At 41.4% G+C, this 57,671-nt stretch carries 47 protein-coding genes (2 of these 47 cut by a window edge); 23 read left to right on the top strand and 24 right to left on the bottom strand.

Annotated elements, in window-relative coordinates:
- From tuf to AACU33_RS23345, 3 genes are all read left to right on the top strand, one after another.
- Nucleotides 1-687, top strand: partial view of an elongation factor Tu gene (tuf, locus tag AACU33_RS23355; RefSeq protein ID WP_096591008.1) — the 3' portion only. Its footprint begins 543 nt before the window's first position; only the last 687 of its 1,230 coding nucleotides appear in the window; the start codon falls outside the window, past its left edge; the stop codon is at nucleotides 685-687.
- Between the two features lie 167 nt (nucleotides 688-854).
- Nucleotides 855-1,172 carry a 30S ribosomal protein S10 gene (gene rpsJ / locus AACU33_RS23350; protein WP_010998474.1) on the top strand — a complete coding sequence of 106 codons (318 nt, stop codon included), beginning with the start codon at nucleotides 855-857 and terminating at the stop codon, nucleotides 1,170-1,172.
- Nucleotides 1,173-1,380: 208 nt separating this feature from the next.
- A complete protein-coding gene (locus AACU33_RS23345; protein ID WP_096591006.1) occupies nucleotides 1,381-2,031 on the top strand; it encodes an LON peptidase substrate-binding domain-containing protein in 651 nt (216 codons plus the stop codon).
- A 19-nt stretch (nucleotides 2,032-2,050) separates the two neighbouring features.
- On the opposite strand, the gene pheA is transcribed toward AACU33_RS23345, so the two are convergent.
- The gene (gene pheA / locus AACU33_RS23340; RefSeq protein WP_096591004.1) at nucleotides 2,051-2,920 is read right to left on the bottom strand and encodes a prephenate dehydratase; all 870 of its coding nucleotides are present in this window, start codon (nucleotides 2,918-2,920) and stop codon (nucleotides 2,051-2,053) included.
- Between the two features lie 435 nt (nucleotides 2,921-3,355).
- Here pheA and AACU33_RS23335 point away from each other — a divergent pair, with 435 nt between their 5' ends.
- Nucleotides 3,356-3,943 carry a DUF1997 domain-containing protein gene (locus AACU33_RS23335; RefSeq protein ID WP_096591002.1) on the top strand — a complete coding sequence of 196 codons (588 nt, stop codon included), beginning with the start codon at nucleotides 3,356-3,358 and terminating at the stop codon, nucleotides 3,941-3,943.
- A gap of 96 nt (nucleotides 3,944-4,039) precedes the next feature.
- Here AACU33_RS23335 and AACU33_RS23330 read toward each other — a convergent pair whose 3' ends face one another.
- From AACU33_RS23330 to AACU33_RS23315, 4 genes are all read right to left on the bottom strand, one after another.
- Nucleotides 4,040-4,699, bottom strand: coding sequence for a ribonuclease HII (locus AACU33_RS23330; RefSeq protein WP_096595359.1), 660 nt, complete (start codon nucleotides 4,697-4,699; stop codon nucleotides 4,040-4,042).
- Nucleotides 4,700-4,707: 8 nt separating this feature from the next.
- Nucleotides 4,708-6,786, bottom strand: coding sequence for an Rne/Rng family ribonuclease (locus tag AACU33_RS23325; protein ID WP_096591000.1), 2,079 nt, complete (start codon nucleotides 6,784-6,786; stop codon nucleotides 4,708-4,710).
- Nucleotides 6,787-7,337: 551 nt separating this feature from the next.
- Entirely contained in the window at nucleotides 7,338-9,992 is a 2,655-nt protein-coding gene (locus AACU33_RS23320) for a TIGR03960 family B12-binding radical SAM protein (RefSeq protein ID WP_096590996.1), read from the bottom strand.
- Between the two features lie 172 nt (nucleotides 9,993-10,164).
- The gene (locus tag AACU33_RS23315) at nucleotides 10,165-10,467 is read right to left on the bottom strand and encodes an STAS domain-containing protein (RefSeq protein WP_096590994.1); all 303 of its coding nucleotides are present in this window, start codon (nucleotides 10,465-10,467) and stop codon (nucleotides 10,165-10,167) included.
- A 470-nt stretch (nucleotides 10,468-10,937) separates the two neighbouring features.
- Between AACU33_RS23315 and AACU33_RS23310 the strand changes: the two genes are divergently transcribed.
- Together AACU33_RS23310 and AACU33_RS23305 are read left to right on the top strand one after the other, a co-directional pair.
- The gene (locus AACU33_RS23310) at nucleotides 10,938-11,135 is read left to right on the top strand and encodes a hypothetical protein (protein WP_096590992.1); all 198 of its coding nucleotides are present in this window, start codon (nucleotides 10,938-10,940) and stop codon (nucleotides 11,133-11,135) included.
- Nucleotides 11,136-11,343: 208 nt separating this feature from the next.
- On the top strand, nucleotides 11,344-12,516 hold the full coding sequence (locus tag AACU33_RS23305; RefSeq protein ID WP_096590990.1) for a pyridoxal phosphate-dependent aminotransferase: 1,173 nt from the start codon (nucleotides 11,344-11,346) through the stop codon (nucleotides 12,514-12,516).
- A 60-nt stretch (nucleotides 12,517-12,576) separates the two neighbouring features.
- Here AACU33_RS23305 and AACU33_RS23300 read toward each other — a convergent pair whose 3' ends face one another.
- Nucleotides 12,577-12,939, bottom strand: a complete 363-nt coding sequence (locus AACU33_RS23300) for a hypothetical protein (protein ID WP_339376236.1) — start codon at nucleotides 12,937-12,939, stop codon at nucleotides 12,577-12,579.
- Nucleotides 12,940-13,220: 281 nt separating this feature from the next.
- Here AACU33_RS23300 and clpS point away from each other — a divergent pair, with 281 nt between their 5' ends.
- Together clpS and AACU33_RS23290 are read left to right on the top strand one after the other, a co-directional pair.
- Nucleotides 13,221-13,502 carry an ATP-dependent Clp protease adapter ClpS gene (gene clpS / locus AACU33_RS23295; RefSeq protein WP_096590988.1) on the top strand — a complete coding sequence of 94 codons (282 nt, stop codon included), beginning with the start codon at nucleotides 13,221-13,223 and terminating at the stop codon, nucleotides 13,500-13,502.
- 64 nt (nucleotides 13,503-13,566) lie between these two features.
- Nucleotides 13,567-14,397, top strand: a complete 831-nt coding sequence (locus AACU33_RS23290) for a CPBP family intramembrane glutamic endopeptidase (protein WP_096590986.1) — start codon at nucleotides 13,567-13,569, stop codon at nucleotides 14,395-14,397.
- Here the strand turns inward: AACU33_RS23290 and AACU33_RS23285 are convergent.
- From AACU33_RS23285 to AACU33_RS23275, 3 genes are all read right to left on the bottom strand, one after another.
- Nucleotides 14,394-15,029 (bottom strand): pentapeptide repeat-containing protein, encoded by a 636-nt coding sequence (locus AACU33_RS23285; RefSeq protein ID WP_096590984.1) that lies wholly within the window; start codon nucleotides 15,027-15,029, stop codon nucleotides 14,394-14,396. The two genes, AACU33_RS23290 and AACU33_RS23285, sit on opposite strands and share 4 nt — an antisense overlap.
- Nucleotides 15,026-16,417, bottom strand: a complete 1,392-nt coding sequence (locus tag AACU33_RS23280; RefSeq protein WP_096590982.1) for a DICT sensory domain-containing protein — start codon at nucleotides 16,415-16,417, stop codon at nucleotides 15,026-15,028. The genes AACU33_RS23285 and AACU33_RS23280 overlap by 4 nt, the downstream gene beginning before the upstream one ends.
- 398 nt (nucleotides 16,418-16,815) lie before the next feature.
- The gene (locus AACU33_RS23275) at nucleotides 16,816-18,405 is read right to left on the bottom strand and encodes a photosystem II high light acclimation radical SAM protein (RefSeq protein ID WP_096590980.1); all 1,590 of its coding nucleotides are present in this window, start codon (nucleotides 18,403-18,405) and stop codon (nucleotides 16,816-16,818) included.
- A 576-nt stretch (nucleotides 18,406-18,981) separates the two neighbouring features.
- Here AACU33_RS23275 and AACU33_RS23270 point away from each other — a divergent pair.
- From AACU33_RS23270 to AACU33_RS23255, 4 genes are all read left to right on the top strand, one after another.
- Nucleotides 18,982-19,377, top strand: coding sequence for a DUF1830 domain-containing protein (locus tag AACU33_RS23270; RefSeq protein ID WP_096590978.1), 396 nt, complete (start codon nucleotides 18,982-18,984; stop codon nucleotides 19,375-19,377).
- Nucleotides 19,378-19,519: 142 nt separating this feature from the next.
- Entirely contained in the window at nucleotides 19,520-19,981 is a 462-nt protein-coding gene (locus tag AACU33_RS23265) for a DUF4079 family protein (RefSeq protein ID WP_096590976.1), read from the top strand.
- A gap of 145 nt (nucleotides 19,982-20,126) precedes the next feature.
- Complete coding sequence (locus tag AACU33_RS23260; protein WP_096590974.1) at nucleotides 20,127-20,660, top strand: hypothetical protein; 534 nt, start codon at nucleotides 20,127-20,129, stop codon at nucleotides 20,658-20,660.
- A 55-nt stretch (nucleotides 20,661-20,715) separates the two neighbouring features.
- A complete protein-coding gene (locus tag AACU33_RS23255) occupies nucleotides 20,716-21,498 on the top strand; it encodes an ABC transporter ATP-binding protein (protein WP_096590972.1) in 783 nt (260 codons plus the stop codon).
- A 73-nt stretch (nucleotides 21,499-21,571) separates the two neighbouring features.
- On the opposite strand, the gene AACU33_RS23250 is transcribed toward AACU33_RS23255, so the two are convergent.
- Nucleotides 21,572-22,342: a response regulator transcription factor gene (locus AACU33_RS23250; protein WP_096590970.1), complete on the bottom strand. Its 771-nt coding sequence runs from the start codon at nucleotides 22,340-22,342 to the stop codon at nucleotides 21,572-21,574.
- Between the two features lie 553 nt (nucleotides 22,343-22,895).
- Here AACU33_RS23250 and AACU33_RS23245 point away from each other — a divergent pair.
- The 3 genes from AACU33_RS23245 (at nucleotide 22,896) to AACU33_RS23235 (ending at nucleotide 25,151) form a co-directional block, all read left to right on the top strand.
- The gene (locus tag AACU33_RS23245; RefSeq protein ID WP_096590968.1) at nucleotides 22,896-23,150 is read left to right on the top strand and encodes a DUF6761 family protein; all 255 of its coding nucleotides are present in this window, start codon (nucleotides 22,896-22,898) and stop codon (nucleotides 23,148-23,150) included.
- Between the two features lie 257 nt (nucleotides 23,151-23,407).
- The gene (locus tag AACU33_RS23240; RefSeq protein ID WP_339376235.1) at nucleotides 23,408-23,737 is read left to right on the top strand and encodes a hypothetical protein; all 330 of its coding nucleotides are present in this window, start codon (nucleotides 23,408-23,410) and stop codon (nucleotides 23,735-23,737) included.
- A 79-nt stretch (nucleotides 23,738-23,816) separates the two neighbouring features.
- A complete protein-coding gene (locus AACU33_RS23235; protein ID WP_096590966.1) occupies nucleotides 23,817-25,151 on the top strand; it encodes an NB-ARC domain-containing protein in 1,335 nt (444 codons plus the stop codon).
- Nucleotides 25,152-25,291: 140 nt separating this feature from the next.
- Here the strand turns inward: AACU33_RS23235 and bchB are convergent, their stop codons facing one another.
- From bchB to AACU33_RS23220, 3 genes are all read right to left on the bottom strand, one after another.
- Complete coding sequence (gene bchB, locus AACU33_RS23230) at nucleotides 25,292-26,818, bottom strand: ferredoxin:protochlorophyllide reductase (ATP-dependent) subunit B (protein WP_096590964.1); 1,527 nt, start codon at nucleotides 26,816-26,818, stop codon at nucleotides 25,292-25,294.
- A 544-nt stretch (nucleotides 26,819-27,362) separates the two neighbouring features.
- Nucleotides 27,363-29,033, bottom strand: coding sequence for a hypothetical protein (locus AACU33_RS23225; protein ID WP_339376234.1), 1,671 nt, complete (start codon nucleotides 29,031-29,033; stop codon nucleotides 27,363-27,365).
- 463 nt (nucleotides 29,034-29,496) lie between these two features.
- Nucleotides 29,497-30,120, bottom strand: coding sequence for a class I SAM-dependent methyltransferase (locus tag AACU33_RS23220; RefSeq protein WP_096590960.1), 624 nt, complete (start codon nucleotides 30,118-30,120; stop codon nucleotides 29,497-29,499).
- A gap of 93 nt (nucleotides 30,121-30,213) precedes the next feature.
- Here AACU33_RS23220 and hemH point away from each other — a divergent pair, with 93 nt between their 5' ends.
- Both hemH and AACU33_RS23210 read left to right on the top strand, forming a co-directional pair.
- On the top strand, nucleotides 30,214-31,377 hold the full coding sequence (gene hemH, locus AACU33_RS23215; RefSeq protein ID WP_096590958.1) for a ferrochelatase: 1,164 nt from the start codon (nucleotides 30,214-30,216) through the stop codon (nucleotides 31,375-31,377).
- Between the two features lie 86 nt (nucleotides 31,378-31,463).
- Nucleotides 31,464-32,513 (top strand): WD40 repeat domain-containing protein, encoded by a 1,050-nt coding sequence (locus tag AACU33_RS23210; protein WP_096590956.1) that lies wholly within the window; start codon nucleotides 31,464-31,466, stop codon nucleotides 32,511-32,513.
- Nucleotides 32,514-32,581: 68 nt separating this feature from the next.
- Here the strand turns inward: AACU33_RS23210 and AACU33_RS23205 are convergent, their stop codons facing one another.
- The 3 genes from AACU33_RS23205 to AACU33_RS23195 form a co-directional block, all read right to left on the bottom strand.
- On the bottom strand, nucleotides 32,582-33,145 hold the full coding sequence (locus AACU33_RS23205) for a DUF4126 domain-containing protein (RefSeq protein WP_096590954.1): 564 nt from the start codon (nucleotides 33,143-33,145) through the stop codon (nucleotides 32,582-32,584).
- A gap of 233 nt (nucleotides 33,146-33,378) precedes the next feature.
- Nucleotides 33,379-34,674, bottom strand: coding sequence for an adenylosuccinate lyase (gene purB / locus AACU33_RS23200; protein WP_096590952.1), 1,296 nt, complete (start codon nucleotides 34,672-34,674; stop codon nucleotides 33,379-33,381).
- A 40-nt stretch (nucleotides 34,675-34,714) separates the two neighbouring features.
- Nucleotides 34,715-35,266: a YetF domain-containing protein gene (locus tag AACU33_RS23195; RefSeq protein ID WP_096590950.1), complete on the bottom strand. Its 552-nt coding sequence runs from the start codon at nucleotides 35,264-35,266 to the stop codon at nucleotides 34,715-34,717.
- A gap of 549 nt (nucleotides 35,267-35,815) precedes the next feature.
- Here AACU33_RS23195 and AACU33_RS23190 point away from each other — a divergent pair.
- Nucleotides 35,816-36,859, top strand: coding sequence for a serine/threonine-protein kinase (locus AACU33_RS23190; protein WP_096590948.1), 1,044 nt, complete (start codon nucleotides 35,816-35,818; stop codon nucleotides 36,857-36,859).
- Nucleotides 36,860-37,140: 281 nt separating this feature from the next.
- Entirely contained in the window at nucleotides 37,141-39,312 is a 2,172-nt protein-coding gene (ppk1, locus tag AACU33_RS23185; protein ID WP_096590946.1) for a polyphosphate kinase 1, read from the top strand.
- Nucleotides 39,313-39,315: 3 nt separating this feature from the next.
- Here the strand turns inward: ppk1 and AACU33_RS23180 are convergent, their stop codons facing one another.
- From AACU33_RS23180 to AACU33_RS23145, 8 genes are all read right to left on the bottom strand, one after another.
- Complete coding sequence (locus AACU33_RS23180) at nucleotides 39,316-40,296, bottom strand: magnesium transporter CorA family protein (protein WP_096590944.1); 981 nt, start codon at nucleotides 40,294-40,296, stop codon at nucleotides 39,316-39,318.
- A gap of 124 nt (nucleotides 40,297-40,420) precedes the next feature.
- The gene (locus AACU33_RS23175) at nucleotides 40,421-41,299 is read right to left on the bottom strand and encodes an SMP-30/gluconolactonase/LRE family protein (RefSeq protein WP_096590942.1); all 879 of its coding nucleotides are present in this window, start codon (nucleotides 41,297-41,299) and stop codon (nucleotides 40,421-40,423) included.
- A 162-nt stretch (nucleotides 41,300-41,461) separates the two neighbouring features.
- Nucleotides 41,462-42,271, bottom strand: coding sequence for an SDR family oxidoreductase (locus AACU33_RS23170; RefSeq protein WP_096590940.1), 810 nt, complete (start codon nucleotides 42,269-42,271; stop codon nucleotides 41,462-41,464).
- Nucleotides 42,272-42,726: 455 nt separating this feature from the next.
- The gene (locus AACU33_RS23165; RefSeq protein ID WP_339376233.1) at nucleotides 42,727-42,945 is read right to left on the bottom strand and encodes a hypothetical protein; all 219 of its coding nucleotides are present in this window, start codon (nucleotides 42,943-42,945) and stop codon (nucleotides 42,727-42,729) included.
- A 276-nt stretch (nucleotides 42,946-43,221) separates the two neighbouring features.
- Complete coding sequence (locus tag AACU33_RS23160; RefSeq protein WP_096590936.1) at nucleotides 43,222-45,510, bottom strand: COG1470 family protein; 2,289 nt, start codon at nucleotides 45,508-45,510, stop codon at nucleotides 43,222-43,224.
- 13 nt (nucleotides 45,511-45,523) lie between these two features.
- Nucleotides 45,524-47,758 (bottom strand): hypothetical protein, encoded by a 2,235-nt coding sequence (locus AACU33_RS23155; RefSeq protein WP_096590934.1) that lies wholly within the window; start codon nucleotides 47,756-47,758, stop codon nucleotides 45,524-45,526.
- Between the two features lie 242 nt (nucleotides 47,759-48,000).
- The gene (locus AACU33_RS23150) at nucleotides 48,001-49,557 is read right to left on the bottom strand and encodes a GMC family oxidoreductase (protein WP_096590932.1); all 1,557 of its coding nucleotides are present in this window, start codon (nucleotides 49,555-49,557) and stop codon (nucleotides 48,001-48,003) included.
- 367 nt (nucleotides 49,558-49,924) lie between these two features.
- Entirely contained in the window at nucleotides 49,925-51,487 is a 1,563-nt protein-coding gene (locus AACU33_RS23145; protein ID WP_096590930.1) for a cytochrome P450, read from the bottom strand.
- 296 nt (nucleotides 51,488-51,783) lie between these two features.
- Here AACU33_RS23145 and AACU33_RS23140 point away from each other — a divergent pair, with 296 nt between their 5' ends.
- From AACU33_RS23140 to AACU33_RS23125, 4 genes are all read left to right on the top strand, one after another.
- Nucleotides 51,784-53,781: a protein-arginine deiminase family protein gene (locus AACU33_RS23140; protein WP_096590928.1), complete on the top strand. Its 1,998-nt coding sequence runs from the start codon at nucleotides 51,784-51,786 to the stop codon at nucleotides 53,779-53,781.
- Nucleotides 53,782-53,934, top strand: a complete 153-nt coding sequence (locus AACU33_RS23135; protein ID WP_339376232.1) for a hypothetical protein — start codon at nucleotides 53,782-53,784, stop codon at nucleotides 53,932-53,934.
- Between the two features lie 454 nt (nucleotides 53,935-54,388).
- Entirely contained in the window at nucleotides 54,389-55,414 is a 1,026-nt protein-coding gene (locus AACU33_RS23130) for a response regulator (protein WP_339376231.1), read from the top strand.
- Nucleotides 55,415-55,550: 136 nt separating this feature from the next.
- Nucleotides 55,551-57,671, top strand: partial view of an ATP-binding protein gene (locus AACU33_RS23125; protein ID WP_096590926.1) — the 5' portion only. 870 nt of this gene lie beyond the right edge of the window; 2,121 of the gene's 2,991 nt are visible here — the first part of the coding sequence; the start codon lies at nucleotides 55,551-55,553; the stop codon falls past the right edge of the window.

The raw sequence follows: 57,671 nt of genomic DNA, 5'->3' as shown, positions 1-57,671 counted from the left end.
ATGACCAAGAATCCTAAGACCCAGCGTGGCGAGAATGAGTGGGTAGATAAAATCTACGAATTGATGGATGCTGTAGACTCCTACATCCCCACCCCAGAACGGGCTGTCGATCAACCCTTCCTGATGGCGGTAGAAGACGTATTCTCCATCACAGGTCGTGGTACTGTTGCTACAGGCCGGATTGAACGCGGTAAAGTTAAGGTCGGTGATGTGGTTGAGTTGGTGGGTATTAGAGACACCCGTAACACCACCGTCACTGGTATCGAGATGTTTAAGAAGAGTCTCGATGAAGGTATGGCAGGGGATAACGCAGGTGTACTACTGCGCGGTATCCAAAAGACCGATATTGAACGGGGTATGGTGTTAGCTAAACCCGGTTCGATTACACCTCATACTCAATTTGAAGGTGAAGTCTACGTTCTGACGGAAAAAGAAGGTGGTCGGAAAACACCATTTTTCTCTGGCTACCGTCCCCAGTTCTATGTACGCACAACAGATGTAACTGGCACAATCCAAGCCTTCACCTCTGATGATGGCAGTACGGCAGAAATGGTAATGCCAGGCGATCGCATCAAAATGACTGTAGAATTGATCAACCCAATTGCGATTGAGCAAGGGATGCGCTTTGCGATTCGTGAAGGTGGTCGTACCATCGGTGCTGGTGTGGTTTCTAAGATCATCAAATAGCACTTTTTGATCCTCATCAAAAGGAGCAGAGATAGGACAATAAGTCTCTGCTCCTTTCTCTTCCCTTTAGAGAAGAAGTATAGGGTAAAATTATTATCCTGGCTCTTATCAATTCTTTATTCTTCAGTATCCATTCCTCTAATTAATCAGAACCTAGAAAACTAAAGATGGCAACTCTACAGCAGCAGAAAATTAGAATCCGCTTACAAGCTTTCGATCGTCGCTTATTGGATACATCTTGCGAGAAGATTGTAGACACCGCTAACCGCACTAACGCCACAGCTATCGGGCCAATTCCTTTACCAACAAAACGTAAGATCTATTGTGTGCTGCGATCGCCTCACGTAGATAAAGATTCCCGCGAACATTTTGAAACTCGCACCCATCGCCGAATCATTGATATCTATCAGCCTTCTTCCAAAACTATTGATGCGTTGATGAAGCTGGATCTCCCATCCGGGGTAGACATTGAAGTAAAACTTTAAAGTCAACAGTCAAAAGTCCATAGTCCAGAGTAATTAACTTTCACCTTGACCATTGACTCTTGACTCTAGTAGTAAGATTTACATTGCCCTGAAGTAATCCATCTCAGGGCTTTTTATTTAGCTAGAAAACAAATGATAGAATGTAAACAAATTACGGGAGAAGCAGAGCATTTTAAATCTTAAAGATTATCTTTATACCTAAGTAACTATGGCATCCTCTTCTAGAATTGCAGTTCGCGAACTACCTCTGTTCCCGTTACCTGATGTAGTTCTTTTTCCTAGCAGACCCTTACCCCTGCATATATTTGAATTTCGCTACAGAATCATGATGAACACGATTCTAGAAAGCGATCGCAGGTTTGGCGTTTTGATGGTCGATCCAGTCAAAGGCACGATTGCAAACGTTGGTTGTTGTGCAGAGATTATTCATTACCAGCGATTGCCAGACGATCGGATGAAGATGTTAACTTTAGGGCAGCAAAGATTCCGGGTTCTAGAATATATCAGAGAAAAACCTTACCGAGTGGGTTTAGTCGAGTGGATTGAAGACCAGCCACCAACCAAGGATTTGCGACCTTTAGCTTCGGAAGTAGAGCAGCTGCTACGAGATGTTGTGCGTCTTTCAGCTAAGTTAACCGAACAAAACATTGAGCTACCAGAAGATGTCCCCGATCTACCCACAGAATTATCTTATTGGGTAGCAAGTAACCTTTATGGTGTTGCCGCAGAGCAGCAGTCATTATTGGAAATGCGCGATACGGCGGCTCGTTTAGAAAGGGAATCAGAAATTCTAACTTCTACACGCAATCACTTGGCAGCCCGTACTGTTCTCAAAGACACATTTAACCAGAAGCTGTGAGTTAATAGTCAACTGGCTGTTATGTTGCGATCGGGAGAATATTGTAGCTACCAAAAATTTTTAAGATTTCAGTGTAGCTGCTTAATTCTGCCAAAGCGGATTGCATTTTTAGTGTATTTGCATCTGCTTCTAAATCGATAAAAAATAAATATTCTCCGAGAGAACGCTTTGTTGGACGAGATTCAATCCGACTAAGGTTAATCCCTAGTTGTGCAAATATCTGCAAGGGTTTAACAAGTGCCCCAGGTAGATTCGCAGGTAAACTAAAAGCCAGCGATGTATGAGTAGTATTTGTCGAAGATGTGTGGTGTGAATTTTCTGTTTGAGCTTGACTAACTACCCAAAAGCGGGTGCAGTTTTCTGGGTGGTCATTTATAGCAGTAGCAAGTATAGGTAGATTATAGAGTTCAGCTGCTCTCATAGATGCGATCGCCGCAGATGTGATGTCTGGTTTAAGAAGCTGCAATGCTTCGGTTGTAGAATTGCTGGGAATCAGCTGCACAGTGGGGAGAAAGCGCCCTAACCATCCTTGACATTGAGCCAAAGCTTGGGGATGTGAATAAACAGTTTTAATACTCTCTAAACTTGTCGCGCAAGAAATTAAGGTATGGGTAATGGGCAAGACTAAAGCCAACTGAATTCGTAAACTATCCAACAACCATAGTGTATCCATTGTCATGGTCACACTGCCCTCAATAGAATTTTCCACTGGCACAACAGCTAACTTGGTCTGTCCTTCAGCAATGGCTTGGAGTGATTGGGCAATGCTCGGATAAGGACATAAAGTAGCTTCAACTCCTGTGGTTTGCTTCAGCCAGTTAGCATAAAAAACGGCTGCTTGCTCTGCGTAAGTGCCAGGAGGTCCTAAATGTGCGATCGATAATGTCATGCTTTAGCCTTGAGGTACAATTTTGATTAAAAATACAGGTACAGAGTTCGGTTTTTACTTTTGAGAAATTTGATTAAAAATACAGGTACAGAGTTCGGTTTTTACTTTTGAGAAATTACACTCTAACAACTAGATTTCCTGAAATACATTGCGTTTCACTTTTCTCAAATCTTTCACAAGATTGATGAATAATTGTAATATTTAATATTTTCCTTCTCTTACATATTATTTCTATTTTGTCAATAATTAATTTCGATGATTGCTTGAGATATTTTTCTAACTCAAGATACTCATGAGATTATCAAGTTCTACCCATAAACGATAGTTTATGAGCAACAATAATTTTTATAATCAAAAAAGAGTTTAAACTTTTTTGCAACTAAATTTAGTTTTTTAAAAAATATTAAAATTAAACAACATACATATTTATCACTCATGACTACCCGGTTTACAGCTTCTCAATCTGTTGAAATAGCAGTTCCCAAGCAGCCTATTCCCATTCAGCACTACTTACGTCAACCCCAACGTCTAGTTCATGCTTTAGTCGATCCGAATCGCATTCAGCAGCTTTCTGAGGAAGTATTTCGATTAAAAATGCGTCCTCTAAGTTTTTTGTCACTGAGTATTCAACCAACTGTAGACATGAGAGTATGGGCAGAATCTCATGGCACTATTTATTTGCGCTCTGTCGGTTGTGAAATTTTAGGTATTGAGTATATTAATCAACGTTTTGCTCTCAATTTAAAAGGCTATCTATCACCATCTCAAATTAGCACGGGGACTCGTCTACAAGGCAAAGCCGATTTAGAAGTAGAGGTGGAACTACCACCCCCATTTTCCTTTACTCCTAAACCGATTTTAGAAGCTACTGGTAATGGTTTACTCAAGAGTGTACTGTTGACAGTAAAGCAACGACTGCTACATCAACTGTTAGCAGATTACCGCCGTTGGGCGATTATTCAAACAAAAGAACAAGGGCTTAATGATGACAGTAAAGAGTTACCAATTTTGAATATAGAGTAATAGTTCAATGGTTTAGTATCAAGCAAAATAGTTAATACCCTACCTTTGAACATTCTCTAATTCAAGACAGCCGAAGAATGCAGGGCTTTTTCAGTATTAAAATTGGCAAGGACGAAAAGACTTGCGGTGCAATGGTGATAGGCCGTATTGTTGCAGTGCTAGTAAATGCTTTTGGCTACCATAACCTTTGTTACGTATAAGATCGTACATTGGGTACTTTGATGCTAGACGCAGCACCAGTTCGTCCCGCCAAACCTTAGCCACTATACTAGCTGAGGCAATATTGAGCGATCGCTCATCTCCCTTAACTATTGTTTGTTGCGGTAATAGCAAGTCTTTTACCAACTGATTACCATCAATTAAGCAGAGTGCAGGCTGTACTTTCAGTTTTAGCACAGCCCGCTTCATCGCCAACAGTGTTGCCTGCAAAATATTGAGGCGATCGATTTCAGCAGTAGAAGCGAAGCCAATCCTCCAATCTATTGCTGATGCACAAATTTGTTGTGCTAGTTGCTTTCTGCGAGAACTAGACAGCTTTTTACTATCTTTAATTTTAGCTGCTAGCAGTTCTGGCAAAGCACAATCGGGTAGTATGACTGCTGCCGCAACCACAGGGCCAAATAAAGCACCTCGTCCTACTTCATCCACACCTGCTATGCCGGAAGTACCTGATAAGGCAGACAATTCCAGCCAATTCAATTCGCTTTGGGGTGGAAGCAACCAACTATCTGCGGCAGTTTGCTCTGTCTCCATCATCATTTAGCTTAACTATCTTCTGTTCCATCTACCGCAGAAGAGCGACGACGACGGCGACGGCTGGCGGAAGAAGCGCTACTGGCTTCGCTTTCATCTGCAAGCGCAGTGAATCCTGATGGTTCAATTACTGGTTGGGGTGAAGATTTCGGTTCTAGATCGAGTTGTGGTGTAGGCACTTTGACTACAATGACTTCACTGCTGGTTCTGTCGGGGCTAGCAGCATCTAACGCTGGTTCTGGAGGCTGAGTTGGAAGTTGCCCTGGTTGAACAATATTAATAATTACAGACTTGGGATTTTTCACTTCCCTATCTAACTTCACCAAGGGAGAAACTCCCATTAAAGCAAAAACATCCTGCTCTTCTAGGGTCATTTCTACAGTTCTAATCTCCGGTGGTTCTACCACTGGTTTGACTGGCTCTGCTTTAGTAATTTTAGTCCGTTCTGCTCTGTCAGTCCAAGGTTGTTTGTTCAGATTTGGTGCAGGAATTTCTGGTGTTGTAGCTAGTTCGCTATCTGCATCAATATCCAGATCTGACTCAGTACCAAAAGCTAGAGGATTGCTAACCACCCGACCTTCATCTTTGCCATTCGCGCCACCAATGCCAATCCGACTGCGACGAGTACGGGTACGGCGCTTATCACGATCGCTCAGTTCTTGATAGCTGGGATGATTCATCAAATGCAAAGCACCCAAATCAGCTTCGCTATCGAATGATTCCCCAAATCCATCGTAGCTTTCCCGTGGTTCGGGCGTGCGCGCAACTGGCAGACGCGGTTCTCGTGGTTCTCGATGCGGCAGAGATACGAAACGCTCAGGAATTTCTGTTGGTGTGGGCAATCTGCTTTCAGTTTCTCCAGGCAGACGCACTGTATGTCCTAAACCACCGCACGTTGGACAAGTGTCCCCAAATAATTCGTAAATATTTTGACCTTGGCGCTTGCGGGTAAGTTCTACTAAACCCAGTTCGGTGAGTTGGGCAATTTGCGGACGAGCTTTGTCTGCTTTCAGAGCTTTGTTAAAGTGTTCCAGAACTTGCAGTTGATCGCGTCGCGATTCCATATCAATGAAATCTACAACGATAACTCCAGCAATATTCCGCAGACGCATCTGACGGGCAATTTCTGTGGCGGCTTCGCAGTTAGTCCACAGTACTGTTTCTCTGGCTGTTGCCGATCGCGTAAATGAGCCGGAGTTAACATCTATGACTGTTAATGCTTCTGTAGGCTCAATGATAATGTAGCCTCCAGAAGGTAAGTCTACCCTAGGTTTGAGGGCTTCGCGAATCGCGGCATTAATGCGGAAGTATTCTAATATTGGCGAGCGATCGCGATGATGGTCAATTAACAATCCCTGCGGTGTTTGTCCACCACTCCAGTTTTGCAAATACTGTTTTACTCGTTTCAAACCAGTACTGGAATCGACCACAATGCGATTCACATCTGCGCCGTACATATCTCGCAATACGCGCTGAATAAAATCATCGTCTCGATTCAGCAATGCTGGCGCGCGGGTAGAATGAGCTTCTTGTTGAATAGCTTCCCATTGCCTTTGCAATAGTTCTAAATCTTCAATAATTGCTTCTTCTGGCTTACCCTCCGCTTCTGTACGCACCAGTAAACCCATGCCGGCGGGTTTGATTAAAATTGCCAGTGCCCGTAGTCGGTTACGTTCGCTTTCACTCTTAATCCGCCGGGACAAATTCACACCCCTACCATAGGGCATGAGGACTACATAACGTCCGGGCATGGTGATATTACCTGTAAGCCTTGGGCCTTTTGTCCCCGTTGGCTCTTTCATCACTTGCACCAACACTTTTTGCTGTGGTGCTAATAATTCTGTAATAGCTGCTGCTGTACGTTTGAGCTTTAACGGCCCCAAGTCAGTTACATGAATAAAACCGTTACGCTCTGGGTCGCCAATATTCACAAAAGCTGCATCGATACCTGGTAATACATTTTCTACTACACCTAGGTATATGTCACCGATTTGGTGATGACCTGTGGCTACAACAAGTTCTTGTATTTGATCTTCTGAAAAGACAGCAGCAATTTGATGCTGTTCCGCGATAATAATTTGCTTTGGCATTCAATTTCCTCAAAAATTGGCAGCACTAACTGGTAAAGGAGGTTTGTGATGCCTCTCGCCCCTGTAATCCTTAAAAGGTGGTGCTGGTAATAAAAATTGTGAATCTAAGCTCAGAGTTAGAGAGCTATTGATGTTGTGATTGCGTTTACACGCGCGATTATTCCAAAAAGGCTGCATATGTTTAAGCAATTGCATCAACCATCTGTGGTTGATTTTTGATGCTATACCTTCACCCTTAAGGTATTAGGTATCGAGCAGTTGTTTTAAAAGCATAGAGGAAGAGTTGCCGACGAGCTTGTTATTAATTACTAAGTTCACTAAATAGCTAAAGAGAGAGTGTGTTCTTTAACCTGCCTCAGTTTTTCTGGGATAAAATCCTAGAAGTTGCACTCTAATATCTTTGCTTTTGACCCCTAACAGGGTAGTGAACCAGCTGATTCAATGCAGCGCCAGAAAATTTCTCTTCATCTCATTCTAACGCAACCTTGCCAAAAATCAATTCCCACGATGTACCACATTAGGGCAACTACTAGCAAGCTACCCTTGACGGATTATATACCCAAAACTAGCCGTTCGCGCTGGATATGCAACAAAATAAATTCTGTGCCAGCCACTATTTCTAGCATAAACAGAATTTGCTCGGGACGCAACGACACACCATCTGGACGACAGCTACCCACATAACGCAGTCTGGCTGTAGACTCAGTTTGAGTATTATTAGTTGCTACTAATTCCAGTTCAAACAAGCGATCGCGCAGATTTACTACCTGATGCTTACCTGACTTGGTAATTTGTTCCCAGGCAATTTCTTCTTTGGCTTGAATTTGCTCAATCCAGTTTTGCCATTGTGCAGGTGTTGCAGTTTCATTAGCTGAGACGGTAATTAAATACTCTGCTGCGACAATTGCCTGGCTAGCTGCGGGAGCTTTTAAATCTAAATGCACGACATCATATATAGGTATGTCTGTGGGCAACTCCCGAGCAAGATTTTCTCGAAAAGTATCCACGTCCATTACCTGAGTTAACTCAAAATCAACAATTTCACCCTTGCTAGTCGCACCCAAAGCTAAGGCATTAGCTACAGAAATCCGCGGAGTTGGATGAAAACCACCAGTAAAAGCCACTGGTAAGCCTGCTCGTCGGACTACGCGGTCAAATAAGCGCAGCAAATCTAAGTGGCTGACTAAAGCCATATCTCCCTGTTTCCCAAACCAAACACGCAAGCGTTGTATTTTGGTGGTATTGGGCACAAACTCACCCGCGAATTCGGGTATAGGCGGTGGCTCAATGACGATGTTGTGACCAAAATCAGTACCACAGACACCGCAATGAGAACAACCTTCAAAGGAACAGTCTGGTACTATTGCGGCTTCTAGGGCACGTTGTAAATCTTCTTTCAGCCACTGTTTGTCAATGCCCGTATCAATGTGATCCCAAGGTAAGGGAATATCGAGGGAGTAGGGTAAGCCAGATGAGGAGGATAATACTTCTCCATCTGTCTCATCTTCCTCTGTTTCACTGCCTTGCTGCTTAACAGTATGAAATAAATTCCATTCACCTTTTTCTATTTGACGGTATTTCCAGTCCAAATCTGCTTCCGCGATCGCTTTCCCCCAAGCTGCAAAAGCTTTATCTACACTGTCATACCAAGAATCCATCCCTGCACCCAATTCCCAAGCCCGCCGGACTACTTTTCCTAAAGAGCGATCGCCTCTGCCAATAAAGTCTTCCATTGCCGAAATCCGGATATCAGTAAAATTTAGTTTTACTCCCCTGATTCGGCGGAATTCTTGCCGTAGAAGCTTTTGCTTGCGCTCAAATTCAGCAGTAGAAACTGAGTGCCATTGAAAGGGTGTATGGGGCTTAGGAGTAAAGTTAGAAATTGTCAAGTTAAAGTTTAGCGGTCTTCTGCCTTTTCCCCTACACTCCCGCTGTAACCAACTTACCGTTTCTGCAATGCCGATAACATCAGCATCAGTTTCACCAGGTAAGCCAATCATAAAATACAACTTGATTTTATCCCAACCTTGCTCCCAGGCTGTTTTTACACCCCTAAGCAATTCTTCATTGGTCAGTCCTTTATTGACAATATCCCGCATTCGCTGGGTTCCAGCTTCAGGGGCAAAAGTCAGTCCTCCTTGCCTTGTACCACCAAGGATGTTAGCAATATTTTCATCAAATCTGTCTACCCGTTGGCTAGGAAGCGACAGGGTTATATTTTCATTTTTTAAACGATTTTTAATTTCCATCCCGACTGCGGGGAGGGATAAATAATCAGAGCAACTCAGGGATAGCAAGGAAAACTCATTGTAACCTGTCTCCCGCATTCCAGTTTCAATGGCTTCCACTACCTTCTCTGGTGCGACATCCCTTGCTGGTCGAGTGAGCATTCCGGGTTGGCAAAAGCGACAACCACGGGTGCAACCACGGCGAATTTCAATTGTCAAGCGATCGTGTACTGTCTGGACATAGGGAACTAGCCCTATAGAATAAGCTGGTATAGGTGTAGCAACTCGCCGCAGAATTCTTTTTGGCACATCTGGAACTAAGGGATGAACTGAACCATCCTCTGCCATCCCATAAAACTGGGGAACATATACCCCTGGTATATGTGCCAAGTCCAGCAGCAATTGCTTACGGTTCAATCCTGCTTGTTTTCCTTGTTCCAAAACCATACCAATCTCTGGTAATAGTTCTTCACCATCTCCCAAGGCGATAAAGTCGAAGAAGTCAGCGTAAGGTTCAGGATTGGATGTTGCTGTCTGTCCTCCAGCAAAAATTAAGGGGTAATTACCCTCTGTCCGTTCTTGCCATGTTAAAGGTATGCCCGCCAAATCCAACATTTCTAGGATATTGGTCGCTCCCAGTTCATAACTGAGACTAAAACCTAAAATGTCGAATTCTGTTAGCCAGCGCTTAGACTCGACAGCAAACAACGGTGTATTTGTTTGTCGTAGTTTCGCTGACAAATCTTGACCTGGTAGGTAAGCGCGATCGCATAACTGCCGCGGCTGGGCGTTTAAGATGTTATAGAGAATGATATGTCCTAGGTTGGACGATCCAACTTCATATACTTCTGGATAGGTTAATACCCAGCGTATTGTTGCTGTTTCCCAAGGTTTGTGTACTGCTAAACGCTCATTACCTAGGTAACGCGCTGGCTTTAAAATATCTGGTGTGATTAATTTTTCAACTGCAACAGCCACTGTGCTATCTTCTAGCTCACTTAATTACAGCTACTCACCTCCAACGATAGCATTGATTAGGTCTCTATACAGAATTGTTTACGGCAACTTACAATTCTGTTACATAATTTTTCCTCTACTTGATAGCAGTATTGTTTGCCTGCATCAGTTTATACTGCTATTACTGAGGATATCAAACAATCTCAAATACCCGATCGAGTTGTGTTAACTCAAAAATAATTCTAATAGAGCCAGAAACAGAGCACAGCTGTAAAGTTCGTCCTAAACTTCCAGCTAACTTGAGTGCAGATACTAATGCCATCAAACCTGCACTGTCTAGGGATTCCACTGCTGCCAAATCCACTAACAAGATAGAGGTATCATCTTGCGTTAACGCTGTAGTCAGATCCCGTTCAAGTTCTAAAGCGTTGGTGGCATTTAAGCAACCTTGGGGACGAATAACTGTAATTTTTGGACATTTAAGTACCGCTTGCATAAAGAAATCCTAATTAAAGTTATTGAACCATAAAGCTTAGATTTATTTGAACATAAACTTTTTTTCAGAACATCGGCCATTTGTCTTAGGTTTCTTTGCTGAATCTTTATTGCTTTACCACCTCTGTTTAAAGATTGTCATAAATACTAGAGAAATTGTATGTAAATATACTTTTTTTTCTGGGCAGTTAAAAAACAATCAACATAGCAAGCCAAAGAACAAAATCAACATCCGTAGGTATGCGGAGTGAGCTATTTTTATTGAAAGTGCAGTCTGATTTAAACTAAGGTTAGCTATTAGGTAAAATTCCTTGTACCCTGTGCTTAACAGCGGCAAATGTTGAGCTTGATGGGAAAAATATATGGAGATACATTGTGATCCAGATCACAGTTGTATAGGTATTTAGATCACTTTTTATACCAGACTATATCTTGGATAATTAATAGCAAATAGAAATTGGCCGATCTTTTATGAGAACTACGCACGTAATTCGTCAATTGGTAGAAAAGGCGCTTGATATTAAAAAATTAACCCCTGAAATTGAAAATGAAATCAATTTAGAATTGACACAAAGGGGTTACATATCTGATGTTGATTATGAAGCTCTAGAATTATTAATGGCAGAGATGGATGCTGGGCGAATTAAGTTAGTTCCGAGTTTAGGATAGTAATAAACTATCGCTCAACAGAGCAACTTTTATCTCCATCTAGAGTTATATAACTTAAGGATTATTAACATAATCTTGGTAAGATCAAAGCACTGATAACTAGGTTGATACCATCGCGGGTATTTTTTTGCAAGTTGAATATTTATTTCCCTCCTCTGGCGTAAACTGTGCTAATGAGCATCAACATTTGCATTAGTAACAAGTCGCCATGCAGTTCGCTAAACGCCTAGAAAAAATTCCTCCCTATCTGTTCGCTGAGATTAACCGCAAAGGAAATGAACTTGTAGCCAAGGGAGTTGATATTATCAATTTGGCGGTGGGCGATCCAGATAAACCGACTCCAAATCATATACTCCAGGTAATGCATGAGGCGATAGATGACGCCTCCACTCACAACTATCCACCTTATCAAGGTACTCAAGAATTCCGGGAAGCAGCCGCTAAGTGGATGGAACGACGGTTTGGAGTAGCCGATTTGAATCCGAATACAGAGGTTGTTTCTTCTATTGGTTCCAAGGAAGCGATTCACAATACTTTTTTAGCCTTTGTGGAGGCGGGAGATTACACTCTAATACCAGATCCGGGTTATCCTGTTTACCGGACTTCGACGATATTTGCTGGTGGTGAGTCTTTTACAATGCCGCTGAAGGCAGAAAACCAATTTTTACCCGATCTAAATGCGATTCCTGAAGAAGTTGCTCGCAAAGCCAAACTGTTGTGGGTAAACTATCCTAATAATCCTACAGGGGCATTGGCAACACTAGAATTTTTTGAGGAATTGGTAGCTTTCTGCAAGCAGTACGATATTTTGCTGTGTCACGATAATGCTTACTCAGAAATGGCGTACGACGGCTATAAACCGCCCAGTGTGCTACAGGTTCCAGGCGCAAAGGATGTAGCGATCGAGTTTCACAGTCTGTCAAAATCTTACAATATGACTGGTTGGCGGATTGGTTTTGTAGTCGGAAATGCCCTCGGTATTCAAGGCTTGACACAGGTCAAAAGTAACGTTGATTCTGGAGTGTTTAAGGCAATACAAGCCTGTGCGATCGCGGCTTATTCTACCAATGATGAAGAACTCCAATCTGTAATTTCTGTGTACCAAAATCGCCGAGACATCATCGTTAAAGGACTGCAATCTCTAGGTTGGCCTATTCAGCCGCCACAAGCAACTCTTTACGTTTGGGTACCTGTTCCCTCAGGATATACTTCCGCTGAATTTGTCAACTTACTACTTGACAAATGTGGTATTCTTGTGCCTCCGGGTAACGGTTATGGAGCAGCTGGAGAAGGCTTTTTTCGGATTGCTCTAACTGTAGCTGATGAACGAATGCATGAAGCAATTCAACGCCTTAAGAACGCCAATATTCGCTACGCTTAATCAAGGTATGGGGCTTAGGGCATGGGTATTACTTAATTTCCCCCTTGTCTTCCTTCTCTGCTAGCTCTTACTCCCTAATTCCTCTTGATATCCCTGCCAGACCAAGTTTATAAACTGATGGAGTTGCTGCTTAATAGCTGAGTCTGGTTCATTTTTGGGTTCTTTGACCAAAACCTGACTCAATATCGTTATGACTTCGGTATCTAGGGCTGGGTGAAATAAATTTACAGGCCATAATAAGTCAGACGCATCGCGTAAGTCAGTTATCTGGGGTGGTTCCAGAGTAAAATTGACTAGCACTAAAGGACGTACCCAGCATAATTGGCGGGAGATGACGACTTGGATAACTTCTGCATAAAGATTCATGTCGCCATGCTTTAAAGACACAATTTGTCCTGGTTGAAAGTCTAGGCTCATGTCCATAATCACGCAGCTTGAGGCAGCAAGAATAATATTGTAGTTACTTGAATGTTAAAACTGAGAGTGGGCTATTCTGAGGAGAAACAGCAGTAACATTAGGTTAGCACTTTTGCACCTACTATTTTTTGATTGTACATTTCCCAAGCAATCAAACGCAGTCAGCAAAAATTTTTCCTGCCACGGCATCTGTATGTAAATGCTATAGAATAGGTAAATAACTGTTAAGCGATCGCACTTACAGGGACTTTGTTGTAGTAAATCAACGGAAAAAAGAGCAAAGAGCAGTGTCAGTCGAAACCATTGAGAAGCGTTCCACATCCCGCAAGCTCGCGCCTCGGTATCGCGTTTTGCTCCATAATGACGACTACAACTCTATGGAGTACGTGGTACAGGTACTAATGACCACAGTGTCGAGCCTCACCCAGCCCCAGGCTGTTAGCATTATGATGGAAGCCCATACTAACGGGCTAGCTTTAGTGATTACTTGTGCTCAGGAACACGCGGAATTCTACTGTGAAACTTTGAAAAGTCATGGTTTGAGTAGCACGATTGAACCTGATGAATAAGTATGCGTCATAAGTTATGAGTCTACATCTAGAATGTTGAGTTATAACTGCTGACTTATATAGCATGAAAATTAACCTTGTCCATCTAGCTCAACACCCTGCCCCTCTTAGGCTGGGTTGTTTTATTTTGGCTTTACTATTGCTATGGTTGCCGTTCGCTACACCAATTTACTTACTAGTGCATGATTCTAACTTAGTAAGTATCGTGACAATGTTATTGCTATATGTAGAGTTTATTTTTCTATTAAAGTTATGGGGTAAGTATGTTTACCAAGAGCCTCATATACTACAGAGTTATGGCTTAGAAATTTCTAGACACAACGGCGTAGATTTACTGCGTGGTTTGGCTATTGGACTAATTAGTGTATTAACGTTATTTGGCTTGCAAGGTTCTTTAGGTTGGTTGGTGTGGCAACAACCTCATAGTTTTTTACTAAAAGTAGTTTTAGAAGGTTTAATTGTGGGTTCAGGGGTAGGATTTGCTGAAGAGTTGTTATTCCGCGGTTGGTTGTTGAATGAATTGCAACGGAATTACAGCCCACGTGTTTCTTTATGGACAGATGCAATTTTATTTGCTGCGTTGCACTTTATTAAACCACTAGAGGCAATTATTCACACATTGCCACAATTTCCAGCTTTAGTACTTTTGGGGTTAACGCAGGTATGGGGAAAGCGTTGGCGTAGAGGACGCCTTGGCTTACCCATTGGTTTACATGGTGGTTTAGTTTGGGGCTATTACATTATTAATGTTGGTGGATTAATTAAATATTCTGGTCAAGTTCCTGATTGGGTTACTGGAGTAAATAATAATCCTTTGCAAGGTCTAATGGGGGTTTTATTTATGAGTATATTGGCTTTGTGGATGCGACAGAGAACAGTTAAGAATTTTCATTAAACTATGTCAACAACTGTTCCCACTACACAAGCTTTATCCAAATTTACACCATTCAAATTCGCACCTTCCAATTCCGCACACAATAAATTTGCACCACTAAAATTCGCTCCTGCTAAGTTTGCTCCGCGTAAGTCGGTTTCTTCAAGATTTGCTTGACTCAATAATGCCCCTTGCAAATCGGCGCGTGTCAAGTCTGCACCTTTTAGATTTGCTCCTGTCAGATTAGCACCGCGCAAGTCAGCGCTTCGCAAATCGACGCCTTGCAAATTCACATTCATTAAATTGGCACCACTTAAGAAAGCACCAGCTAAACACACATCGCTGAGTGTCGCACCCATGAAGTTAGCACCACGTAAATTGCTACCGCGCAAGTCAGCACCTGTCAAATCGGCTTGCATGAGGTTTGCTCCCATGAGGTTTGCCCGTAAGTCAGTAGCTTGGAGATTTGCTCCCATTAAATTCGCACCTTCTAGATGCCCACCTTCGAGTTTGGAACCACGGAAATTGGTGCCAACAAGGGTAGCGCCTGCAAGATTGATGCGGCTCAAATCCAGCTGACAGAGTTCCTCGTCTTCTAAATCTGCTCCTGGCAGTTGTTTAATATTTCCTGATTTAATGGCTTCGATATTCATTGTGGGTAAGTACCAATCTCCTCACTAGTCTTACTTTGACTATCCCATCGGGAATCAATTAGCCACATTCCAGCAGTGACTTTAGTTTCTATTAAAGGTAAGTCGAGTCCCTGTTGCAAACCCATGACTAACAAAGATAGGGTATCTAAAAGTTTAGGGTCAAAGCGAGTTGATTGTTGTTTGCACTCATCTAAAGCTTGAGTAAAAATTTCCTCTCGGCTGATTTGGGAAGATTTTTTCTGGTTGACTCGCCATTGAAAGTCTGCGACTAAGGCTAAAATTCTTGACTCTAGGGGAATTTCGTCTCCAGCTAAACCGGCTGGTTCTCCTGTACCATCCCACCACTCTGTTTGATGAGTAATAATTTGAGCAACTGCTCGTAACCTGGGCATGGTTCGCAATACTTGTGCGCCTGGTACTAAGGGACAGCTTAAAGGAATACTGGGTGTTTCTTCGTGATAACGTGTAGAACTAGGTACAAGAACGCTTTCTGCTTTCTGTAACGGATCTATGCGGTGTAATAAAGCAGCAAGACGTAATCTTTTAATCTGCCATGCCGGGAGATTTAACAGCTGACCAATTGTTTCTGAGAGGGCTACAACTTCCGCCGCTGCCATTGGGTTGTTGATATCAGCCAGATCCATCAATTGCGCCATCCGCAAGAATGCCTGGATTTCATTAGAAACCAAGTTGCGATCTAGCACTTGTTGACGCGGCGCTGTGGGAAGAGATAAATTTTCTTGCCCTGTTTGCAGGTAATCTACAACGCGGGAGACTACTGCACTCAAGTCTTCTGGAGTCACAAGACTTGGCTGAATCGAATCTTTGTGAGCCGTCAGCTTGTCCGCTAATTGTGGATTGTATGGTCTAATATGAGCGATCGCTAATTCTGCTGTTTCTCTAACTAACTCTGGCTCGAATGTCCATAAGCCATAGAATTTACGCTCTACATCGGATGCAGGTAGCCCAGCACTACCATAATCAGCTTCTGATAATTCTTGACAAATTACCATTGCTGTGTATTTAGGCGAGAGAATAATTAAATGCCATTCCTGGGCTACCGGATCGGCTGGATCTAAAGCTACCAAGTCTACATTAGATAGTAAGCTGGTGGGATGTTCGGCAAAGCCTGCATCGGGGGCTGCCATAATTACAATCTCATCGCTGTATTTGGCGATGTCTGCATATCTTTCTGCTTCCTGAAGATACCATTTACCTTGTTGGAAGGCAGTAATTACTAAGGGTTTGCCATCGTCTTGGAGGATGTGGTCTTCTAAGGCATGACACAGGGCAACTAGGGTATTTTTGTAGTACACCCCGAATCTAATTGGTCTACTACTACGGCGATGAATACTTTCTAATTGTTGGAGTATAGAGCCTTCTAACATGGGGTTTAATTAAATGCACCGCGGAAGCGGAGAAGATAAACAATCTTAAATGTGTGACTATAACTCTTTTAAGTTTACTTTTTGAGGTACGAATTACGCTACAGACCAGAAGTATTGTTGTTTATGAATTACGTTTAATGTGAATTAAGTCTTGAAAGCCTTGTAATTTCGTAGGTAGTCCCACAACAATGATTTTGGGCAAATATATCAATCCTTGGGAGATAAGAGGCGTTTTTAGTTCACTGCTGATGTAAATTAGTTTTTAAAGCAAGTTTACAAGCAAGATTTGGTTTAAGCGATCGCGTGGAAAGTGGCGATGAAGTCGTAGTCAGGAATGCTTTTACCAAAAAATCTCCCGAATCAAATTCGGGAGATCGTCAATCTAGCATCAAAGGGAATTAAACACCTACCAACTGCTTCTCGTTTTTTTCCATTGGTGCAGACAGTGCTGACTCTAAATCAGCACACCCCAATCTCTCTTCTAAGATTTTCATGACTTCACGCCCAAAGTCATTGGGGTTTTGTTGCCAAGCTTGCAAGCAGACTTCACCAAAGAAGGAACCAAGGGGTTCAGGATTCCACAGGAGTTTTTTGGCTGTCCACGGCATCAAGCTCATAGGATTGTACCCTGGTTTGAGGATACCTTGTTTGAAGGCATATTCTTCTAAGTGGGTATGAGGTTGTAACCCAATAAAGAAAATGGCAGGTTCGACTTTATCTGCACCAAAAATCCGTTCGAGTTCGCGGTGGTAAGCGATGGTTTGGCGTATGGTTTCGGGACGTTCGTCAATCACGTTAAACGAGTAGTTGACGGAAACTAAATCGTTGAAACCAGCGGCTTTTAAATCGCGACAGTTTTGCAGCACGTTTCGCAGGTTGTATCCCATGCGCATTTTCCGCACGAGTTCCTGAGAACCACTGGTAATCCCGATTTCAAAGTAGTTCATCCCGGTTTTCGCCATCAAGTCGCACAACTGGGGTGTCAAGTTGTCGGCTCTGATGTATGCTGCCCAGTGAATATCTGTCATTCCAGAATCGACGATTTTTTGTAAAAGTTCTACTGCATCATCAATAAATTTCCTGGCGGGGATGAATTGGGCATCAGTAAACCAGAAATTGCGAATGCCGCGATCGTACAATTGACGCATCTCAGCTACAACTTCATCTGCTGGGTTAATGCGTACCTGTTTGCCTTCAACCACAGTGTAAACACAATAACAGCAGTTATGAGGACATCCACGTTTGGTTTGGACGCCAATATAGAAGTCTTGTCCTTGCAGGTAGTAGTTAAATTCCGGCCAGATGCTCTCAATGTAGTCGTAGTTGCAAGCCGTTTTTTCTAGGGGAGTGGGTTGTTCGTGAATTAACCGTTGTCGTGGTTGAGTTTCTCCGACTACATAGCAGCGTTCATCGCGAAACTCTTTACCACTTAAAAATTTTCCTAACAGGGTTTCTCCTTCACCTACAGAGATAATTGTCCCTTGAGGTAAGCTTTTACCCAATTGTTCGTAAAATACGCTAACTGCACCACCACCCACAATGGCACGGGCTGCTTTTTTATACTTCTGGGCGCGTTTTAACCCACGTTTAATTAAGCCCAGATTGCGCCATAACTCTACGTAATAAGCGATGAAAATTCTCAGTCCACCCAAGGCTCCACGTAATTTTACTAAGGGATTTTTCGCATAGTAAAATTCAAAGGCGTTTTGTAAAGGGTTTCCGCCACGACCACCAACTGGCGCGTATATTTGAATATCCCGCCAAGAGAATACCAGCAGTGTGGGTTGAAATTCATCGATACAACGCTCTAAAGCTGGAACATAATCTAAAGGTGGTACGCAGCCCAAATCAAAAATGCGTTGTTCGATATTCGGAAACTGTTTGTGTACGTGATCGCTTAGGTAGACAACCCCAATAGGAAAGATGGGGTTACAGGGAAGGCGAACGTAAAGAATTCGATTTTCCATTGTGCTTGCTTTAACTGCCATCTTGCCGTTTTTCTGGGGAAAGAAAGTGAAATAAACATCCAGTTTTTAACTGTATGTATTGATTTTGGTTGCTCTGTGCGATCGCGCTTGACATATAAGCTAAGTCTTAAGTGGATTTATCTTCTCTTGAGAACCGCGGACATAGCTAAAATTGCTTTGCCTACCATGAAGCATGGCATCCATCAGAGCAGTTTTATGAAGATATTTTTCATATAGCTTTACCATAACATTGAGCGATGATTCTCATCTGTGGCTCTTGCGAATAGTTATCACCAGAACCTCGCTTTTTCTTTGAGAAATAGCTCCGGGGATCGTTGTCATAGCATATCCTCTATCAATCTTGATTCACGAATTTAGAGGCGTTTTATCAAAGAATGAAAATAAAAACTTCCTTTATAGTGTATAATTGTAAAAAAATCATAGATATTTACAAAAATTTCATATTGGATACCTATCTTTAGATAGAAATAATGCAGAAATGTGCAGTTGGTAGTCGGAGTTACAGCTTGTGGGGATCGCCCAATGTTAGTTTTGCTGGTGTAATGTAAAATTGTGGCGTAAAGCTCCTCAGCAGTTATGGCTCAAATACTAGATCCTCTACCACCTGAGCAATCGGGGAAAATTCTCTGCTGCTACATGAATGCCACGAGCAAAATCCAGGTTGCCCGCATCACCAATATTCCCAATTGGTACTTTGAAAGGGTTGTCTTTCCTGGACAGCGTCTCGTTTTTGAAGCCCCTCCAGAAGCTCAAATGGAGATTCATACGGGGATGATGGCAAGTGCAATCTTATCAGATACAATTCCGTGTACTCGTCTTGCGATCAATGAGCCTGGTACTAATGAGTTGAGTAACAACTCAGAAGTAGCCATAGACTCTATTAATACAAAACCAATGGTGCAGCCAATTAATACAAAAACTGAAAATACAACAAAACCCTTAACAATAGCTGGTTTAGCATCAGTTGATTAAAAAAATTTTTCTCAAAATTAAAGGTTGCTGAATTCAGCAACCCTTTTTGTTGGTTAGTCATTGGTCATTGGTCATTTGTCTCCCCACACTCCCCACACTCCCCACACTCCCCTAGTGCCCAGTGTGTTCTACAATCATTGGTATGAATTTGCCTTCTTTTCTTTGGTTGTGGAAAATAGCTGCTTGGTCGATGGGGTTATCCTTACTGGCATATCTAATGCTAGCGACCACTGGCTTTTGGATGTTTCAAGCGAGAACCTCCCAACACCCTCCTAGTTTTCCGTTGTTGAATCGAGGACTTGGTGGGATGCGATCGCTCCACTATACAATTGGCATCAGCATGGTCAGTTTAGTGCTGCTACTACTGGCAATTGGTATTATTGGCACGTTAGGACATTTTGGTTCTTTGGGGCAATCATCACACTTGATTGCTGGAATATTAGTAGTAGTATTAGTTTTGCTCTCTGCTGTGAGCGCTACGCAAATCAGCACGGAAAAACCTTGGTTTAGAACTTTACACGTAGGAATAAATATTATTTTATTTATAGGTTTTGCTTGGGTATCGCTCACTGGCTGGAGTGTAGTACAAAAGTATTTACCTTAATTTTTACATGTTAGTCTCGGCTAGGCGATCGCCAATTGATCGAGAGCAAATTTCGGGAACCTTCTCCACACATTCGCATCAAAGACTGAATGCGCCCCCAGTTCCTAGATAAGATGAACTTGAAGTAAACGATCGTGATTGAGCCGTGACAGTTTCTGTTTTTCGCCTTTCGCCCTTGATCCGGATAACGCTGTTGAGTTTATATTTAGCACTCACAGTACCATTACCTTTTTTAGCCCAAACAACAGCAGCACCCATCCCACCAGCTTTACTGTGGTTAGGAATTTGCATTGGTTTAGTCGCTTTGTATGCAGTGTTGACTGAACGAGTTATCTTAGACGACCAGGGAATTCAGGTGACATACCCTGTTTGGGTTCCGCGTTTTTTTCGTAAAGGTTGGTCTTTAGCTTGGTCTGAGGTAAAAGAATTAAAACCTCGAACTACGGGTCAAGGAGGTATAGTATATTATTTCCTTAGCCAGGAAGGAAAAGCTTATTTATTACCGATGCGTGTAGTCGGATTTGCTCAACTAGTAAGACAAGTACAGGCAAAAACAGGTATAGATACTACAGATGTGCGTCCTTTAGCACAACCTTGGATGTATGTGACTTTACTAGGCTTCACCTTATTATTACTATTGATAGATGCTTGGACTATCTCCACAGCCTTGAATCAGTGAACGCTGAACCTAATTCTTCCTCATTTCGATAAGGTTAAGTAAATCAAAGTTGAACTTGGATAATGTCACCCCAAAAGCCATACTCAGACTAGAGCAAGTCAATCTGTTTACTAAGCTCAAAAGTCAAATTTCCGCAAACCATCAAGGATATCCCATCTTACAAGATATTGATTTTGAGCTATTCCCAGAGGAGCGCATTGCCATTGTCGGTTCATCAGGTGCGGGAAAAACAGCGTTATTCAAGCTGATCAACCGCCTAATTGAACCTACTCGTGGCAAAATATTTCTGGAGAATCAGGAATATCGCCAAATTCCCATAATCCAGTTACGCCAGGTAGTGACACTGGTATTGCAAGAGTCGAAGCTTTTGGGGATGACAGTTGAACAAGCATTGACTTATCCACTGGTTTTGCGTGGTTTACCCAAACAGACAATTCAGCAGCGAGTCAGTCATTGGATAGAAAAACTGCGTATTCCCAGTGATTGGTTAGGAAAGACTGAAGTGCAACTTTCAATTGGACAGCGACAGCTAATAGCGATCGCACGTGCCTTAGTCATCCAACCTAAAATTTTATTATTAGACGAGCCAACCTCTGCCTTAGATATCGGTACAGCTTCCCATCTTATGGAAGTCTTAACTCAGATGGTTCCCACTCATCACACCACAATTTTGATGGTAAATCACCAACTAGAGCTAGCACAGTCATTTTGTACGCGACTATTACACTTACAGCAAGGTCGATTGTTGGCAGATTGCACAGCCTCTGAAATAGACTGGCCTAAGTTACGAACAAGCTTGATGCACGCAGATGCTCAAGCCTCCGAGGAATGGATTTAGTTAAGATTCAAGAGTCAAAAGTCAAGTAAAGTTCTGCATTTTGAATTTTGAATAGCTTTCCCCTTCATCTCCCTTATACGCGTTGAGTACTAAGAGTTGAGCGTTGATTGCTAAATCTCTCTTTAGGCAACTTTGGTGGTGATTGGGGAATATTGGAATTCAAAATTTCCATGTTAAAACGGTAGCCCACATTACGGATAGTTTGAATTAAACTAGGTTGCCTAGGATCGAGTTCAACTTTTTTCCGCAGCGATAAAACGTGAGTATCAATAGTGCGCGGATTATCGATCGCATCAGGCCAAGCTCTTCGTAGCAATTCTGACCTAGATAATGGCACTCCTCCCGCTTGGGCTAAAACGTATAATAAACTAAATTCTTGGGGCGTTAGATCGATAAACTCTCCTTGAAATCTCACCCGACGCTGCACTAAATCAATTTGCAGGGCACCATAATCCAGATAAGCTGGTGCAACAGGTGTCCGGTTGCGACGAATGAGTGCTTCTACCCTTGCTAAAAACTCTTGCATTCCAAAAGGTTTGCTCAAGTAATCATCTGCTCCCGCCTTTAAACCTGCAACAATATCAGCTTCATTAGTACGGGCAGAAAGCATGAGAATTAAAGGTTGTTGTTGACGATTTAACCAACGACAAAACTCAATGCCATCACCATCAGGCAAATCAGCATCAAGAATTACCAGTGTCGGTTGCTGGCTCAAAAACACTTCCCTTGCTTGATATATGCTGGCGGCTTGGTGTACCCGGTATTCCAACTGTTGTAAGTGCCAACCTAGCAACGACCTCAGATGAGGATTCCCCTCAACGATTTCAATACAAACCGAACCCACGGTGGCAAGACCCCTTAGCGTTGATGAATTTCAAAGTAACAAGCCCATGACCAAGGTTTTGTAGCCTTTGTTACTCCAATTACTATTGGCTCTATATTTCTTGATAGCAATCTTGGCTAGAAGTTTAACTTATGCTTTGCCCCAAGCCGATTAGTAATATTCTTAAATTTTTGTTAGACTTATTGAAATTAGTTCTGCTTAAACATCCTAGCGCCTAAAAGCGGGTAATGTACCAAAACACGATCGCCAAAAAAGCTTATCATCACCAAGCCAGCTTCCGGTCTTATGGTGACAGCCAATTGCAGCTTGCAGAAGTTGTTTTTGCCATCCCCCAGAAAAGCTAGGATGTTAATCAACGGAATTATAAAAATAGCTTACCAATTAATCTTATTCCATGTTTTCTGGAATAGGATCGAAATACGTTGTAGCTGCTGGAGGGTAAGGCCCAAAGTAGAGATATTGATTTTGACTCAATGCCGAGGGGAAAGTGACACTTCACATTTCCGCGTGAATCATTTACAATTCTCATTCCAAAGAGATTAATTCAGCAGTTATGCTCCAAGACGCACAAACCATCCGCTATTACCAAAGAATTACCGACGCCTTCGTCGAGTTATGGAATCGCGGTTATCGTATGGACGATATGCGGATGTATTTGGATGGATATTTAGCCGCGCTGAGACATGGGAACGCCATTGAACCTTATCTGATTCATCGTCTAGAAGAGGAAGCCAGCCGCTACTTGTACGATGCATCAAATTTTGCTATGACGCAACCAGAACCAGAACCACAACATGATTACTACTAACTAACGCCTTTTCTTTGGACATAGTTAGTAACCGCTAATCAACGCAGATGATTATAACATATTACCTGCATTGATCAAGGGGTAGAGTGGTGTGGAATTTAGGAGAAATTTATTTGATAAAACATATCCCTTCAGCGATCTTTTAGTTTTCTGGATGTACTGAGGGGATTTTTAGCCTCCGCTTCTAGATTTGATCCTTTACAGGGTTTCTCAATTGCGTACAATCAATGCTGAGTTTTGGTGACTGAAGAGGCAGGATGAGGGAGTGTGCGGAGTTTTCTTCTGCATCTGCTCATCTTCCCTCTCCCTGTCATCTCTCCTCCATGCCCAATGACGGCAGTTGCTACAACGGAGGATACCTCACGCCAGTACTCTACGAGAAGCCGCCCTCTGGGCGTCTACGCTCAAGTCGGGAAACCCTTTCGGCAGTTGCTCATGGGGGAAACCACGCCAGTTCCTTCAACGGGGGGAACCCCCGCAACGGACTGGCTCCCCAAGACCTCGCTGCCTCACCACGCGACTGGCTCCGCAACGCACTGCCTCCCCTATGCCTAGTGAAATTATTTTTTAGCTGCATAAAATTTTGATGAATCTCTGATAACTTTATGAAGCTTAGAGGTACGAGAAGATTATGGGGGAGTCATAGAATTTACTTTTGAGCAAGCAATGCTGGTTTTAGATAGAGTATTGCAGAAAAAACATTTAAGCAATATTCAAGAGTTAGTACTGAGATTGTGTTGGCAAGGATACACTTATGCAGAGATTGCCGAAAGCTCAGGCTATGATGATGATTACATCCGAGACGTAGGCTTTCGGTTATGGCAAACCCTTTCAAAAGCACTGGGAGAAAATATCGCCAAAAGTAACGTCAAAACAGTTTTGCGGCGTTATTACTCCAATCTCTTACAAGCAGAATCACAGCTATCTACAACCCCAGGCTTTGCAATCCCTGATACTCCCCAGAAAAAGCAAGATTGGGGAGAAGCAATTGATGTGTCTATGTTCTATGGACGTACGGAAGAACAAGCATTGTTGCGAGAGTGGATTGTCGAGGAAAAATGCCGCTTAGTGATGCTGTTAGGTATAGGTGGAATTGGCAAAACAGCTTTGTCTGTGAAAGTTGCAGAACAGTTGCAGAGCCAGTTTGATTTGGTAATTTGGCGTAGTCTCAGGAATAGTCCGCCGATTTTTGAGCTGATGCGGGAGTTAATTTCGTTCTGCTCCCAGCAAACAGAAGTAAATCTGTCCGACACTATAGAAAGTCAAATCTCATGTCTGATTAAGTACTTGCGCTCCCAACGCTGCCTGATTCTATTGGATAATCTCGAATCAATTTTGCAAAGTGGGAAAATCTCAGGTCACTATTGTGCTGGGTATGAAGGATATGGTCAACTTCTCAGACGAATAGGAGATGAAGTTCATCAAAGTTGCTTATTGTTTACTAGTCGAGAAACACCAAGTGGATTTACAGCTAGGGAAGGTGAAACTCTACCAGTGCGATCGCTACAATTAAATGGCTTGTCACAGTTAGAATCACAGCAAATCCTCGCCGCAAAAGGGCTAGTGGATTCAACAGTTGAATGTGACAAGCTAATTCAGCGTTATCGAGGTAATCCTTTAGCTTTGAAAATTGTCGCAACGGCAATTCAGTATTTATTTGATGGTAATATTTCTCAATTTTTACAGCACAGTCCTGTTGTTTTTGGCGAACTTTGGGAAATATTGGAGCAACAGTTTCATCGCCTTTCTGCTAACGAAAAGCAAGTGATGTACTCGCTAGCAGTCAAACAAGATTGGGTAACGCTAAAAGAATTGCAGCAATGTATTATTTCACAAATTTCTGAGCGAGAATTACTAGAAGCGCTGTTGTCTTTGCAAAAGCGATCGCTCATTGAACAGCAATCGGGTAATTATACTCAACAACCTGTAGTCATGGAATACATCACTGACAAACTGATTGGTCAGGTATGCTGCGATATTCCCACTGAGGACATTGATTAATTATGCGAATTTTATCGCACATCGCTACTGGAAAGGAGCCTAAAAGATATTTAGTAAATTCACAACAGTCTTTATTTATAAATAGCAAAAAGAGCATCCATTCAAGATGCTCTTTTTGTTTTTGATTATCAACTATTAGCCTAAGCGCCAACAGCTTCTTTTGCAGCGTATAGCACTTCAGAATTGATATCTTTAATGCCGCGATCGCGTGCAAATTTTTCGGTGTTGCGCTTGACTTTACCGCGCACAAATCCAGGAATTTTGTTCAATTCTGCTAAACCATCTTTTGTCCAATTCAAATCTGATTCGGCAGAAATTCCTTTGGTAATCACTTCTTTGGTATCGTGTCCGCCGAAGATTTCCAAAAGATGATCTTCCATTCCTAAGGTGAAGGAATTGTAAATCAAATCTGTAATTTGATTTGTACCTTCGTAACCCAAGAATGGTTTGTAACCAATGGGGAAGTTTTGCACGTGGATGGGTGCAGCTATGACACCGCAGGGAATATCCAAGCGCTTACCAACGTGGCGTTCCATTTGCGTACCGAAGATGGCGGAGGGTTCAACGCGGGCGATCGCATCCCCAATTTCTCCATGATCGTCGGTGATTAAGACTTCATCGCAATACTCGCTGACTTGTTCGCGGAACCAGTCTGCATCATATTTGCAGTAAGTTCCCGCCCAAACTACGTGAATTCCCATTTCCCGTGACAAAATTTTGGTAATGGCGGCGGCGTGGGTGTTGTCACCAAATACCACAGCTTTTTTACCAGTCAAGTTTTGGCAGTCGATAGAACGGGAGAACCAAGCAGCCTGAGATACATACAGAGTTTGTTCGTTAATGAACTCTTCGTAATCTACATGAGCACCTTGGGCGTTAATTACCTGCTGAATTTTGCGGATACAGCGAGCAGTTTCTACAACACCCATTGGGGTAATGTCTACATAGGGAGTGCCAAATTCTGCTTCTAGGTAACGAGCTGCTTGTAAGCCGAGTTCGCGGTAAGGTACTAGGTTAAACCAAGCTTGCGGCATCTTCTTCAATTCATTCACAGAAGCGCCTTCAGGAATTACGGTGTTCACCTCAATTCCCAAGTCAGCCATCAGCTTTTTCAGTTCGGTGCAGTCGTGCTGATGGTGGAAACCTAAGGTAGAAATACCAATGATGTTAACAGAGGGTTTAGCAGTTTTGCCTTCTGGGAGTTCGCCTTTTTTACGGGCTTTCTCAATGTAGAATTGGACGATTTGATGCAGAGTGCGATCGGCTGCTTGCAGTTCGTTGTAGCGGTAGTGGTTAACATCCGCCAGCATTACGTCCCCTTTTGCTTCCAGTTGTGCTCGTTCGACAAAGTTGTGCAAATCTTCTTGCAAAATACTGGAAGTACAGGTGGGAGTTAACACAATCAAATCCGGGCGTTCTTCAGCATCTTTGCGGGTGATATTGTCTACCACCTTCTCCTGAGAGCCACGTGCCAAAACGTTGCGATCTACGACACTGGCTGTTACCGGAGTAAAGTCCCTTTCCCTTGATAGCATAGAGCGCATGACGTTAAAGTAGTCATCGCCAAGTGGGGCGTGCATGATGGCATGGACATTCTTAAAAGAACTGGCGATTCGCAGTGTACCTATGTGGGCTGGCCCTGCATACATCCAGTAAGCCAATTTCATCAGGTGTTCTCCCTTATAAACTGAAATAACAAACAGTCCAATATGAGTGGACTATGATTGCTGGTTTTCTCATCGTTGTCTGATTCTCTCAAAACTTGAGCCTCGGACAAAATGGGCAAATTATTAAGTTTCAAGTCAAGTGCGATCGCTCAAACCTGCTAACTACTTGGGATCTAGCTCTTAAGTTAAACAACATTGATGTTGTTTAAGTGAAATAAATCTTTATTTTCAGTAAAATTTCCACAAATAACCCAAGGATGCAGACACCGCGAATTTTGATATCAAAAAATTAGTTAGATCGCGCGATCGCTCACCTATTAACAGCGTCAGGTCTTGTAGCGCCTTGAGTATATAATTAAAAAAACTCACCGCCCGTGAGATGCTGTATCTATGCTAACTCAGCATTCACCCTAATAATCTACTGTTCTATCGTATTAATCTTGCTTGGCTGTAAGATTCCCGACTTTTTAGAAAATTCGGGAATCTGAATACCTTGCAACTTCTCACAACTAATAAGACGAACTGCTAGATATTTAAGTGCAAATTATTTACGGTTTAGCTTGCTTTTAATAGTCTCTATTACCTTGGCTTCTGCTGGCGTAATTATTCCATCTAAATGAGCAATTTTATGACACTGAGCTATTAAAGGTACAGCGAAATCACTACTAACTTGCTTAAGCAAGCTTTCTAGCGATGGTGGGGACTTCATATTAGCAGCGATCGCATCGATAGATGCTGGACTAAGATTTGCAGTTTGCAATTCTTTTAGAATTTCTTCCCAAGATTTATTTGGATTACCTGCTAACACAACATGAACTAAAATTTGATCCATAATTTTTTCTTGGGAAATAGCAGCTTCGAGATATTTTTCGCTCTCTATCTGAGCATCTACTAATGTTGCTTGTAAGGTTATTGGATTTTGCTTTGCTTCATAAAATTGACAAGCAGCGTAACCCAAGGCATAAATCATTACTGCATTTGAACTAGCCCCAATTACGGCTCCTGCGACTGGTAGATTTCGCAGCAAACCCAACCCTGCTTTAATTGCTGTTTGTCCACCTAGCCCTAAACCAAAAATTGCTACAGCTTCCGATTTACGTTCAGAAGCTGTTAAATTCATTCCATAAGCAGCAGCAATTTGATAAACTAACTCTACTGATAATGCGGCTGTAGCAGCACAATCGACAGCAAACATGGCTGCTGCTTGTCCTGGTGCTAGACTACTAGCTAATCCTGTTCCTCCAGCAAAAACAGCTTTTTCCAACATTAGATGATGAGCAATTTCTCCTGGTTTTTGATTTGGGTGTTCTTGCTGTAATTTTTTGACAGCAGCCTCAGCTTTAACTACATCAATCTTTTCTATAAAAGGATTCAACCAATCCTGATTTAAAGATTTTATTGCTAATCGCAACGGAGGATTATTGCCAACAATTGCTAATGCTTGTCCTGCTACTTGTGTTGCTTGTAAAGCTGCACCGCTGAGAGCCTCACCAACACCTATAGCAGCTCCAGCGACAGCTTGCCCAGTTTGTACAGCGCCATCTGCTACACCGAATGCTACACCACCAATAGCACCACCAACTCCCATAGCAGCCCCAGCAACAGCTTGCCCAGTTTGGACAGCACCATCTGCTACACCAAATGCTACACCACCAATAGCACCACCAACTCCCATAGCGGCTCCAGCGACAGCTTGCCCAGTTTGGACAGCAGCACCACTTATTGCTCCTGCTGTTCCTGCTACTACTCCAAACAATGAGTCGAAGAAAGATGGTTGTTGTACAGATAATTGATTATCTGTTGTAGTCTTGGTAATAGCAGTGGCGGATTCAGTATCAACATCTGCTTGAGGTGTTGATGAAGGTGAATTTGGCTGTACTTCTAATTCAAATTCTTGTTGCCAATCAGGAAAATCTTCACCAGCTTCTCGCCCAAATATTTTGACTTTTTTTAAAGTTTGGATGCCTAAATCAATTAATCCATGATGAATCAACGGAACTAATGAATTTTGCTCTGGAATATTTGCTGATTCTAGCATTACCTGTAAACAATCTTGCTTCAGGCTTGTTTTTGCTGTAATGCTGGGTAAGCCTAACCATTCAATTATCAGAGTATTAATGGCATTGGTATCACCCTGTTTAGCAAGTTCGAGAGTATTTAGCTGGGTCATATTGAGGATAGATGAAGAAGCGTACTGATAACCTAGTGCAGCCACACGAAATCAAAGCTCAAAATTCAAAAAGCTGATGACGTAGGCTTTCTGTAGATTTTAAGTGTTTGCTTTATTACTTTATTGCTGCACTAGTTTCAGTATTCCCTTCCATGAATGACTTATAACACTCTTTATCAATTAGCAGGGTGCGTCAAGGTCTGATAACGAAATATCTCTAGTGTTAAGATGCTAATATTTTGCTCCATAAAAGACTGCAATCGCTATTTTTTATTATTCTTTAATCGCGCCGAACTCATCATATAAACCAAACGATTCAAAATAATAAATTCTGCCAAATATGGGCTAGGTCTAACATTTATTTTTGTAGGCGATAGAAATACTCCACTTTCAACCAGAGATAGATGAAAATCTTCGATAACTTTGGATAAAGTGAATGACTATATACCATAACACTAAATTTTTAATAGGGCAGACAAAATGCCTGCCATTATTTAAGCGATATCTCTCACTTTTTTGCTTGAATCACTTGTAAACTTCCACCTGCATATAATTTTGGTTCACTAACCTCAAATCCTGTTTCTGCTAACACCGCAGGTAAATCAGTTTTTAATAGTTGCCAAGCTGTCTCTGTTTCAAACAACAGCAAAAATAGTGACACTCCAGGCCAAAATATAGGATTTGTAGGAGCGTGAAAATCCACGAGCGCGAACACACCACCTGGTTTCAGGACTCGATAAACCTCATTAATAATTTGTCGCAATTGCTCAGGTTCCATCTCATGTAGCGCCACACTGGTATGCACAACATCAAATTCAGAATCAGTAAAAGGCATATTTTCGGCAAAAGCTTCTACGTAGGTGGCGCTAGGTACATTCTGCTTTGCCCGTTTCAAAGATAAGGGAGAGGCATCCAATCCTGTTACATTTTGTGAATATTTCACCAAAAATTGTGTTGCCTGACCGCTGCCACAACATAAATCTAAAATCTTAGTGTCTGAGTTGATTGTTAAACCTTGCAAAGCTAGTTGCCGAAACCGAGTTTCACCACCTACACTTAACGCCGCTAAACCTGATATGCCGTCATATAGCCACTGATAGCGGTAACTCCAGTCTCTTAAAATTGTTGCCATAACAACTTTCTGTCCTGTTAACCTTTATATTTAATAAAGATATATTGTTAACATTAGTAAAAAAACTGAAAGGGTTGGGGGAAAGTAACTGCTATGGGTCGTGTAGGCGTTTTATTACTTAATCTCGGTGGCCCCGATAAGCTGGAAGACGTTGGGCCGTTTTTGTTTAACCTGTTTTCCGATCCAGAAATTATTCGCCTACCATTTCGTTCGCTGCAAAGACCCTTAGCTTGGTTCATTGCTTCGCGACGCACCAAAACATCTCAAGAAAACTACAAGCAAATTGGGGGTGGTTCCCCACTGCGGCGCATTACAGAAGCGCAAGGTGAAGCCTTGAAACAGCAGCTGCAAGATTTAGGGCAAGAAGCGAATATTTATGTGGGAATGCGATACTGGCATCCCTATACTGAAGAAGCGATCGCTCTCGTTGCTCAAGATAATATCGAACGCTTGGTGATCTTACCCCTATACCCCCAATTTTCTATCAGTACCAGTGGCTCCAGCTTCCGCCTTTTAGAAAAACTTTGGCAAGAAAACCCAAAACTTCAACCACTTGAATACACTGTTATTCCCTCCTGGTATAAACAACCGAGTTATCTGCAAGCAATGGCAGAACTCATCGCCCAAGAACTCGATCGATTTCCTAATCCTGATGAAGTTCATATCTTCTTCAGTGCTCATGGTGTGCCAAAAAGCTATGTAGAAGAAGCAGGCGACCCTTACCAACAAGAAATTGAGGAATGTACAGTTCTAATTATGCGTACCCTCAATCGTCCCAATGCTCACACGTTAGCTTATCAAAGTCGTGTAGGCCCTGTAGAATGGCTGCAACCTTACACTGAAGATGCTCTCAAAGAATTAGGAGCTAAAGGCGTCAAAGATATCGTCGTCGTACCTATCAGTTTTGTCTCAGAACACATCGAGACACTACAGGAAATTGACATTGAGTATCGAGAAATAGCTGAGGAAGCAGGAATTCATAACTTCCGGCGCGTACCTGCTCCTAATACCCATCCAGTCTTTATTAGAGCATTGGCAGATTTAGTCATTGATGCGCTGACAAAACCTAACTTCAAGCTTTCGCAAGCCGCCCAGATGAAGAAAAAGGTGAAAATGTATCCCCAAGAGCGTTGGGAATGGGGTATAACAACTAGCGCCGAAGTTTGGAATGGTCGAATTGCTATGCTTGGTTTTATCGCCTTAATCATTGAGCTAGTAACCGGTCGGGGACTGCTGCACATGATTGGCCTTTTATAAGCGCTACGCACATTGAAACTGACAACGGAACAGTATGTTTTTGAATGAGTCGAGTCATATATAAAAGTTTAGGTTGCAGACCTATAATGACTCTGAACCATATCCCTTGGAAAGCAATCACAGTATTGACTCTTACCGTAGTAACTACTGCTGTTTGCGGTTGCAATACCTTTACTTCCAAGACTCAGGACTTAATTACCCAATCTTCGCAAAATAGTCAACTGCTTCGCAAGCTCTCAACAGACTCAGATTCGGGTTATTCGGTTGCTTATTCGCCAGAAGTATCTAGGGCAAACAATCCTGTTGGTTCTACTCTTGCCAGTGCTGGTGCTAAAACAGTTAAACTTTGGAATCCCAGCACTGGAAAAGTTATCCGTACCTTTACCGGACAGGCTTGGGCTGTGAACTTTAGCCCAGATGGTCAGATTCTCGCTAGTGGTAGTCAGAATGGAACTCTTAGTCTGTGGAATGTTAGCACTGGAGAACTCATCCGAACCCTTAAGCATTCAGAACCTGTGATTGATGTTGTCTTTAGTCCAGATGGACAGACACTAGCCAGTGGTCTCGATGGGGGCGCTAACATCAGGCTGTGGAATTGGCGCACTGGAGAAATTATCCGCATTCCAGATGACTTCAATGCTTCCAGAAGGGGATTTGATAATTTCAAATCTGTACCCATTGCTTTTAGCCCAGATGGTCAGACATTCTTTGCTAGAAGTGGTTCAGGCCAAGCTAGTCAATTATGGAATGTTAGTACTGGTAAAGTTCTCAGTAGTTTCGATGCCAAATCGTTGATTAATGATATCGCCATTACCCCAGATGGGAAAACCCTTGCCGCAGGCATCCGTGACAATGCTATTAAGCTGTGGAATGTTAATAGTGGCAAACTCATCCACACTTTGACTGGTCATACAGGTGAAGTGAGAACAGTTGCTTTCAGTCTAGATGGAAAAACTCTTGCTAGTGGCAGCCAAGACGGCACTATCAAACTATGGAATGTTAAGACTGGCAAAATTATCAGCACTTTCAAGGCGCAAACAGAAAAAGTTTGGTCTGTTGCTTTCAATCCTGATGGAAAAACTTTTGCCAGTGGCAGTCAGGATGGCACTATAAAGATTTGGCAAATACCACAATGAACCGACTTTACATCTTTTGATCGGTTTACCATTTAAAAGATTAACTTTTGACTGTTGACTTCTGAGCCTTAACTCTTGGCTTTGGACTGACGACGACGGTATTGCCAATACCAGTCATACCATTCTTTCGCACTACGAATGGCAAACCAGAGGAGGATAAGAGTAATTAATCCTCCGGGCCAGGGAGCTTTAAAGGCAAATAATACTAAAACAACGCACAAAAAATCTTGAAGAAATACTGCCCACAATGGTAGGCCACGCAAGCGGTAGAACCAACCGACTTGTACTAGTTGGAATACTAAAGCTAACAAACCCCCAATAACTGCAATTAGCCAATTAGGGCCTATTGTTGTTGAAGCTACTGTTAATCCCATGATTGCTCCCACAATAGGGGACAACAATAACTCAAATATTTGTAGCACTCTCTGCCCTAACCGCTTTTTTGAAGCAACCAGTTCAACCACAGACCAGATACTGAAGAATGCTAGCAACACTGGTGATGAAATGTGAGACAAAATCGGGACTTTTGACCACAAATAACCTCCGTGCAAGAATCCAATGATGAGTAGGGGTATACCTATTCTGATTCCTGCTGCCGCAGAAGCGGAAAGGGTGGCTAGTATGTCAATCATCAGGACACTCACAGGGCTACTAAATAGGCCAATGGTTGCGATTAATAGTTTTTACGGAAATTAATCGCCAATGGAAGCTTAAATATTCTCAGTACACGATATATATAATATTTTACATCAAATAAATCAGTTTTGGGGAACGAAAGAAGCAGGGGAGACAAGGAAGACAAGGAAGTGTGGGGAGTTTTCTTCCCCCTCTTCACCATCTCTCCTCCTTGCCCTATGCCTAACTTCTAGATACCCAGGCGTTGATAAACCTGTTCTAAATGCCGCAGATGTTGTTGGGGGTCAAAACATAACTCAATTTCTGCTGGTGTTAACTTTTCGGTAACACGAGGATCTTTGGTAATCAAATCGTGGAAATTGCCATCTGGTTTGTTCCAAGCTGCGTGAGCATTTGTTTGCACGATCGCATATGCTTCTTCGCGGCTGATTCCCTTTTCTACTAAAGCAAGTAGCACTTTCTGGCTAAATACTACCCCGCCATAGCAGTTGAGATTGCGTTGCATATTTTCGGGATAGACAAGTAGGTTAGTCACCAGATCGGCGATCTCTACCAGCATAAAGTGGGTCAAAATGCAAGCATCGGGTAAAATTACTCTTTCTACAGAACTGTGAGAAATATCTCGTTCGTGCCAGAGGGCGATGTCTTCCAAAGCTGCACCAGCATGGCTTCTCACCAGTCGCGCCATTCCTGTCAGCCGTTCGGAACGGATGGGATTGCGCTTGTGAGGCATGGCTGAGGAACCTTTTTGACCTTTGGCAAAAAATTCTTCAACTTCGAGAACGTCTGTTTTTTGCAGATTGCGAATTTCTACAGCAAAGCGTTCAATAGATGCTGCTACTAAGGCTAATTGCTGCACGTAATCGGCGTGGATATCGCGGGAAATAACTTGTGTTGAGGCGGTATCGGGTTTGAGTCCGAGTTTTTGACAGGCGATCGCTTCTACACGTGGTTCAATATTGGCATAGGTTCCGACTGCACCAGAAATTTTACCCACAGCAATTGTTTTGCGGAGAGTTTGCAAACGTTCTTGGTGTCGTAACACTTCTGCTAGCCACCCAGCTAGCTTAAATCCAAAGGTGATTGGTTCCGCATGAATGCCGTGGGAACGCCCAATCATCACTGTGTAACGATGTTCTTTGGCCTTTTGGCGAATTGCCTGAATTAAATCTTCTAGGCGTTGCAACAATACATCCAGACTGGCTACTAACTGCAATGCTAAAGCTGTATCTAGCACATCAGAACTAGTTAAACCCAGGTGAATATAGCGTCCTGCATCGCCAACATATTCATTGACATTGGTTAAAAAGGCGATGACATCGTGGCGGACTTCAGCTTCAATTTCTAGTACGCGCTTTGGATCGAAATTCGCCTTGGCTTTAATTTCTTCAACCGCATCAGACGGAATGTAACCCAGTTCTGCCTGAGCCTCACAAACAGCAATTTCTACTTGCAACCAAGTTTTTAGCTTATAGGCTTCACTCCAAAGATTACCCATTTCGGGCAAGGTATAACGCTCAATCACAATCCGCCACAGAATACAACCGTCATATTTTACATTTTTATTAGGGCAGATCGCTTTTTGATTTAGTCTCTTGTTTAGCAATCGAACTAGTTTTAGATTCGGATGTGATGACGCTAATGCTACCGTCAGCTTCCATGAATGCTAACTTTACATCTTCCAAATATTCGATACTTTGCTGGCGTAACTTACTCATCAATTCATCTTCAGTTATCAATTCCCGTTCTAGATGCCGATGAATTATCCGACCATTTTTTACCAGCAATAATGGTGGCGGATTAAGAAAGCGCTGAAACTGAGGAAGTTTGTAACCCAACCAGTTAAGTAAGTAGCTCCAAAAAATTACAGTTCCTACCAAGATAGCGCCTTCAGTAATAGATGTATAATTACTCGCCATTGCATTTTGGGCAGCTTCAGCAAATAGCACAACTACCAATAAATCTGTTATTCCCAGAGTTCCCATCTGTCGGCTAGGCAATAAGCGTAGCACTGAGAACAGGGCTAGATAAACCAGCGACCCGCGAATAACTAATTCCAGCACGCTGATACTAGGTACAAAGATTGCTCGCCAATTAATATAAAACCATTTGTCCATTATTTTTTTAAGATATTTCCAGAAGACTGATTGATAATATTTCATTTAGAAGTAGCAAATAAGCAAAATTTATTGCCTAATATTATCGATCGTTTTTTATCAGCACATTGCTGGATGAGAGTATAAAATAACCTCAGATAGTTTCATATTCAGTTTGATAAATTAGGCTGGTAGAAAGATAAGGAGAAAATGCTATTAAAAGGTAGTTGATTATGGTGGGAGTAAATCATCATTTCTATCAAAATTAAAGATTTCTGGGTTAGAGCGATCGCTATCTCGGAAAGTCATAGCGCTAGTTCTCCAACTATAACCGTATATTCTCTTAGTTCATCTAATACTTAATACTATCATAGCAATTCGATATCTAAGTAGAATTACAAGTCAATATTATTAGCAGCAATTTTTTCCAGCTTTTTGAATTTTTTATGGGGAATTCTGTATGTAAATAGCCAGAAAAATTATGATTTGGCAAAGATATAGTAATCCTACTAGCACTCAGGAGTCTTTCTCGTTAAATTAAAGACAAGAGAGAGTAGCCGTTCTGAAGCAATGAATCGATTTTCCCCGCAAATCAGACATCTTCATGAGTGCATCCAGCAAACACAACTTGGCCGGATGTGCGGCTCTTCAGAACGATTTCGCGATCGCTATGAAATCTTGAGAATTTTAGGTAGAGGTGGTTTTGGTATTACCTTTCTAGCCAAAAATGCTGTATTACCTGGTAAGCCATTGTGTGTAATTAAGCAACTGTGTCCTAAGGTGACAAGTCTCAATAGTTGGCAAAGAGCTTGTCAGCGCTTTGAAAAAGAAGCAAAGGCTTTGGGTGCATTAGGTAATCATCCGCAGATTCCCATGCTCTTAGACTACTTTGAAGTTAAGGGAGAATTTTATTTAGTTCAAGAGTATGTGCGTGGTTCTACTTTGGCGCGGGAAGTAAGAAAATCCGGCCCCAAAAATGAAGCCGCAGTCAAACAGTTTTTACAGGAATTATTACCAGTCTTACAGTATCTGCATCAACATCACGTTATTCATCGAGATATTAAGCCGCATAACTTATTACGTTGTGAAGATCATCAGCGATTTGTGCTGATTGATTTCGGTGCAGTGAAAGAGGAATTAGCTGATGCTTGCGAACACTCAATTAGCGATCGCGCAACTACTAACTTTGTAGGAACGATGGGATTTGCACCCCCAGAACAGTTTTCCTTACGACCTGTGTATGCTAGCGATATTTATGCGCTTGGTGTGACTTGTCTTTATTTATTAACAGGCAAAGGGCCTTTAGAATTTGACTACGACCCGGATACTGGTGAAATTTTGTGGCAAAAAGAGGTGACTGTCAGCGATAATTTTGCGCAAATTTTAGGAAAGATGGTCAAAATTCCTTTAAAAGAGCGTTTTAAAACCGCTAAGGATGTGATGACAGCGCTGGATTTGGAAAGCTATGTGCCGAGTTTGACTAACTGTTTAACTACCCAACCACGGCGAGTTAAAACTCCTATCAAAGAAGAAATTCCGCAAACCTACATACCTTCTATCAAAAGAACTGCGATCGCTATTCGGGAATGGAAAGCAAAACTCCAAGGTAAATAGCCAGACAATGTATTAAAAAGATATCTACCTGAAGTATCAAATTAATAATTATTGATATAGAATCCGGTTTAGTTTTTGTAAAAGCTAAATCGGATTTTTAAATTTATTAACTTATTTTAAATCTTAGCTTAATCAAAAGTTAAACATATTATTAGCTCAAAATATTACATTGATTATTCACAATCTAAAATAAAAGATAGCTGATTGAAAAAAACTAGCCCATGTTACTGTAAGGTAAAAATAATTGCGATCGCCTCATTATAGAGTTGCCAAAAATTATTATGAGTAAAACAAAAAAAGCTAACAAAGATATTAATTTAAACGATTCACAATATTACTTAAATCGCGAACTCAGCTGGTTAGAATTTAATCGTCGGGTTTTACATGAGGCGCTAGACCGTCGCACTCCATTACTAGAAAGACTGAAATTCACTGCTATCTTCAGTTCTAATCTAGACGAATTTTTTATGGTTCGTGTTGCAATTCTCAAAGAACAAGTTGAAGCGCAGTTAAGTCAACAAACCATCGATGGACTAACTCCACAACAACAATTAGAAGCCATCTATCAATGCCTTCATCCAATGGTAATTGAACAGCATCGCTACTTTGAACAGGTGCTGCGTCCAGAAATGGCATCGCATGGTATTCATCTTCTAAATTACATCGATCTTAGTCCAGAACAACGTAGTTACCTACAACAAATATTTCAAAAAAAGATTTTTCCAGTTCTGACTCCTTTAGCAGTCGATCCCAGCCATCCTTTCCCGTTGATGGCGAATCTCAGTTTAAATTTAGCCGTGGTAGTCAAAGCGCCAAATACAGGAGAAGAAAAGTTTGCTAGAGTAAAAGTCCCAAATATTCTACCTCGATTTATTGCCTTGCCTCAGGAATTACAACTACAAAATGGCAAGTTAAATCACTGGACAGGTGTGGCGATAGAGCAGATTATTGCTCACAACTTAGAAGCTTTATTTCCAGGGATGATTATTAAGGAATATCATCTATTTCGCTTAACTCGTGATGCTGATTTAGAAGTAGCAGAAGATGAAGCTGATGACTTGTTATTAGCAATTCAACAGGAATTACGTAAACGTCACTTTGGTGGCTCTGTCGTGCGATTAGAAATCCAACCATCAATGCCCTTCTCAGTACGACAGATGTTGATAACAGAAATGGATTTGGCTGAGAGTGATATTTATGAGATAGACGGCTTACTAAATTTGAAAGATTTGATATCGTTTATCAAGTTGCCTTTGCCGGAATTGAAAGATCCAACTTGGAAACCAGTTATTCCACCTCGTCTGCGGCATTTTCATCAACCGAGTAAAATTGCCAACATAGATGGCCAGGAAAACAACATTTTCTCAGTGATTCAGCAAAAAGATTTACTAGTGCATCATCCTTATGAATCTTTTAGTTGCTCTGTAGAGTTATTTATTGCCCAAGCTGCCCGCGATCCTCATGTATTGGCAATTAAGATGACACTTTATCGCACTACCGGCGATTCTGAACTGATCGGTTCTCTCATTACTGCGGCTGAAAGTGGTAAACAAGTTGCTGTAATTGTAGAACTAAAAGCTCGCTTTGATGAAGAAAATAATATTACTTGGGCTAATAAATTAGAAAAATCTGGCGTTCATGTAATCTATGGGCTAGTAGGACTCAAGACTCACACCAAGATTGTACTGGTGGTGCGTCAGGAAGGAGAAAATATGCGACGATACGTGCATATTGGTACGGGAAATTATAATGCGAAGACAGCAAATTTATATACTGACGTAGGGCTATTAAGTTGCCGAGAAGATTTAGGAGCAGATTTAACCGATTTATTTAATTATTTGACGGGTTATTCTTGCCAAGAGTCTTACCGTAAATTGTTCGTATCTCCTGTGAATATGCGCGATCGCATTATCGCCTTAATTCATAGAGAAATCGCACACTGTAAAAACGGCAACAGAGGTCATATTATCGCCAAAATGAATTCTTTGGTTGATGCTCAGATTATTGCTGCTCTTTACGAAGCTTCGCAAGCTGGGGTAAAAATTGACTTGATTGTCCGAGGTATTTGTTGTTTGCGTCCGGGAATTCCGGAAGTCAGCGAAAATATTCGGGTTATTAGTATTATCGGTCGTTTTTTAGAACATTCACGGATATTTTACTTCAATAATAATGAACAAAATGAAGTATATATTGGTAGTGCTGATTGGATGCCTCGCAACTTAGATCGGCGTGTGGAAGCAGTTACGCCAATTGAAGATGCTGAGATTGTACAAAACTTACAAAATATTTTGGCAATCATGCTAGAAGATAATCAACAAGCTTGGGAACTACAGTCAGATGGTTCTTATATTCAACGTCGTCCCCATCAAGATGAGCCAGAACTTAGTTCCCAAAATATTCTCATGGACAAGACGCAACAATTATCAAATAATCAATTGTTTTCCAAGTTATAAATTCTACAACCAACGTTGTTGTTTAGCATAGATAATACTACCAATTACAATTAAAACCATCACGCCCATCACCGTAGGATAAGCCCAAGGTTGATCTAATTCCGGCATATATTTAAAATTCATGCCATAAACACCAGCAATGAAAGTGATTGGTAAAAATACAGTCGAGAGGATAGTTAAACGATTAATACGTTCGCTGGTTTTGCTAGCAACATTATCGCGTTGAATTTCCATTAATTCTGACATCCACACTCTTAGCGATTGATATTCTTGCCAGAGTTTATCGGCGTCATGAACCAAGTCTTGATTGAATAGTTCCTTGACTGGTGGACTCAACCATTGAAAATCTTCATAATTCATCATCGCTAGCAGTGACTTGATGCTTTGAAAATTCCGGCGACCAAAGCGAGTAGATTGCCTCATGGCGGCAATTTTTTGATATGTTGATTCATCACCAGAATTTGCTAAAACTTCATCTTCTAAATCATCAAGTTGTCTAGAGATATGGTCAAAGACAGTATAGTAGTTGTTCAAAATATCTTTAAAAATTAAATAGAAAAGATAATCGATTCCTAGATGTTGAATATTTATATTTCGCTTTTGAATGTTGATACTTAATGTACTTAAGATTTTAACTTCAGTGATTTCAAATGTAATGATAAAATTGTTGCCAACTATAATAGTGCCACGGGCAACCTCGAATTCTCGATTTTGTTTTTGATGAGTGAGAATTTCATAGTTATCAAATAAACAATCTTCGATGTCATCATCAATTCCCATTTGACAATGATTAAAAATCATGTCAACACGAGATGGCTTGAGTCCGAAGTGTTTGATAATTTTGCCAATAGCAGTGCGATCGCGAAATTGAATACAGCGCAACCAGATATTGTCAGAACTACCAATTCTTTCCAGTACGGCATTGACATCCCAACTGGTAAATACTTCCAGGTGGTTCTGAGAGAAGGTGAGAAGAATTAGCATATAGCAATCTCAGTTGAGTTGTGAGAAATCACAGTAACTCAAAGTACTTATCGATCGGCATATAGCTATCCTAGTTTGATTCGTGAATTTATACCCCTAAGGGCATGAAAAATTACTCGTATTCTCATCCTTTAAAAGGATGCGTGGGCAAGCCAGAGATAGGAGTTGTTAAGCTAAATAAATCGCCAGAATAGAAGCTGTTTTGAATTTCTGCCTCGCTTAACCCGACTGATGCTGTGGTAATGTAAAGCGTCATCAAATCTGCATTGCCAAAAGTGCAGGCAGTTGGACGCTGAACCGGCATCATCACTCGCATCATCTCTTTACCAGCAGGATCAAAGCGGATAATACACCAACCATCCCACATAGCTGACCAAATACAACCTTCCCGATCTATTGCCAAACCATCGGGATAGAAGGATTCAGCGCTTAAATCAATGAAGACTCGACGATTGCTAATACTACCACTTTCAGCATCGAAATCAAAAGCATAGATAGTTTTAAGGGGCGAGTCAGTCAAATAAAAAGTGCGATTGTCTGGACTCCACCCCAACCCATTAGATATTGTCAGTCCAGTTTCTAGTACGTGTAACGAACCATTAGGATCGTAACGGTAAAGACAACCATTTGTCCCGCTAGTACTCATTGAGCCGAACCAAAAACGCCCTACTGCGTCACACTTACCATCGTTGAGGCGGATATCAGGCTCAATATCTTCTAATGTCAGAATCGGCGTAACTTTACCGTTACTGGTATCCAAAAAAGCTAGGCGGCGGCGTTGAGCCATAATTAGTCGGTTAGTTCCGGCTGGTGCAATACAACCTACAACTTCACCCACATCAAAAATTTTATGCGCAGTAGTAGTTGGATTAAACTGGTGAACGCGATGATTGTAAATATCAACCCAATACAGCAGTTGCTCATCTTGGTGCCAACAAGGCCCTTCTCCTAGACGCGCTCTGAGTTCGAGAATATTTTTCGGTGAGGACTGTGCAAGGTTCATTAATTTTTGGGACTTTTAGAAGAGTTTTTCAACGCAGAGGAACACAGAGTTTGGCTAAGAGAGTTGGTTAATTTATGTTGTACTAAGTTGCATCCTCTCTTAAAATACTTTGTGTCTCTGTGTCTTTGTGGTCAACGATCGCAGAAATCCTTAGCGACAAATTTAGGCTGACCAAGCTTCTCGGAAGTCTGCATACAGCGTGAGTCCGCCATCAATAAATAGAGTTTGTCCGGTGATGTAGGCGGCTTCGTCAGAGGCGAGAAATGCGACGGCTGCTGCCATTTCTTCTGAAGTTCCGGCGCGACCCATTGGAATATGACTTTCAACGATCGCCTTTTTTTCTGGGTCGTCTGTCCACGCTTTATTGATTGGTGTAATTGTGGCTCCCGGCGCGATCGCATTGACGCGAATTCCTTGTTTGGCATACTCTAGGGCTAGTGTTTTCGTCAGATTTTCCATTCCACCTTTGCTAATCGAATAGCTGAGGTACAAAGGTCGAGGAATAATTTCGTGAACGCTAGAAATATTAATAATAATGCCAGGGCGTTTTTGCGAGAGAAAATGCTTAATTGTCTCCCGCGCGCACAAGAAAGCACCGCGCAGATTTATAGATAAGATGTTATCAAAATCTTTGGTAGGGATTTCATGGGATGGGCATTCTTTCTGAATTCCCGCATTGTTGATCAGAATATCTAAGCTGCCAAATTTCTCGACAACTGTATTCACCATATTAATAATCTCTGCTTCTTGGGAAACATCACCTTTAATGAGTAGGGATTTGACACCGCATTCTTCGACTTGTCCGCAAGCAGTTTGCATTGCTAATTCTTCTGTTTCCTCAGCACCTTCTGGACTTTTGCTGTAGTTGATGGCAATATTGCAACCTTCTTGTGCCAGCCGAATTGCGATCGCTTGTCCAATTCCCGAACTAGCTCCGGTAATCAGTGCATTTTTTCCCTTTAATCCCTTCATTGCAAGTTTTCCTCGCTTTTAGGCAGAGTATCAAATTAATCTTATTCATTTCACCCCTACTTATTAATCCACCTTGAGTAATAGCTGCGCATCTCACTTTTCAACTATGCTCAACAAAAAAGGCAGAATCGGTCTGCCTCCTAGGTCGTCACGAGCTAATATCAATATCTGATGTTTGTTAAAACTAAAAAATTATAAGTAATTGCAATATTAACTAATCAATGCGATCGCAGTGCCAATATAAAATCAATATTTAGACTTGATATATTAATAAAATATCTGAAATATCTTATTAATCAATCATGCTGCTATTACAATCCGAAATAATTCGTGAGAAAATATTGAAATAAAAATCTTTATGTTATAAGCATTACAGCTTTAATTCATTTTCACGTATCATTTAGGATTGTTATATCATTGATTTTGACACTGCAATTTTTGAATTTCGGTAATTATTAGGGAGTTTTTTCGGGAGCGTTTAAACGCCACATCTTTTCTATATGTGCAATTCGTCGCCGACGAATTTGAGATTTACACCTGCCATAGCCAGTAATTATTAGTACTAGAACTATAGGTATTGAAATTATCATACAACCTGTCAGGGCATTTGTTGCGACATCACTTTGTTTGCTGGGATGAACTTGCGCTTGGACAGCCAATGGTACATACATCATCTTAAAAACTCAAATTGTTTCAATTAATACTTTATATACAGCAAGTTCAAAAAGAATTATGCAGATTAATTGTAAAGTTATGAGATTGCCCTTTATAAATTCTTCATAAGATTCATAAAGCAACGTTTCCTGGCAAAAAAATACACGCTTTACTGATGCACTTGCGGGAAATGAGGTATCTAGTACTACTAAATACTCAAGTTTCAAGGCGATCTCAAAGTGAGGAAACCAGATTTTGAAAAGGCAGAGAAGAGATATTGCTGATTTTCTGTTACATCAAAAACCTGGTTGAACTGGGCTAGCTGAAGGAACTGGGGTAATTGCAGGTGGTGTAGGGGTAGGTACAACTTTTTTGATAACTGCGATCGCAAATCCTCTTTGCTGGGGTTGTTGCTTACCAGATTTATCAATTACTTGCAGTGCAATTTGGGGTGGAAATTCTGAAATTACGGGAAGTTGCAGCGAACCTACTGGTTTAAGATCGTTACCGTATGGTAGCAGCTTCACTTGAATATCTTCTCCCTCTACTCTCCAAGATAAAGTAGCTGTTTCGCCTTCTTTGAGTGCTTGATTTGGTTGTTCGCTTCCATTGATAGTGAAAGAAATAATCTTAATTGGTTTAGGTAAAACTTCAATTTTACTTTCAGCTTTTTTAGCACTAATTTTTTCACTACCATTATTTGCCAAAGCTTTCAATTCTAAGGCAAACTTACCAGCTTTTAATGGTGGTATAGGTATATTGGTACATTGCAATTGGCGATTAACTTCTTGGCAATACTTCTTGAGTTTAGAGTTATCAATATTACCTTGAGTAAATTTAAAAACTATTGGATTTCCAGTTGATGTGCCCTCATCTGTTATACTACTAATCTGAGCTTCTTTTAGTAATAGAGGATTGGCAATTGTCCAATTAACTAAAATATTTTCTCCGAATTTATATTGGGGTTTACTGGCATTAAAATTAACAATTTCTGCTATTGGTTTATCATTTATTACTACTTGGGTTGTTTGATTATCTGTTTTTGCCGTTTCAGAAAAGAATGCATTACCTTTATGATATAAGCCTTGTAACTCGAAACTGTAATTACCTTTGGTGTTGATACCAGGTTTAACATTGTTGCAAATCAAATCTATTCGTCTTTGTACTATACAAGGTGATATTTCATTAACATTTCGGCTAACTAATGATTCAGGAATACCATTACGAAAATCGTAGATAATCGGTTTAATTGGTTGCGGCCCTTTAATGATGAGAATTAAATTTTCTAACTGTTTATAATTACGCACATCCCACCTCAAAGCTACCTCATCCTCACCTTCGGTAAGTTGAGGGCTATTAGCGCTGAAATTTTCTATTTTCAACTGTGGGGGATTTAAGAGTTGCCAAATCAGGAATCCTATTCCGCCCAATAATCCTAAAATTAGTAAGATTAATAAGATAAATTGCCACAAAGGGCGGGGTTTCCAGACTAAAGTACCCCGTGGTAATGTATCAGGAATAAATAGATCGTGTTTATCGTAAATATTGACTTGAAAGTTGATCGTGTGTCCTGCACCAAACCAGGGTCTGCGCCACCAAGGTCTAGGTTTTAATGTGAGATTAACTTCAGAACTTTTGGTAGGTAATAATCTGACTTCTGCTGGGTCTAATTTATAGGTAAATAGTCTTTCTTCATCTCGACTTTCCACACCAAATATCAGTTCGCGGATAATATTACCTTGGTTAACCAGGGATAATTCATACCTACCAGGAATTCGGCTAACTTGTCCCAAAATAGTATTTAGTTGTATATCTAGGTCATAATTTGTGGGAATTTGGAGATACACCAAATCTAACAAGACTAAATCGGGAAATTTCTCTGAATACAAACGCAGAGTTGGAGAATAGCTTCCCGCCAAGGTATCGGCTGGCGGATGAAATTTTAAGGAGATTTTACCTGACTCACCAGGGTTAAGTGCTAAATCATTAATATCAGATAATAACCCAGTACCTTCTACTCCCGTTGCGGGATAGGTAATTGTAAACCAATTATCATCTAAATCGAGGCAATTTAAACGAAAACGGTCTACATATTGAGAGCGATTTTCAACTGTCACCTCTAATAGCAAAGGTTCGTGGAGTTTGCAAATTAGAGGCTTATTAGTGTTACTGCTGGGTTTAATAGAAAAAGTCGAATCATTCGCCCGAATGGCTGTATGTTCTTTGGGTACAATCTTCAGTTGGCGAGGGAAATTAATCGGCGTATCTTGGGGATAATGTTGAGGCGCGTCTACAACTAAAGTATAGTCGTAGGTTCCAGGGTTAGCCTCAATAGGAATTTCAAAGGTAAATGTTACTTCGTCACTACTTTGTTGAGGCGCGATCGCACAACTTTCTCTAGGTATAATAGATAATCCCGTGACGTTTTTAAATGGTTCGTCAAAGTTTAAATATAAATCAATAATCGCATTGCGATCGCCTTTATTGATGACGACAGCATGAAGTTCAATTGTATCTCCTGGCATAGCATCTTGAATACCAGGTGGGGTAATAAATACTTCCAGGGGACTGGGTTTAGCTTGCATATTACCAACTCCCTTATTTAATAGGCTGTGAATCTAGTTTTACCCGAAAATCTTCGCCACCACTCACAATCGCATTTCTTTGATTAATTGTTTTTAAATCAATAGTGTTAATTTTCTTGGTACTTTGGTAAATTATTTCACCTGTGGCTGCTTTGATTTTATCGAGCTTATGTTCTGGAGTTAAATACCACATCATAACGCGCCCATCATCGCCACTACTTACTAGCAGGCGACCATCTTCATTAAATGCCAAACTCCGCACTGACATTTTTGATGCCGACCAGCGATCTAATGTGGGACAATTTAATTCAGCTATTTGATTTTGAGGATTTGGCAGAGTTTGACATCGATTTAAATTCCAAATCGTAATATATCCCGCCGAGTCAGAAGTTGCGAGGATTTTTTCGGAAGAATTAGGTACAAAGGCTAATCCCCAAATATAGTCTTCGCGTCCGGTTCTTGGGTCTAACTTTTCTAATTTTTGAACGGCTAAACCTTTAATTTGAATCTTAATTTGAGATTGATTCCATTGCCACAATAAGAAACGCTTAAAATTACCCGCCATTACCAAAATTCGATCGTCTGGACTAAGAGTTAAAGCCCTAACTTGAAACCCCGATAACTGTTGTTGAGTTTGCAAGTCAATTACTTTTGGTTCTGGCTGGAAATCATCGTTGGTAGATGGTCTTGACCATAGTCTTACCTTACCACTACCATAACCGCTAAATAAATCAAGGGAATTTTTTGTAAATACTAAGTCAAAAACTCTATCACCTTTAGCTTTGGGGTCTTGTTGGTCTTGCAGTTCGTTTCGTTTTCGACCTGTGGGAACATCTCTAAGTTCTATGACACCATTATCTAAACCAACCGCCACGCGATCGTTTTCTAAAGGTATAAAGCGCGCTACTTCTACAGCATCATCGGTAATTGCTAATAAACCTTGAGGCTTGTGCTGTCTACCACAAGCCACAGGCTGACCATCATAGGTAATGCTTGCAGGTTCTAAGCGATCGCCATTAATATTCCACAGTCTTAACGTGCAATCATCGGAACCACTGACCACAGACAAACTCGTACCGCTAAAGCCGACTGAGTTCACAGAGCGAGTATGCATTATTGGCTCTGGTCTTAATAATAATGCTAGCAATGCAAGTATTAAAATTAAAATAACCAACTGTAACCATAGCGGTAAAATCGGTAAAACTTTTAATTCTAAATTCTGGGTTGCAGGGTCTGTACTCCCCAAACGTTGGTCTGATAATTCCGATTTAGCTTCTAAAAATAAAGTCTTGCCTATACCTAACCAAGGGCGTTTGGTTTTAATATCTAAAATCAGTTTAGTTGTTTCACCTAAATTTAGATTGGCTGTTGTTGGTACAGTTTTGAAAGTACATCTTCGCCAATCGCGTCCTTGAAGTTTGACATTAATTTCTTGAACTAGGTTGCTAGCATTTCTAAATAGCAATTCAAAAGATGCAGTATCAGCTTTCCAATTTGGTAGCCAACTACGTTTTTGCGGAATGATTTGAGAATTTTGAGTTGTAGTAAATTCAACAAAACCTACAGGTAAAACTTCTAGATTTCCTTCAGTGCTAGCCGGATAACCGCTACTAGCGATCGCTTCAATGATAAATGGATAGATGTCGCTAGGTGCTTGGATTACAGATAAAGGTTGACATTGAAAAATTGCTTCTGTTTGACCGCCAGGATCGAGAGAAAACCGTCGTTCTGCACTGCTAACCAGCCAAGCAGAATCCACACCCGTAAATCGCAGCGTCACATTTACAGTTTGTTGACCCAAATTTCGGACTCGTACTGGTATATCTACAGTATTACGAGGATATACTTGAAACTCTCGTACAGGCAACTCCACGCTTAAAAGTGCTGGTTGAGTATCTGCTTCGATTTTTAACCGCAGTAACAGTCTGCGTTCTTGCCCTAACTGCGGTGAGAAAATTTTCACAGTGAGGTTGACTGTACCGACAAAACCAGGAATCGGTGTATTAAAAACGAAGACCTGAAAAGTTGTGCTACTACCCGGTGGCTTGGCGGCTGCTACCTCTGGTTCCAGCTTATACCAGCGATATTCAGGATTGCGAGTTTCTCCCGCAGCAGTAATTTCTATTTGAAAATTGGCAAAGCGATCGCTGTCATTGTTGACAATGACTTCAAATAAAGCTGGGGTTCCGCTAGGACGAAAGGTTAAGTTTTGAGTAGAAAGACTAGCATTTATAACATTATTTTGCATGAAGTTTTATATTCTGTATTCTGCGGAGTCAGCAGTATAAGAAAAATATTAATAACACAAATTTTGGTCATAGCACCTTAAGTTATCTTTTAAATATATTGTGCAAACAAATTTGTCAATCAAGCGAAGCACATTAATAAAATTAATATCAGACTTCTATTCTCGCAAGATTCAATATTTTCCCTGATGCTGAATAAGTACTGTGAATTTTAGCTGTCAGGGAAAACAAAGTTTGTTCAATACTAAACTTTCCCTAACTCTAGTTCTGGCTGTGAAATCAGCCTTGCAGCTTTAATCAAATCAGCCGCCTTTTCGCCAATCATAATTGTGGGTGCGTTGGTATTTCCCGTTGTGATGGTTGGCATAATTGATGCATCTACAACGCGCAAACCTTGAACACCATGTACCCGCAGTTCGGCGTCTACCACTGAATTGGCATCTGTTCCCATTTTGCAAGTGCCAACAGGGTGGTATAAAGTTTCGCAAGTTTCCCGGACGTAAGCTTGTAGTGCTTCATTACTACTTACATCAGCACCGGGAGCAGCTTCTTCACCTCGGAAGTCATCAAATGCATTTGAGTGGAATATCTGGCGAGTAATTTTGATTCCTGCAACCAACTTTTGTAAATCGGATTCACCCTGGAGATAATTCATTCGGATTAGGGGTGCGTCTTGGGGGGAAGCGGAACGCAGGGTGAGATGACCACGACTTTCGGGATTAGTTACACAGACTGAAGCTGCGAATCCTGAACCTTCGCGGGCGTATGCAGGAGGTGCCCACAAAACAGGGCCACAGAAAAACTGCAAATCTGGCGCAGTATCTAAACGACCTTCAGTATGTAAGAACAATCCAGCTTCCCCGATATTACTAGTTGGAGCAGGTTGCAAATCCTGAGTTGCTTGGTATGCAACTATGACACTAAAGTGATCTTGGAGGTTTTGACCGACACCAGGCAAATCAGCAACTACAGGAATGTTTAAAGTTTTGAGATGTTCAGCATTACCAATTCCGGAGAGCATCAGCAACTTGGGAGAATCGAACGCACCAGCAGAAAGAATTACTTCCTGATTTACAAAGGTTTGGTGTATCGTTCCTCCGTGCAGATATTCCACTCCAATGGTGCGCGTTCCTTCAAACAATAACCGAGTGACTAATGCACTAGTAGTTACAGTTAAGTTAGGGCGATCCAAAATTGGTACTAAAAATGCTGCTGCCGTGCTGTGCCGCTTACCATCTTTGATAGTTAACTGATAAAGTCCAGCACCTTCCTGTTGTGCACCATTAAAATCAGGATTGCGCCCATACCCTAGTGCAGCTGCGCCTTCTACAAATCGATGTGATGTTACAGCAGGTGCTAAGGGATCTGTGACACTCAATAATCCATCAGCCCCATGAAATTCGGATGCACCATGCTGCTGGTTTTCCGATTTCTTGAAGTATGGGAACACATCTTGGTAACTCCAACCAGGATTGCCTAATTTTTGCCAATGGTCATAATCATGCCGACTACCGCGAATATAAATCATGGCGTTGATGGAACTGCTGCCACCTAAGGCTTTCCCGCGCGGACAATAGATTTTGCGGTTATTTAGGTAGGGTTCTTCTTCCGTAAAATATGCCCAGTCTACTTCAGTACCCCAGAGTTTTATCCAGTCTAGAGGAGCTTGATGCTCTGGTTTATTAGCCGGATTGCCTGCTTCGAGTAATAACACAGTAGTTTTACTGTCTTCTGTAAGACGGTTGGCAAGAACACAACCCGCCGAGCCTGCACCAATGACAATATAATCGTATTCAGTCATGAGCTTCTCATTAAATTGCAAAATTTTTAGAACAATACTGTTTTCAGCGACCAGCGTTAATAGACCTACTCTCAACTTGAGCCATTTGCATTGTTTGACCAAGTAACTATAGGGATTATGGACAACAAACTCAAGGTCATATAGTTGTTAGTCAGGCTGTTCTGCAAACTTTTGTGTAAAAGACATATTATTTGCATAAAGTATGTTCTCCTACTAATAAGTTGCTACGACTGGCCTTAAGAACCTATCTGCTTTGACTAGCTATATTCTGCAAATATACAGGCACAATATTGCATATCTGACTGTTTAGGTTTGACAGTCAACAACTTGAAGCAGGATTATTTATTTCTTGAAAGTTCTTAATTAACTAACTCAAATTTCTCAACCGAAAGCGCACTGGCATTTTATCGGCAGGATAAATTAACAAGTTCTGCTGTAAATCTTCTAGAGAAGAACGACCGTTGACTAACTCCCAATCAAAGTGGCGGAGCAATAATGCTAGCATCACTGTCGCTTCCAGCATTGATAGATGCTCTCCCAAGCAGCGATGCGGGCCTGAGCCAAAGCCTATTATTGGCAGTGAAGTTGTTTCCTTACTCTTATCTAACCAACGTTCTGGCAGAAATTCTTCGGGATTAGCATAGACTTCTGGATCTCTTCCAGCTGCAAGTATTGACCAGAATATCCTTGTACCCGGAGAAATTACCTTACCTTCGATAACAGTTTCGCGTTGAGTTTGCAATGAAGTCGAGCCTGTAGTGACTGGATAAAGGCGCAAAGTTTCCTTAAAAATTGCGCGAATATAAGCTAATTCTTTGAGACTTTCTATATTAATACCACCTTGATTTTCCCAAGCTTGGTCAACAATGTCCCGTGCTTGCTGAAAAACCCTTTGATTGAATGCCAACGACCCTAGTGCAAAGGATAAACTATGGGCTGTTGTGTCAGTACCAGCTATTAAGAGTTCAACAGATTCTGCTATTAATGCTTCTCGATTGTATTTTGGTTCTTTGGCAGTGATTTTGACTAACATTGATTCTTGGAACAATGGACTTACCTGTGGTAAATCGGTTTTGTTTTGTTCTCTCATTTTTAAAGCTAAGTCTATACGGGGAGTTAAAAATTCCTCTAAATATCGCCTTGCTGCCCAATAATCTCGCGAATTCTTAGTTGGCAAATATTTCATCCATGTTTTCTCGCCAGTAGCTTGCCGTAAGAATCGATAGGTTACAATGGACATCGCTTCGTATACCTTGGAAACTTCCAGAGGTGGCCCTTCTTGGCTAACACTGTTTCTATCCACGGGAATTCCTAGTACTAAACAGGAAATTACCCTCATTGTTAGTTCTACAAACAGAGGATCTACTTCAACTACTTTTGATGGCGTAGCTTTTTTCAGTGTCTCAATGACTTGTTCGCAGGCTTGGCTAATAATTTCTAGATATTTAGAGAGACTGCTGGAACTGAATTCTGGATTCCAAACTTTGCGTCGCCATTGCCATTCAGCTCCGGTTTGTCCTAAAAGAATGGGGCCTGTGATATCGTTCCAAGCGTTGCGCGATCGCTCACTTCTAATTAAGCTACCATCTCTCATCCCATTGATAATGGTATCTTCGATCGCTTTGGGCTTACTTAAAACCACAATCGGATAGCTATTAGTCCAAATAACATACATCGGCCCTAGTTGCTGGCTCCAATCAAATATTAATTGGAAATATTTTTTTTGTTTCACAGCTGCTAATACTTGCGGCAGATTTCCTAACAGCCAGTGTTTGGGAGGAGAAGGAAGCGATTCTAGCGATTTGTATGCGTTCTTTTGCTTCCACCAACGCCACCCAAGTGTTCCCGCTATGCTAGTTGCACCTACGACTATGGCTAAGTATGGAAATGATTCAGAATAAGCAATCTGAGCAAGAATGTCTTGGAACATGAATCCACCTTGTTCGCTAAAAACTTCAGATTACCCAGATACTACCTTATTGTTTCTACTTAAGAAAAAATTACTGCCCAGATCTTCAAGAAGTCGGGGATCTATAAGAATTCATTTACCACGTTTATATAACTTTTTTATATACATACTAATTCGTAAATATCGAAAATTTAAGTAAATTTTTTAGTAGAATTAAACCAATTCATCGGTATAAAATTTTTCCGATATAGCTGTTCTGAAAATCAGTTAGAAACGAATCAAGTAGTTACAAAAGTTTACTAGATTATCAGAAAATTATGAGAACTTTATTGCAAGTTGAAGATTTAAACGGCCGTAGCCCAAGCTCAAGAGAAAGAATTCGGGAATACGAAGAGGTTTTAGTTGTCGGTCAACCATTGCAAATATCTTTACAAAATCTCGCTCCTGCTAATAGTAAATTTGTGAGTTTAGAAACTCAGGGAGAAATCGAGATTTCATCTTATGCACAATCTGCGATCGCCATCAAAACCTTGATTCCCCTAGAAGAAATTCCCGAAGTTACTCTACTAGCAAGAACTTTTAGCGATCGCATAGAAGACCGTTCTTTACAAATCACCTTTCAAGATGATGTGGGACGTCTCTTGGGTCAAGTTCGCTTTCATCTAACTTGTCTGCGGATTTGTTTAGATGTGGATGCAGATCGGGATGGAGTGATTGAAGAAAATCATCCTGATAAAGGAGAGTGGAAATGGGGAATTCACGGTCATGGTGCAGTTCTATTAGTTAATAGCGATCGCGACGTTATTTATGCTGATAGTCAGTATGATGGCGAAGAAAACTATATTAGAGGACTGCTGGATCTCAAAGATTTTAGCTTTATTGTGATTCGTAAAGTTGGTTTAAGAAATTTACCTGCTGGATACGAACTTTACTTATCAGTCAATCGAGGTACCGCCCAAAGAATTCGCATTTATGACGAATTAGATCGAGATGGCTATGAGTTAATTGGGCCGAGAAGTACAAAAGCCAAAATTAAAGATACTGACAAAGACATTCTCTTAGCTATTGAAGCATTGAGTTATCCCGATTATGACTTTGATGGCAAAGTTGAAATTACTTTAAATCTTGTCAAAGCAGGAGAAACAGTTTATAGCGATCGCGTAGTTTTTCGAGTCGCTCCTTGGATAATGACACCTAATACTTTACCTCCGATTACGGTGTATGTTTCTCGTTTATCTGATGGATTTAATGCCGAATTTATTGAGGAACTGAGAAAAGTTGTGGGTAAAGCGAACGCCCAACTAGATATAGTTCCTTATGAGTTTCATCAAGACGATCCTTGGATGCAAGACGAAATTGAAATTGGTTATGCTCAAGCACCAGGACAATTCATGCACGTAGTGTTTGACTCGCCACGCGATCGCGGATTAATTGATTTTCCCAAACGTCAACTTCTCGGAATCGACTTTGGTTATGTAACCCGCAAAAGCCGCCGTCAAGCTACAAAGTTAGATTCATTTGGTAATTTAGAAGTTTCTCCCCCAGTCACAGTTAAAGGCGTTCATTATCCTTTTGGTCGTTTGATATTTGGCGGAACTCGCAAAGAAATTATCCCAGATAAACCGCGACGAATGTTAAAAGTATTGCGCGACTTTCTCTACGGTCAAAAAATTCAAGCGCCATTTGAAATTTTTTCTGACTGGCTGAGTGTAGGTCACATTGATGAGTTTATGACTTTTGTGCCTGCACCGACTCCAAAAGGATTTAAGTTACTTTTAGCAAGTCCCGATAAGTGTTATGACGTTCTCAAACGCTTACGAGATGAAGGACATTCTCGGCTATTATTGCGGCAAGGAAAAAAACTTTCTCGCAAGCCTGCTGATATTAGTGTGGCAGAGATTCTCGACAATGAAAAATTAACTGCTGAGAACCAAAGTTTTCAAGAACATATTAATTGGAATCGCGAGGTTTTGAAACAGCAATTAGATTTAGGTGAAGAAGATATTATCGACATACCAGGCTTGTTTCAAGATGATGGCTATGGACGAGCAGAAACTTTCTTCCCCAACATGGTTAATATGATTGTGCTTAACCAGCATTTGGGTATTCCCAAACCATTCGGCCCCAAACTTAACGACCAATGTCAATTTGAAGCCTATGTGAAAGGGCTTTTAGAACCTTTGGGTTTAGTTTGCCACTTTATCGATGATTGGGACCCTTATTTTCGCGCCAGAGGAGAAATTCATTGTGGTACGAATACGCGCCGACAACCTTTTGCCCAAAAATGGTGGGAAATTGAGCCGATAGAATCTTAATTGTCAACAAGAGCGATCGCCTCGTTTCAAAAGTGCGATCGCTCTTGGCTCGACTTTATCCAATTCAACAACGTCAACAACAATATCCCATCCCAACGAACCGGTACTACAGATAAAGCTTGTGATACCAAGCCTTTAGAAGTAGCGATGTGAAGCTAAAACCAGCATTTCTGATTTTATAGCCGTTCTAGGGTAATTATGTGACAATACAGTTCAGTTAGGCTGAGATGCAATATTTCGTAGGGGCACGACACCGATAAGATTACTGTATACACCAAAAAATTGTGGACGCCGTGCCCCTACAATCTCTCTTAACTGAACCGTATTAAATTATGTGAGAGTTTACGCAGCGAACTCTTCCTTAAAAGATAGTTTTGATTATCATTAAATCAATACCGAACTAAAAATTTAGTAAAATTATTATTAATCTCAATGGCTTAACAATGGTTAAGTACGCTTTGCTAATTATTAAAAAAATTATTTAAAAAACCATAACTGTAACTGTAGCTTTCAGAAAAATCTCGCAATATTTATAGATATATCAATCCAAATAATTAAATATTTCGGTGTGTGAGTATGCCTAAATTTGTAACCAAGTGAGTTATTTGTGAACCAAGAAGAATTGAACTATAATTTTGAAAAAATTCGACAGCATATAGAGGCATTAGAAAAATACATAAAAGAGTCACCAATGCATCATCCAGAGTGGGTTGCAGCATTGGAAGTGCTAACAGCTTCTATCAAAAACCTGGAATTCTTCAAAGAAGAAATGCAGGCTGATTTACAAGTATTTAAAGTTATTGAACAAGAACTGCTGCAACAATATGAGACGATAATAGCAGAACGTAAGGTTTATCACGATCTGTTCAAATTTGCACCTAATGCTTATTTGGTAACAAATGCTGAAGGCATAATTCTCGAACTAAACTATACTGCTGCGGCGTTATTGAATGTATTGCCCAGTTTGCTCATTGGTAAATCGTTAATCAATTTTGTATCTCAAGACGAGCATTCATATTTTCTTGCCAAACTGAAAGAATTGCTCAATGTTCAGTCTGTGCAAGAATTGGAAGTCACTATCTGTCCCCGTGGCGGTCAAGCTTTTGATGCTTTACTTTTGGTGAAACCTGGGCGAGAAACTTCTGGAACTTTAGGTGCGTTACATATTAGCCTGCATGATATTACCAAGTACAAGCGATTACCAGTTTCTCAGCAGATGCCAAGCTCGATCGCACCTGTTGCCAGACCTAATGGATTGGATGGTTTACAGGTACTATTTGTAGATGATGAAGCCGATACCCGCGAGTTAATTGCCGCAGTACTCATGCAACATGGGGTAGAAGTGACAACAGTTGCCACAGTGGCAGAAGCTTTGCAAGAATTAGAGCGATCGCGCCCCGATGTCATAATTAGTGATATTAGGATGCCCGATGAAGATGGCTATGATTTAATTCGCAAAATTAAGGCACTAGAAGCCGAGAAAGGATGGCAAATTCCGGCTGCTGCTTTGACTGCTTATCTTGCAGAAGACCGAGCAAAGGCAATCAACGCAGGTTTTCAATCCCACTTACATAAACTTGCTGCACCAACGGAGTTGATTGCCATGATTGCACAGCTGGCTGGGCGAGAGTAAATGAGAGCAGAGGAAGCAGAGGGAGAAAAGGATTTGAGTTTTGGAAAAAGTGGAATTTTATATCAATTAAGTAAAAGTCTAAAATTTTCTTAGCTGAAGAATTACGGACTTTAGTGAGTATCTTTTCCTAGGAAACATGGATAGCTTCACCAAAAGCAAGAAAGCCGCTTCTGCTTTAGATGTGTTTGCAGGCGGTAGCGTGATGGGCGAGTTGATGCGTCAGCACGACTGGTCAAAAAGCATACTTGGCCCGGTAGAAAACTGGCCGCAAAGTTTAAAAACCTCTATCCGGATTATCTTAGGTTCCCGCTACCCAATGTTCGTCTGGTGGGGACAGGAACTACTCAACTTCTACAACGACGCTTATATTCCTGTGCTGGGTAAGCGACACCCGCAAGCTTTGGGTGAATTAGCTCGCGATATCTGGACGGATATTTGGCCTTTGGTTGGGTCGCAAGCAGAAGACGTACTAAATCGAGGAAAGCCTTCATGGAATGAAGAATTACTTGAGATTATGGAGCGCAATGGCTATCAGGAGGAAACCTACTTCACCTTTTCTTACAGTCCGATTAGCAATGACGATGGTAGAGTCGGGGGTGTCTTTTGCGCTTGCACTGAAGATACTAGGCGAGTATTAGACGAGCGCCGCCTGCGGACGCTGCGTGAATTAGGCGCAGAAACGGCAAAAGCCAACACTATAAAAGAAGCTTGCAACATTGCCACCAGGGTGTTGGCAAACAACCCTAAAGATATCCCCTTTGCGCTAATTTATCTACTAGAGAGCGAAAGCTCTGCCCAACTTGCCAGTACAACAAATTTAGCCGTCGGAACGCTTGCCAGCCCGACTGCAATTGAGCTGACCTCCGTGCCAAAATCGGCTGATTGTTGGTCGCTCAATTCTGTTTTAGCGACTGGTGAAAGCCGAGTCATTAAAAATTTAGTGGAACGATTTGGTTCGCTTCCTGGTGGTGCGTGGTCTGAATCACCAAAAACTGCGATCGCATTGCCGCTTATCGGTGCTGGACAAGAAATCCTCGGGTTTCTGGTTGTGGGGATTAGCCCTTACAGACCATTCGATGATGATTACCAAGGTTTCTTTGAACTAGTTGCAAGACAAGTGACAATCGCGATCGTTAATGCCCAAGCCTATGAACAAGAGCGCAAACTTGCCGTTCGCGAAGTGGCACGAAGTGCAGCCTTAGCAGAACTAGACCGCGCAAAAACTGTTTTTTTTAGCAACATCAGCCACGAATTTCGCACACCTTTAACATTGTTGATCGATCCCTTAGCAGATCTGCTAGCTGGAGAACATGGTGCGCTTTTGCCTCAGCAGCGCGAACAACTAGCACTCGCCCACCGGAACAGCTTACGCTTGCTGAAACTGGTAAATACTTTGCTCGATTTCTCGCGAATTGAGGCAGGTAGGATACAGGCAGTTTATGAGCCAATCGATTTAGCTGCATTTACAGTTGAGATAGCTTCAGTTTTTCGTTCGGCAATTGAAACAGCAAAACTGCAATTAATCGTAGATTGCCCACCCCTGAGTAGCCTTGTGTATGTAGATCGGGAAATGTGGGAGAAGATAGTTCTTAACTTAATCTCCAATGCCTTTAAGTTCACCTTCACCGGAGAAATTGCTGTTTCTGTACACCAAATTGATGACAAAGTAGAACTAAAAGTAAGGGATACAGGCGCAGGCATTGCCCCCGAAGAGTTACCCAAAATTTTTGAGCGCTTTCACCGGATACGCGGAGTACAGGCAAGAAGCCATGAAGGCTCAGGCATTGGATTAGCTTTAGTGCAAGAACTCGTTCACTTGCATGGCGGCACTATCAAGGTAGAGAGTGTCTGGGGTAAAGGAACGACATTTACAGTCACCCTACATACAGGCTCGTCGCACTTGCCATCTGAGCAAATTAGTACTAGAACACTGCCATCAACATTACTTGATGCTGCTCCCTACCTCCAAGAAGCACAGCAATGGCAAAAACAAGAAAATTTGTGGCATTGGGGCCGCCACGAAGTGGCGGCCTCCATAAATTCCTACGAGTTCTCAGCTGGGCATATTTTGTTAGTAGATGATAATGCGGATATGCGCGACTATCTCCAAAGGCTACTACAGGAACAATGGCAGATAACGGCTGTTGCTAATGGCGCAGATGCACTAGCTGCTATCTCATTGCAACCGCCAGATTTGGTGTTGACTGATGTGATGATGCCAGAAATGGACGGTTTTCAATTGCTCAGTGCATTGCGT

The organism is Calothrix sp. NIES-2098 (genome assembly GCF_963875125.1).
GTDB lineage: Bacteria > Cyanobacteriota > Cyanobacteriia > Cyanobacteriales > Nostocaceae > Aulosira.
The sequence above is the reverse complement of the archived record's forward strand: the minus strand, read 5'-3'. Positions and strand labels throughout refer to the sequence as shown.

Bases quoted from the DNA above. Each gene is read 5' to 3' on its own strand.
- rpsJ (WP_010998474.1), top strand. From the start codon at position 855: ATGGCAACTCTACAGCAGCAGAAAATTAGAATCCGCTTACAAGCTTTC.
- AACU33_RS23345 (WP_096591006.1), top strand. From the start codon at position 1,381: ATGGCATCCTCTTCTAGAATTGCAGTTCGCGAACTACCTCTGTTCCCG.
- pheA (WP_096591004.1), bottom strand. From the start codon at position 2,920: ATGACATTATCGATCGCACATTTAGGACCTCCTGGCACTTACGCAGAG.
- AACU33_RS23335 (WP_096591002.1), top strand. From the start codon at position 3,356: ATGACTACCCGGTTTACAGCTTCTCAATCTGTTGAAATAGCAGTTCCC.
- AACU33_RS23330 (WP_096595359.1), bottom strand. From the start codon at position 4,699: ATGATGGAGACAGAGCAAACTGCCGCAGATAGTTGGTTGCTTCCACCC.
- AACU33_RS23325 (WP_096591000.1), bottom strand. From the start codon at position 6,786: ATGCCAAAGCAAATTATTATCGCGGAACAGCATCAAATTGCTGCTGTC.
- AACU33_RS23315 (WP_096590994.1), bottom strand. From the start codon at position 10,467: ATGCAAGCGGTACTTAAATGTCCAAAAATTACAGTTATTCGTCCCCAA.
- AACU33_RS23310 (WP_096590992.1), top strand. From the start codon at position 10,938: ATGAGAACTACGCACGTAATTCGTCAATTGGTAGAAAAGGCGCTTGAT.
- AACU33_RS23305 (WP_096590990.1), top strand. From the start codon at position 11,344: ATGCAGTTCGCTAAACGCCTAGAAAAAATTCCTCCCTATCTGTTCGCT.
- AACU33_RS23300 (WP_339376236.1), bottom strand. From the start codon at position 12,939: ATGGACATGAGCCTAGACTTTCAACCAGGACAAATTGTGTCTTTAAAG.
- AACU33_RS23290 (WP_096590986.1), top strand. From the start codon at position 13,567: ATGAAAATTAACCTTGTCCATCTAGCTCAACACCCTGCCCCTCTTAGG.
- AACU33_RS23285 (WP_096590984.1), bottom strand. From the start codon at position 15,029: ATGAATATCGAAGCCATTAAATCAGGAAATATTAAACAACTGCCAGGA.
- AACU33_RS23280 (WP_096590982.1), bottom strand. From the start codon at position 16,417: ATGTTAGAAGGCTCTATACTCCAACAATTAGAAAGTATTCATCGCCGT.
- AACU33_RS23275 (WP_096590980.1), bottom strand. From the start codon at position 18,405: ATGGCAGTTAAAGCAAGCACAATGGAAAATCGAATTCTTTACGTTCGC.
- AACU33_RS23270 (WP_096590978.1), top strand. From the start codon at position 18,982: ATGGCTCAAATACTAGATCCTCTACCACCTGAGCAATCGGGGAAAATT.
- AACU33_RS23265 (WP_096590976.1), top strand. From the start codon at position 19,520: ATGAATTTGCCTTCTTTTCTTTGGTTGTGGAAAATAGCTGCTTGGTCG.
- AACU33_RS23245 (WP_096590968.1), top strand. From the start codon at position 22,896: ATGCTCCAAGACGCACAAACCATCCGCTATTACCAAAGAATTACCGAC.
- AACU33_RS23240 (WP_339376235.1), top strand. From the start codon at position 23,408: ATGAGGGAGTGTGCGGAGTTTTCTTCTGCATCTGCTCATCTTCCCTCT.
- AACU33_RS23235 (WP_096590966.1), top strand. From the start codon at position 23,817: ATGCTGGTTTTAGATAGAGTATTGCAGAAAAAACATTTAAGCAATATT.
- bchB (WP_096590964.1), bottom strand. From the start codon at position 26,818: ATGAAATTGGCTTACTGGATGTATGCAGGGCCAGCCCACATAGGTACA.
- AACU33_RS23220 (WP_096590960.1), bottom strand. From the start codon at position 30,120: ATGGCAACAATTTTAAGAGACTGGAGTTACCGCTATCAGTGGCTATAT.
- hemH (WP_096590958.1), top strand. From the start codon at position 30,214: ATGGGTCGTGTAGGCGTTTTATTACTTAATCTCGGTGGCCCCGATAAG.
- AACU33_RS23210 (WP_096590956.1), top strand. From the start codon at position 31,464: ATGACTCTGAACCATATCCCTTGGAAAGCAATCACAGTATTGACTCTT.
- AACU33_RS23205 (WP_096590954.1), bottom strand. From the start codon at position 33,145: ATGATTGACATACTAGCCACCCTTTCCGCTTCTGCGGCAGCAGGAATC.
- AACU33_RS23195 (WP_096590950.1), bottom strand. From the start codon at position 35,266: ATGGACAAATGGTTTTATATTAATTGGCGAGCAATCTTTGTACCTAGT.
- AACU33_RS23190 (WP_096590948.1), top strand. From the start codon at position 35,816: ATGAATCGATTTTCCCCGCAAATCAGACATCTTCATGAGTGCATCCAG.
- ppk1 (WP_096590946.1), top strand. From the start codon at position 37,141: ATGAGTAAAACAAAAAAAGCTAACAAAGATATTAATTTAAACGATTCA.
- AACU33_RS23180 (WP_096590944.1), bottom strand. From the start codon at position 40,296: ATGCTAATTCTTCTCACCTTCTCTCAGAACCACCTGGAAGTATTTACC.
- AACU33_RS23175 (WP_096590942.1), bottom strand. From the start codon at position 41,299: ATGAACCTTGCACAGTCCTCACCGAAAAATATTCTCGAACTCAGAGCG.
- AACU33_RS23170 (WP_096590940.1), bottom strand. From the start codon at position 42,271: ATGAAGGGATTAAAGGGAAAAAATGCACTGATTACCGGAGCTAGTTCG.
- AACU33_RS23165 (WP_339376233.1), bottom strand. From the start codon at position 42,945: ATGATGTATGTACCATTGGCTGTCCAAGCGCAAGTTCATCCCAGCAAA.
- AACU33_RS23160 (WP_096590936.1), bottom strand. From the start codon at position 45,510: ATGCAAGCTAAACCCAGTCCCCTGGAAGTATTTATTACCCCACCTGGT.
- AACU33_RS23155 (WP_096590934.1), bottom strand. From the start codon at position 47,758: ATGCAAAATAATGTTATAAATGCTAGTCTTTCTACTCAAAACTTAACC.
- AACU33_RS23150 (WP_096590932.1), bottom strand. From the start codon at position 49,557: ATGACTGAATACGATTATATTGTCATTGGTGCAGGCTCGGCGGGTTGT.
- AACU33_RS23145 (WP_096590930.1), bottom strand. From the start codon at position 51,487: ATGTTCCAAGACATTCTTGCTCAGATTGCTTATTCTGAATCATTTCCA.
- AACU33_RS23140 (WP_096590928.1), top strand. From the start codon at position 51,784: ATGAGAACTTTATTGCAAGTTGAAGATTTAAACGGCCGTAGCCCAAGC.